This window comes from Nonomuraea sp. NPDC050786 (assembly GCF_040654115.1).
GTDB lineage: Bacteria > Actinomycetota > Actinomycetes > Streptosporangiales > Streptosporangiaceae > Nonomuraea.
The window spans coordinates 458290-514494 of sequence record NZ_JBFAHJ010000003.1; the positions used below are offsets into that span (position 1 = coordinate 458290).

A 56205-nucleotide genomic window follows, 5' to 3' on the forward strand; every position below is an offset into this window, starting at 1 on the left:
GGGCACCTTCCCGCACAACGCCTTCCACCGAACCTCCGGCGCCTCCCCGCACCCCGGAAACGCCCCGAGCAACACCTCCGCGCACACCCGGACCACCTTGCCGCGCCGCCCCCGACACACGTCCCCGCGCGCCCGAACCGCTTCCCCGCGCCGTCCCCGACACACTTCCTCGCACACCTGGACCGCCTTGCCGCGCTGTCCCCGTCGTGCGTCCCCGCGCGTCCCAACCGCCTTCGCCGGCGCCCCCGGCGACGCCTCCCCGCGCGCCGGCGACACTTCTGCGAGCATCCCGAAGATCCTCTGGAGGACCCTCTACACCACCACCTTTGGAACCGCCGACCCCCCGCCTACTCGCCGTCGCTCTTGCGCCGGAAACGCCCAGCCCGCCCCCTTTCGCGGCTGCCCGCGGCCGCGCGGTCACGTCCGCGGAAGGTGGTCGTATCACCCCTCGATCGTTCATCCCCGTCCCCCGATCCAGATCGGCACCACCCCCGGGGCGCCGCGGCCTCCCGTCCGCGCCGGATGTCCGGCCAGGCGCCGTCTCGTCACCGCCGTCCGCACGGGCTCCTCCCCTGCCCGGCGGTACGGTGACGGCCGCGTCGGCGCCGGAGCGCGGTGGCGGGACCAATCGCAAATGGGGCCTTCCTCCGCGACTCGTACGAGGCCCCGACCTCTTCCCGGAATTGCCGTGGAAACCGGCCTCCGTCCGCGTATTGTCTCGTCGATCGCTACTCTGCGTGGCATCGGCGATGAGTGTGAGTCGTTTGGTGTCTTCGCTGGTCGTGTCCGCATTTGTGGGTGTTCGCATGGTTGACCTCCTGCCGTGCGGCCTGAGGGAAAAGGCCAAATAAAGATCAGCAAATCGAACACGGTGTCGATCGAACTCCCGTACGATGTTGTACACCACACTGGCGACAATTTCGAGGAAGACTCGAACAATTGTTTGAAGATGATCTTCAACAGCGATACGGTCGCTGTGTGCGACATCAGGACCACGGACCGGGAGGTTCGCCGGTGAGGCGGCCCGCCAGGCGAGGAGGAAGAGCATGAGTGAGCGGGATGGCACAAACGGGGTCAGCGACCTCGCGGTGCGCCGGCGCGATTCTCTGGGCCTGACGCCCAGGCAGCGCAAGATCCTCGAAGTCATTCGCGACTCAGTGCAACAGCGCGGCTACCCGCCCTCCATGCGCGAGATCGGCGAGGCGGTTCAGCTGACCAGCACGTCGAGCGTGTCGCACCAGTTGACGGCGCTGCAGCGGAAGGGCTATCTGCGGCGTGACCCGCACCGGCCGCGCGCGCTCGAGGTGCGCCTCCCGGGCGAGCCCGTGCTGTGGGTCGACCCCGACGCGACCAGCGAGGAGCCGACGGTCAACCGCCCCACGGCGGCTTACGTCCCGCTTGTCGGCCGCATCGCCGCCGGTGGCCCGATCTTGGCCGAGGAGAGCGTCGAAGACGTCTTCGCCCTGCCCAAGCAGCTCGTCGGTGAGGGCACGCTGTTCCTGTTGCAGGTCGCCGGTGACTCGATGATCGAGGCCGCCATCGCCGACGGCGACTGGGTGGTCGTACGCCAGCAGCCGGTGGCGGAGAGCGGCGACATCGTGGCCGCCATGATCGAGGGCGAGGCCACCGTCAAGACCTTCAAGCGCAAGGACGGCCACGTCTGGCTCGTTCCGCACAACTCCAACTACGAGCCCATCCCCGGCGACGAGGCCAGCGTCCTGGGCAAGGTCGTAGCGGTCCTGCGCCGGTTGTAGCGGACCAGGGCCTGTAGGAGCCTCGGCGCGCGTCATCGCACACGCGCCGTGTTCCGGCGCGCGCCAAGACACATCTCCCGCGGGGGACACCCTCGCGGGCATCACCATGTTCCCGAGCGCCACGCGCTTCAGGCCGCCTCAGGGCCTCACAAAGCCGCCTGACCACGCCCCGCCGACCGGCGGAGCAGCACACGCCGCCAGCGCTGCCCCCTCCCCTCGCTCGCCCGAGCAAGCCGCACCGCGGGTCGCGCACCTCGCCGATCGGCTGAGCAGCACACGCCGCCAGCGTTGTCCCTTCCTCGCGCTTCCCCCCGAGCAGGTCGCATCGCGGGTCGCTAACCCCACCGGCCCTCGCCGCCCCGACAAGCATGGTGCACGCATTCGCATCTCGGACCCGAGCCACCGTCAACGCCGGTCGGCCCCGAGTCGCATCCCGCGCCACCGTCCACACCGGCCGACCCGGGTCGCGGCCCCAGGCCCAAGCCACCGTCAGCGCCGACCGGCCCAAGTCGCAGCCCGGCCCCGAGCCATCATCAACACCGACCGACCCGACCAGCCCACGTGCGGTCCTACCGGGCGGCGTACAGCTCGTGCGCGGCCGTGATCGCCTGATCGGCGAAGCCCAGCACGTCGCGTCTGCGCTCGAACGGAGAGCCGTACATGGAGGCCCTGGGCGCGCCGAAGTGGTCGCCCAGCCCGCTCACCGCGCTCGCCACCGTCGGCAGCGCGGTGTCCGCCTCGCGCAGCCGCAGCGCCTCTTTCACCACACGGTGCCAGCGCTCCGGGAACGCCTCCAGCGCGTGCCGCCCGGCTCCCGCCTTGGAGGTGATCTCGCCGGTCGCCAGCGTGTAGTGCAGCCGGGAGACGCCCGTGACGATCCACACGGTGCCGTAGTTGCCCAGGCTGGCCAGACCCCACGGCGCGGCCAGGCGGGAGGCCCGGGTCACGAGGCGCCGCCAGTAGCGGTCGAGGTTGTCGGCCGTCCAGGCGGCCAGGACGGCTGGATCGTGCCAGAGCTCCAGCTCGTCCGGCTTGGGTCCGCGGCAGGTCAGGCCGTGCCTGGCCAGCGTGTGCCAGGTGACCGGATTGAGGTGGCCGCGGGGGTGCAGCTTCCCGCCGTGCGCCCTGGGGCGCGGCCCCAGCTCGGAGGGGTCCAGGCGGAGGTCGTCCCAGGTGAGGTAGCAGCCCTCGAACGGGTACGCGCCCAGCCGGGTGTGGATGCGCTCGAGCACCTCGAACGGCGGCTCGGCGGCCGTCACCGCGACGAAGTCCACGTCGCTCGTGTCGGGCCGGTAGTCGCCCAGGGCCGCCGAGCCCTCCAGATAGAGACCCTCCACCAGCCCGGGAGCCTCCGCGTCGGCCACCGACAGGTAGGTCTCGACAATGGCATCGATCTTCGGGTAGGGGGTCATGGCCGCCCAGCCTGCCACACGGGGGGTCGCCGCCTCATCACATTCAACAATCCTAGAATTGTCGGGTGAATGAGGCATACACCCCTGAAGACCTCAAGGCAACACACGACGGGATCAAGTGGGCAGAAGTCGAGCCAGGCGTCATCCCCGCCTGGGTGGCCGACATGGACCTGTCCACCGCGCCCGAGGTGATCGAGGCCCTCCGACAGCGGGCCTCCGGAGACCTCGGCTACCCCACCTGGCTGGACCAGCCCACGGCCGGACCGCTGGCGGAGGCGTTCGCCGAACGCATGACGAACCGGTACGGCTGGGCGGCCGACCCCTCGCTCGTGCGCTCGTTCAGCGACGTCAACCAGGCACTCCAGGTCTTCCTCCAGATCTGGACCCAGCCCGGCGACGGCGTCGCCCTGCACACTCCGGCCTACCACCCGTTCCTGACGACGCTGGACGTCATGGAACGCCCCCTTCGCCCCATCCAGTTCGAGCCCGACGGGGAGTCGTGGCGCTTCGAGGTGCCCGATCTCTCGGGCTGCCGGGTGCTCCTCCTCGTCAACCCGCACAACCCGACCGGACGCGTCTTCACCCGCGAGGAGCTGACCGCGCTGGCCGAGCAGGTCGAGCGCCACGACCTGCTGGTCCTCTCGGACGAGATCCACGCGGACCTCACCTACGAGCCGCACCGGCACATCCCGTTCGCCACGATCCTCCCCGAACGCACCGTCACGCTGACGTCCGCGACGAAGGCGTTCAACCTGGGCGGCATCCGCTGCTCGATCGCCCACGTGGGCCACGCGGGGGCACGCAAGGCCCTGGAGGCGCAGCCGCCCTTCGTGTACGGCTCGGCGAACCTCTTCGGTGTGGAGGCCACGGTGGCGGCGTGGCGGCACGGAGACGCCTGGCTGGAGTCCACCCGTGCCCTGCTCGACCGCAACCGCCGCACGATCGCCTCCCGCCTGCCCTCAAGCGTGGGCTACCGGCTTCCGGAGGCGACGTACCTGGCATGGCTGCACGTCGGCCGGCCGGGAATGGCGGAGGTGTACGAGCGGGAGGCCAAGGTGCGCCTGAACGACGGCTCGATCTTCGGCCCCGGCGGTGAGGAGCACGTACGCCTGAACTTCGCCACGACGGAGCCGATCCTCAGCGAGATCCTCGACCGCCTGGCCCGCGTGCTCTGACCCCGGCCCTCCTCCCTGGCACCCACTCGGCGTGGCCTCGGCGGCCCACAGCGCCGCACGACGACACGCGTCCACGCCCGGCACGGACGGACGGACGACGGGCCCGCCCGCGATGGCAAGCGTGCCCATCGCGGGCGGACGCCCGGGCAGTCCGGGCGGCAAGACGCCCCGTCCGAAGGGGCGAGGCAGCCGGTCCGAGCCAAGGCCGCCCGGTCCGAGCCACGACGGCCAAATCCGGGCGACCCGGACCGGACCGGGCCGCCGGGGTCAGGGAAGGGCGGCAGATCGGGGTGAGGGAAAGGACGGCAGATCGGGGTCAGGGAAGGGACGGGAGGTCGGGCGGGGTGGCGGCGGGGTGCTCCTCCAAGGCGGCCAGCGCCAGCTCGATCGCCTTGTCCAGCTGCGGGTCCCGCCCCGCCACCCGGTCCTGCGGCGTGATCACCACCTCGATGTCCGGCTCCACGCCGTAGTTCTCCACTCCCCAGCCCTGGCCCTCGATCCAGAACGAGTAGCGGGGCTGCGTGACCCGGGTCCCGTCCACCAGCGAGTACCGCGAGTCGATCCCGATCACGCCGCCCCACGTACGCGTCCCCACCAGCGGCCCGATCTGGCGTACCTTGATCCCGGCGCTGACGATGTCCCCGTCCGAGCCCGCGAACTCGTCGGTGACCGTCACGATCGGCCCTCGGGGCGAGTCCGCCGGGTACCGCATCGGCTCGTACCCGCGCGCCCGCGACCAGGCCGTGACCTTGCGCGACAGCTTCTCCAGCACGAGCTCCGACAGGTGCCCGCCGCCGTTCGCCCGCACGTCCACGACCAGCCCGTCGTAGGCCATCTCGGTACGCAGGTCCCGGTGGAACTGCGCCCATCCCCACGCCGCCATGTCGGGCACGTGCAGGTACCCCAGCTTGCCGCCGGAAGCCTCCCGGACCAGGGCGCGGCGGCTCTCCACCCAGTCGTGATACCGGAGCTGGGTCTCGTCCGCGATCGGGCTGACCACGACGCGGCGCGTGTCCCCGCCGGAGGCGGGCCGCACGGTCAGCTCGACGGGCTGGCCGGCCGTGCCCGCCAGGAGGGCGAGCGGGCCGCGTACCGGATCGACGGGGCGCCCGCCCACTGCGACGATCGCGTCGCCGGGACGGACGGCCACCCCGGGGGCGAGCAGCGGCGAGCGGGCGGCGTGGTCGGAGGACTCGCCCGGCAGGATGCGCGTGACCCGCCACACCCCGTCGTCGTCCCTGGACAGGTCCGCCCCGAGCAGGCCCTGGCGGCGGCGGGGGTCGTAGCCGCCGCCGTTGACGTACGCGTAGGCGTGCGAGGTGGCCAGCTCGCCCTGCGTCTCCCAGAGCAGGTCGATCAGCTCCGAGTGCGCGCCGATGCGCTCCACCAGGGGCTCGTAGCGGTCGAGCACGCCCTGCCAGTCGATGCCGTTCATGTCCTCGCGCCAGAAGTGGTCGCGCATGAGACGGCCGGCCTCGCGGAAGCCCTGCCGCCACTCGGCGACCGGGTCGATCTGCACGGTGATCCGGTCGAGGTCGATGCCGACCACCTCGTCGCCCTCGGTGGCGGCGCGGGTCTGCAGGCCGTTCTTGCCGTTGGTGACGAGCCGGCCGCCGTCCCCGCTCACCTCGAACGAGCGCACCTCCCTGCCCAGCTCGGCCTTGGCGCGCTTCTTGAGGTCGTAACGCTCCAGCACGATCTCGCCGGCGGACTCGGTGCCGTCGCCGAGCTGCCCGGCGAGCGGGTGGCGCAGCCAGAGCAGGGCGTCCTTGGCGGTACGCAGGTTGCCGTAGCGGCCGGCGACCACCGGCACCGGCACCACGCGCGAGGAGAGCCCGTCGGGATCGACCTCGGTCCGAGGCGGTGCGTCGTCCTTCTTGTCGTCCTTGGCGGGCTTGTCGTCCTCGCCGTTGAACCCGCGCCCCTGCAGCGAGGGGTCGAACGGCGACGGCGTGGTGGCCTTGAGAGGCACGATGTACGGCTTGCACCCGACGGGGAACGACAGGTCGAAGACGTGCGCGTCGTAAACCGGATCGAACGTCCGCACCGACAGGAACGCCAGATGCTTCCCGTCTTTGGTGAACACCGGGTCGTAGTCGGCGAACCGCACCGGCGTCACGTCGATCACCGACGTCCCGTCGACCCGTCCCATCCTGATCTGCGAGAGCGGCTCGTCATGCGGATGCACCCAGGCCAGCCACGCCGAGTCCGGCGAGAACGTCAGCCCGCTGACGTCCCCCTGCGTGGTCCGGTCGAGCTCCCGCGTGTCTCCCGCCTCGAGGTCGACCACCAGGAGGCGCCCGTCGTGCGTGGCGACCGCCACGTGCTTGCCGTCGGGCGCGGCCTCGAGCTGGAGCACGCGCCCGAGCTGCCCGGCGGCCAGCGTCCTGATCTCGCCGCCCGGCGCGCCGATCTCCAGCGCGTCCTCCCCGCCGGCGTCCGACACCCACACGGCGCGCCCGTCGGCGTCGAGGGCGCGCGGCAGGCGTACGCGGACGCCCGGCTCCGCCCGCAGCGTTCCCACGGGCCCGTCGCGGTGGGTCACCCAGTGCGCGGTCCCGCGGATCTCCACGGCGCTGGCCCGCCCGGTCGCGTCCGGCGAGTACGAGCCGACCCGCAGGGGCGCGGGGCGCCTGGCCCGCCCCGGCCGCGGCCCGCCCAGCCGCACATCCAGCCGGTACGGCTCCGCGTCCAGGCTCTCCAGCAGCCACAGGTCACCGGCGTGGCTGTAGACGACCCGCTCGCCGTCGCTCGCCGCGTGACGGGCGTAGAACTCCTCATGGGAGCTGTGCCGGCGCAGGTCGGAGCCGTCGGGCAGCGCGGAGTAGATGTTCCCGACGCCGTCGATGTCGGCCAGGAAGACGATCCTGTCCCCCACCCAGCTCACCGACCAGTACTGCGCCGTGCTGTCGGCGAACAGCCGGGTGAACTCGCCGTCCCCCTCGGCGTCGACCCAGATCTTGCCGGCCGTGCCGCCTCTGTACCGCTTCCACTGGGACGGCTCGCGCCACAGCGCCGACACGGTGGCCACCCGCGCCCCGTTCACGGCCGCGTCGCTGACCCACCCGTACGGCAGGCGCGTCGCCGGTCCGCCGTCGAGCGGCACCGCGTACGCCCAGTTCCTGCTGCGCTCGCTCTCTCCGGCGGAGGTGATCGCGATGACGTCACCGTCGGCCGTCCACCCGCGAACGCCGGTCGTGGCACTCCCCCAGTAGGTCAGCCGATCGCCCTCGGGGCCGTCGATCTCCGCCGCGAACACCTCGGGCGCGCCCTCCTTGCCGCTCGTCCAGGCGATGCGGGCGCCGTCGGGCGAGAACCTCGGGTGCGACACCGGTGCCCGGTCGGCGGTGAACCGCCAGGCTCTGCCTCCGGACAGGGGAGCCAGCCAGATGTCGTCGTCGGCGACGAAGGTCACCACGTCGCCGTGCACGTGCGGGTATCTCAGGTATGCGCCATTTGTCACAGGTGCACACTAATGCCCGCCCGCCAAGGTCAGCCCAAGAATTGTCCCCCGGGCGGCTGTGCCACGTCCCGTGAACGGCCAAGTGCGGGATGCGCCGGGAATGTACGGGAAGGGCGAGAACTATGAAGCTTCTCGCCCGTACACACCAGTTCCCGGCACGCCTGGCCGCCGGGGCCGTCATCCTGAACTCCGGGCTCGGCAAGGTCGACGCCGACGAGCAGACCGCGGCGGGTCTGCACGGCATGGCCTCGGGCACGTATCCGTTCCTGCGCGACATGGACCCGGTGACCTTCGCCCGGCTCCTCTCCAGGAGCGAGATCGCCCTCGGGGCGGCGCTGCTGGCCCCGTTCGTGCCGTCGCTGCTGGCGGGGGCCGCGCTGACGGGGTTCGCGGGAGGGCTGCTCGGGCTCTATCTCAAGACGCCGGGGATGCGGCGAGAGGGCAGCCTGCGCCCGTCCGAGCAGGGCATCGGGCTGGTCAAGGACGTCTGGCTGCTGGGGATCGGCCTCTCGCTGGTGATCGAGGAGCTCATCGACCGATGATCTCCGGTCCGCCACCACTAAGGCGGACAAACCCGGGTAGCCGTGACGCATGGTACAAATCGGCTACACCTTGATGTCCGAACAGACTCCGGCACGGGAGCTGGTCGACTACGCCGCGGCGGCCGAGCGGATCGGTTTCGACTACGCGGTCATCTCCGACCACTATTTCCCGTGGGTCGAGGAGATGGGGCACGCGCCGTACTGCTGGTCGGTGCTCGGCGCCGCGGCCCAGGTCACCGAGCGGATGCCGCTCATGACGTACGTGACCTGCCCGATCATGCGTTACCACCCGGCCGTCGTGGCGCAGAAGGCGGCCACGATGGGCGTGCTCAGCAAGGGCCGGTTCACGCTGGGCCTCGGCGCGGGCGAGAACCTGAACGAGCACGTCGTCGGCGAGGGATGGCCGCCGGTGGACACCAGGCACCGGATGTTCGCCGAGGCGGTCCAGATCATCAAGGAGCTGTTCAGCGGCGACTACGTCACCTACCAGGGCGAGTTCTACGACGTGGACTCGGCCAAGCTCTACGACCTGCCCGATCAGCCGGTCCCGCTCGCCATCGCCGCCTCGGGCGGCCAGTCCGCGGAGATCGCGGCGGAGTACGGGGACATGCTGGTGGTCAACGATCCGATGGCGGATGTGGTCAAGCAGTTCAGCGCCGCGGGCGGGCAGGGCAAGCCGGTCTACGGGCAGCTGGCCCTCGCGTACGACACCGATGCCGAGGCCGCCAAGGAGCGCGCGCACAAGCTCTGGCGGTGGGCGGCGTGCGGCGGCTGGAAGGTCATGGCCGAGCTGCCGGGACCGGTGAACTTCGCCGCCGCCACCGGCACCGTGCGCCCGGAGGACGTGGCCGAGAGCGTGCCGTGCGGCAGCGACGTGAACGCGATCGTGGAGGGCGTCAGGAAGTACGTCGACGCGGGCTACACCCACGTGGCGCTCGTCCAGGTCGGGCACGACCAGCAGGAGCCGTTCTTCGACTGGGCGGAGAAGGAGCTCCTCCCGGCCCTGCGCAGCCTCTGACTCCCCACGTCCCGGGCGCTCGCCCGGGACGGTGCGGGACTTACATGATCACGGGACGATGTTGACCAGCTTGGGAGCCCGGACGATCACCTTGCGGGGGTTGTTCGTCAGGTAGGGCGCCACCTTCTCCGAGGCCAGGGCCAGCTCCCGCAGCGCGTCCTCGCTGATGTCCGGCGAGACCTCCAGCCGGTCGCGCACCTTGCCCGCCACCTGCACGACGCAGGTGACCGACTCCTGCACCAGCAGCTCCGGCGCGGCGGCAGGCCAGCCGGCGAAGGCGACGGGGCCGGTGCGGCCCAGCCGCTCCCAGCCCTCCTCGGCGACGTACGGGGCCACCAGCGACAGCATGATCGCCAGCGTCTCGGCGGCCTCGCGCACGGCCGGGTCGCCGGCGCCGGGACCGGAGTCGATGGCCTTGCGGGCGGCGGAGGTCAGCTCCATCATGCGCGCCACCGCGACGTTGAAGCGGTACGACTCGACCAGCTTGGTGACCTCGTCGATCGTGCGGTGCGTGACCTTGCGCAGCTCCGCGTCGCCGGTCTCGAACGGCACGCCGGGCGCGGAGGAGACCTCCGACATGACGCGCAGCGCTCGGGCCAGGAACTTCTGCGACGCGGCCGGCGAGACGTCGGCCCAGTCGATGTCGTCCTCGGGCGGCCCGGCGAAGACCATGGTCAGGCGTACGGCGTCGACGCCGTAGTCGTCGATCTGCTGCCCCAGGTCCACGCCGTTGCCCAGGGACTTGGACATGGCCTTGCCGCCGTTGATCACCTGACCCTGGTTCAGCATGCGCCGGAACGGCTCGGTGAAGTCGACCATGCCCATGTCGTACAGGACCTTGGTGAAGAACCGTGAGTACAGCAGGTGCAGGACCGCGTGCTCGATGCCGCCGATGTACTGGTCGATCGGGCCCCACTTGCGCACCTGCTCGACGTCGAACGGGCCGTCGGTGTAGCCGGGCGAGCAGTAACGCAGGTAGTACCACGACGAGTCGACGAACGTGTCCATCGTGTCGGTGTCGCGCTTGGCCGCGCCGCCGCACTTGGGGCACTCGACGTTGACCCACTCGGTGGCGCTGGCCAGCGGGGAGACGCCCTTGGGCGCCAGCGCCTCGCCGCGCATGTCGGGCAGCGTGACCGGCAGCTGGTCGTCGGGGACGGGCACCTCGCCGCAGTCGCCGCAGTGGATGATCGGGATCGGCGTGCCCCAGAACCGCTGGCGGGACAGCAGCCAGTCGCGCAGCCGGAAGTTGACCGCGCCCGTGCCCTTGCCCTCGCGCTCCAGAATCTCGATGATCTTGGAGATGGCCTCGGTCTTGGTCAGGCCGTCCAGCGGCCCGGAGTTGACCAGCGTGCCCTCGCCCGGCGTGGCCTCGCCGGTCTCGCCCGGGTCCGCCAGGCCGGTGTGGACGACCACCTTCACCGGCAGCTCGAACTTCAGCGCGAAGTCCAGGTCGCGCTGGTCGTGGGCGGGCACGGCCATGATGGCGCCGTGGCCGTAGTCGGACAGTACGTAGTCGGCCGCCCAGACCGGGATGCGCTCGCCGTTGACCGGGTTGATCGCGTAGCGGCCCAGGAAGACGCCGGTCTTCTCCTTGTCGGTGGAGAGCCGCTCGATGTCGCTCAGCTTGGCGACCTCGGCGCGATAGGCCTCGAAGGCGGGGCGCTGCTCGTCGGTGACGATCTCGTCGGCCAGCTTGGCGTCCACGGCGACCACGAAGAACGTGGCGCCGAACAGCGTGTCGGGCCGCGTGGTGTAGACGTGGACGGGCTCGTCGCGGCCCTCGATCTGGAAGAGCACGTCGGCGCCCTCGGAGCGGCCGATCCAGTTGCGCTGCATGGTCAGCAGCCGCTCGGACCAGCCCTCGCTCAGCTGCTCCATGTCGTCCAGCAGGCGCTGCGCGTAGTCAGTGATCTTGAAGTACCACTGCGTCAGCTCGCGCCGGACGACGTCGGCGCCGCAGCGCTCGCACTTGCCCGCCACGACCTGCTCGTTGGCCAGCACGGTCTGGTCGTTGGGGCACCAGTTGACCAGGCCGCCCTTGCGGTAGGCCAGGCCGCGCTCGTAGAACCGGTTGAACAGCCACTGGTTCCACCGGTAGTAGCCAGGGTCGCTGGTGTGCAGGCGGCGCGACCAGTCGAAGGACAGCGCATAACGCTTGAACGAGGTGACCTGCGTCTCGATGTTGGCGTAGGTCCACTCGGCCGGGTGGGCGTTCCGCTTGATCGCGGCGTTCTCCGCCGGCAGGCCGAAGGAGTCCCAGCCGATCGGGTGCAGGACGTTGTAGCCCTTCTGGAACCAGTAACGCGCGACGACATCGCCCAGCCCGAAGGCTTCGGCATGACCCATGTGCAGGTCGCCGGACGGGTAGGGGAACATGTCGAGCACGTAGCGACGCTCGCGCGGGTCCGCCGGGTCCTCGTTCGCCCGGTAGGGTTCCTGCTCCTCCCATCGCTGCTGCCACTTGGCCTGCAGCGCCTGCGGATCGTACTCACTCACGGCTACTGTCCTTCTGGCTTGATTCGGACCCATAAGAAAACCCCCCGTGCACAGAACGAGGGGTAGCCGCGACGGCGGGAATCTTCAGGGCCGTCGCGGCCCGCTAAGAAGCAGGGTCGCGGAACGCACGTGTCAAGCGTAGCGCACGTCTTCGGCTGAATGCAGATACTCGTGGGGGGTCTGCAGGCACAATGGGTCCTTCAGGTCCAGCGAGACCTGAAGGTGATGTATCCGTTGTGACCCATTCGTCCCAGAAGAATACCCTTGTCACCGTGGTGTACCCAGCTGAGCCTGATCGACCGGAGGTAGGCCTGCCCATGCAGGACCCGCCTACGGATCCTCATGGCTTCACCGGTTTGGCTGCGGGACCACCTGCATCTCCTGGAAAATCCCATGAGATCATGCCTGGTACGTCAAATCCGGATATAACGGGTTATCCGGACACATCCTCGGGAGGGGCGGCAGCAATGGCAACGGAGAATTCCGGACCCCACCTGCCACCGTCCTGGCCAGAGGCGCCCCGCCGCGACGCATCCGGCTCCCCGTCCGCGGAGGTCCCCATGTCATGGCCCGAGGCCCCGCGCCCCGCCCACCAGGACCCGTCGTGGCCGGAGCCGCCACGCAACGACGACTCCTGGCCCGAGCCGCCGCGCCACTCCCGCCCAGAGCCCGCCCGCCACGAGCCCGCCCGCCACGAGGCGTCGGGCCCCTCGTCGTGGCCCGACCTTCCCCCGGCCCCCTCCTCCTGGCCGGACGCGTCCCCGAAGGGCTCCTCCGCCCCGTCCTCGTGGGACGCGCGGAGCGCTTCCGGCCCGTCCTCGTGGGACGCGCCGCCGCCGGGCAGCACCGAGCCGTCCCTGTGGCCGGACATGCCGCCGCAGGGCGGCACCGGACCGTCGTCCCCGCTGGACACGCCGTCCCGGAGGAGCGACAGACCGCAGACGGGCAACGGCCCGCAGGACAGCCTCGGGACGCCGGCCTGGCCCGAGGCGCCGCGCCGGGACGCGGGCCTGCCGGACGTGCCGGCGTCGTGGCCCGAGTCGTCCCCGCAGGACGTCCCCACCTCCTGGCCCCAGGCGTCGGGCCCCTCCTCGTGGCCGGACGCGCCGCGGCACGGCGCCGCGGAGCCCTCCGCCCGAGCCGGCGACCACCCTCCGGTCCCGGATCCGGTCCCGGCGTGGGCGCAGCCGCCGGTCCCGCCCTCCGACTCCTGGTCGAACCTCTCCTCCCCCGCCCCCTGGCCGCCCGCCGAGCGGAACGCCGCCGACGCGCAGGAGGAGCGTACGGCGATGTACCAGATCGACGACCTGCCGCAGGGAGCGCACGCGCCGCCCCAGACCCACCCCGCCGAGGACCGGACGGTCACGTACGCCCAGCACTCAGAGAACCTGCTCAACGACCGGGCCGCCCCCACCATGGACGCATCGAATCCCAGCACCACGCCCCCCGCCGAGGACCAGAACGCTCCGCGCCCCGGCTCCAATTTGAGCCGCGACCCCTCCGACCCCGACCGCCCGTTCGTGACCGCCGGCCAGATCAGCGGCTCCCGCACCCCGCCTCCCGAGCGCCAGCAGGAGCTCTGGAACACCGTCTTCGGCGACAACTACCAGGCCATGGGTGAGCAGGACTCCCTGGACGAGGGCCAGGGCAAGCCCATCTGGATCTACGCGCTCGGCGGGTCCGTGGCGATCGCGCTGGTCGCCGCCCTGCTATGGGCGTTCCTGGCGGGCCCGCTGGCTGCCGACGACCCCGCGTCCAACGCCGTGGCGGAGGGTCCCACGACCTCGCCGAAGCCCTCCCCCACCAGGTCCTCGACCTCGATCGGCGCGCTGCCGAAGTTCTCGGGCAAGGCCGCTCCGGTGATCGGCCGGGTGCCCGACGCGGGGGCCGGCGTCTCGCTGCCGCGCCTGGGCGGCACCTGGCGGCTGGACCAGCGTGCCACGGTCAAGACCACGTACGGCTACGACACCCGCCAGTACGTCCAGGTCGCGCCGGAGAAGTACGCCCAGGTCATGTCGGGCCCGCTGGCAGACAGGCTGGCCTCGTACTACCAGAAGGACAACCTGGAGCCGGTCATCAGGCAGGTGGTGCTGGATGCCCGCAAGCGCTTCTTCCCCGCCGGCAACAAGGTCAAGAAGATCGCCCAGCAGCCCATCAAGGTGGGCAACTCGACGGGACGCCTGATCGCGTACTCGCTGACGTCGCCGACCGAGGAGGCGACGATCGTGACGATGGCCGTCAACACCGGCGGCAACGTCCCGGCCATCGTCTACATGTCGATCCCGTCGGACGGCAAGCAGCTCATGCCCGACATCCACACGGTGAAGAACCAGCTGAGGCTCGGCGCCCAGGGCTAGAAGACGCACTCCATGTGCTTGATCCCGTTGATGAACATGGAGTGCAGCCGGTCGGGCCTGCCGCCCTCGATGCCCGGGACGCGGCGCAGCAGCTCGCGGAACATCACCGTGATCTCCCGCCTGGCCAGGTGCGCGCCGAGGCAGAAGTGCGGCCCCGGGCCGCCGAAGCCGACGTGCGGGTTGGGGTCGCGGGTGATGTCGAAGCGGTACGGGTCGGCGAAGACGGCCTCGTCCCTGTTCGCCGCCCAGTAGAACAGGACCGCCTTCTCGCCCTTGCGGTAGAGGTGCCCGTTCATCTCGTGGTCCCTGGTGAGCTTGCGGCGCATGAAGTTCACCGGGGAGGCGAGCCGGACGATCTCCTCCACGGCCCCGGGCGCGTGCCCGTCGATGTCCTGCAGCCAGAGCGCGCGCTGGTCGGGGTTGTTGGTGAGCAGGCGCAGTCCGTACGAGATGGCGTTCCTGGTCGTCTCGTTGCCCGCCACCACCAGGAGGATGAAGAACGACCCCAGCTCCTGCATCGTCAGCCGCTCGCCGTCGATGTTGGCGTTGACCAGGGCGGACGTCAGATCGTCCGTGGGATGGTCGGCGCGGTGGGCGGCGAGGTCCTGGACCAGCTGCTGCAGCTCCATGCCGGCGTTGAGCAGGCGCTCGGCGAGCTGTTCGAGGTCGGCGCCGCCGTATTCGGGGTCGAAGCCGCCGAGGATGATGTTCGAACGGTCGAAGACGAACCGGTAGTCCCGCTCGGGGATGCCCATCATGTCGCAGATGATCTTCAGCGGGAGGCGGGCGGCCACCTCGGTCACGAAGTCGCAGCCGGGCCCCTTGTCCAGCAGGTCGTCCACGATGGCGGCCGCAGCCGCCTCCACGTCCGACTCGAACTGCTTGATCATCTTGGGGGTGAACGCGCGTGAGACGATCCTGCGCAGCCTTGCGTGGCGCGGGTCGTCCATGTTGATCATTGAGCCGAAGTACTCGGCGAACTCGGCGGGCATGTCGGGCACGTTCGTCGCGCCGCCGTCACCCGAGCAGAAGACCTCGGGAGTGCGGCTGGCCTCGAGGATGTCGGCGTGCTTGACCAGCGCGTGGTAGCCGGGGCCCTTGGGCGCAATGCCGATCTCCATCTCCTGGAAGAAGGCCGGGGCCTCCAGGGAACGCAGCCGCTCGAACGCCGCCTCGCGCTCTCTCATGGGCCTGGCCCAGAAGTCGCGGTCCGACAGGTCGAAGTCGAGTACGCCCATGAGGCCATCATTCGAAAAGCAGCCACTTACGTCAATGGGGAGGACGTACACCGTACGTGCGAGCCCGCGAAAACCTGTGGCCCTGGCCGGTCGGCAGGTCCTAGGGTGACGCGCGTGACGTTCTTCTACCGACGTTAGCGATCCGCCGGCGGGTCGCGGAGCACCCCACCGCCGGCGATGCGGGACGGCTGAGCGAGCGCCGTCCCGGGTCGCGACGTGGGAGAAGGACAGTTGCATACGTTTGTCGTGGCCAGGGCCGTGCATGGCATCGAGCCCCTGGTGGCCACGGAGATTCGACGTTCCCGGCTGGGCGTGGTGCGTGGGATGCGCCATCGCGAGGTGTGGTTCGAGGCCTCGCCGGGGGCCGACCTGATGGGGCTGCGGACGGCGGACGACCTGCTGGTCGCCGCCGCCGTGGTGGACGGGATCGGCCACGACCGCTCCGCGCTGCGCCGGCTGGCGCGCGCGGCCCGCGCCGTGGACGTCCACCAGGCGACGGCGCTCCCTCGCGCAAGAGCGGTGGAGGTGTCGGCCTCGTTCGTCGGGCGCCGTAACTACACCCGCTTCGAGATCGAGGACGCGGTGGGGGCCGAGCTGGCGCGGCCGCTGCGGCTGCCGTACCACTCCAGGAAGGACGGGGTACGGCCGCCTCGGGACGCCATGTCGTGGCGGGTCACCATCGAGGGCGACCAGGCGCTCATCGCGCTGAGGCCGGCGGCGCGGCCGCTGCACCGGCGGGCGTACAAGACGGCCTCGATCCGGGGCACTTTGCACCCGCCGGTGGCCGCCGCCATGGCGGCGCTGGCCCGTCTCGGGGATGCCGGGACGGTGCTCGACCCGTGCTGCGGAGCGGGCACCACGCTGATCGAGGCCCACGCGCTGGCGCCCGGAGCGCGCCTGCTGGGCTTCGACCACGACCCCGCCGCCCTCCACGCGGCGGCCACCAACGCCCGGAGCGCCGTCGGCGGCGCCACTCATCCACGGGCCGCCGGGAGCGCGCCAGGCGGCGCCGCGTGCTTCCACGGAGACTGCGCCGCGCACCCGTCGGACAACGGCAGGGGGCGCGCGCGCTTCGCCCATCCGCACAGCGCGGCAGTGTCCGCATGGGCCGACGAGGGGGGCGGATCACCGCGCGCGTGGGCGGACGCGGAAGGCGGCTCAGCCTACGCGTGGGCCGGCGCGGAAGACCGGGCGGCGTTCGCGTGGACCGGCGCGGAAGGCCAGGCGGTGTTCGAGTGGGCCGTGGCGGATGGTGGGCGGATTCCGGTGGTCGGTGGTGGCGCGGACCGGGTGCTGGTGAACCCGCCCTGGGGGCGCCAGGTGCCGCCGCGTGGGCTGCTGGCACGGGACCTCGGCCCGCTGTGGCGGGAGGTCCGGCGGGTGCTGGCCGACGACGGGGTGGCCGTGGCGCTGGTGCACGACGAGATCCCGCCCGGGTTCGCGGTGGAGGAGGCGGTGCGGGTCAGCCTGTCGGGACAGCACCCCGTCATCGCGGTCCTCAGAAAGGCCAGGAGGTGACCGGCGACGGCACCGGGCGGCCCGGCCTCAGGAGGTGAACCCCATCGGCCGGACCTGGGTCATCTCGGCCGCGGACGGGGCGCCCAGCCAGTCCAGGATGAGGCGGTTGACCTCGGCCGGGCGCTCCAGGTGCAGGAAGTGCCCGGCGCCCGGCACCTGCTCGGCCCGCGAGCCGGCGGGCAGGTGGTTCAGCACGTTCTTGGCCAGCTCGGGACTCAGGCACCCGTCCTGGGCGCCGTGCAGGTAGAGGACCGGGCCGGTGATGCCGCCCTCCAGGGCCGGGTAGCGGCCGGAGGGCGGCGTGGTGCCGAGCATGGCCCGGTAGTAGCCGAGGGCCGCGCTCAGGTTGGCGGGCTCGCCGATGCTGCGCCGTACGAACTCCAGGTCCTCGCCCGGGTCGTACCCCGGCGACCACTCGCGCCAGAGGTTCTCGAGGAAGCCGGGGGTCGCGACGGCCGCCTCCCCCAGGTACGTCTGGAAGAGGAAGACGTAGAACGAGCGCTTGAGCTGGTCGTACTGGAGGAAGCCGGCCCCGAGGGCGGCGGGCGGCGGCACGGCCAGCGTGACGGCGCGGCGGAAGCGGCCGGCCAGGTGGTACACGGGGAAGGCGCCCCAGTCGTGCCCGATGACGACCGCGTCCTGGTCGCCGCCGAGCTCCTCGTGCAGCGCGCGGACGTCGGCGACCAGCGCGGCGTCCTCGTACGCGCCGTCGGCCGGCACCTCGGTGGGCGCGTAACCGCGCATGAACGGCGCGACCGCGCGGTAGCCCCGCTCGGCCAGCGCCGGCATGAGGTGCCGCCAGGTGTGCGCCGTGTCGGGGAAGCCGTGCAGGCACAGCGCCAGCGGCCCCTCTCCAACCGTCAGATACGCGAACTCCACACCGTTGGCGTGGATAGTCCTGATCTCCATGAATGCGAAACCTAGCATTCGGCCCGCCCCAGGAGCACCTGGTCCGGCGCGCCGCCGGTCAGAAGGTGTAGCGCATGTGCTTGATGCCGTTGATGAAGTTGGAGAGCAGGTAGTCGGGCTCGCCCACGGACTTGATGTGGGGCAGCCGGGTGTACAGCTCCCGGAACATCACGGTCATCTCCCTGCGCGCCAGGTGCGCGCCCAGGCAGTAGTGCGGCCCGGGGCCGCCGAACCCGACGTGGGGGTTGGGGTCGCGGGTGATGTCGAACGTGTCCGGGTCCGAGAAGACCGCCTCATCGCGGTTGGCGGAGTTGTAGAAGAGCAGAACCTTGTCGCCCTTCTTGTACCGCATGCCGTTCATCTCGTGGTCCTGCGTCAGCGTGCGGCGGAACTGGATCACCGGCGTGGAGTACCGGATGATCTCGTCGCACGCGGCGACGATGTGGCCCTCGAAGTTGTTCATCAGGATCGCGCGCTGGTCGGCGTGGTCGGTGAAGAGCTTGAGGCCGTGCGCGATCGCGTTGCGGGTGGTCTCGCTGCCCGCCACCACGAGCAGGATGAAGAACGAGCCCAGCTGCTGCGGGGTGAGCCGTTCCTCGCCGTTGACCAGCAGGCTCACCAGGTCGCCCGTGGGCCGCTTGCGGCGCTCGTCGCCCAGGCGGGCGGCCAGCCGGTTGAGCGCGTAGCCGGCGCGCATCAGCTTGGCCAGGCCCTTGGCGACGTTGCGGCGGGTGAGATCGGGGGCGACGCCGGAGTACTCGGGGTCGGCGTTGCCGAGGATGACGTTGGTGTTCTGCAGCACCATGTCATGAGATTCGGGCGGAATCCCCATCATGTCGCAGATGACCCGTACGGGAAGCCTGGCGGCCACCTGAGCGACGAAGTCGCCCGGACCGGCCTCGATCGCCTTGTCCACGATCTCGGCGGCGGCCCTGGCCAGGTCCTCTTCCATCTTCGACAGGATGCGCGGCGTGAACGCCCTGGACACGATCCGGCGTAACTGGGCGTGCCGGGGGTCGTCCATGTTGATCATGGAGCCGAAGTACTGGCTCAGCCAGCGCGGCATGTCCGGAATGCTGTTGGAGCACGGCTCGCTGCTGAACACGGCCGCGTTCCTGCTGGCTTCGATCACGTCGGCGTGGCGTACGAGCGCGTAGAAGCCCGGGCCGCCGCCGATGAACGGCACGACCTGCTCCCGCATGAAGACCGGGCGCTCCATCTGCCTCAGCCTGCGAAAGGCCTCTGCACGCTCGGCCTGCGGCAGACCCCAGAACGGGATCTGCGACAGGTCCAGGTCCGCGGTCAGCGTCATACCACCCAAGCCTTCTGCAAGTAACCACTTACGTCAAGGTACTTAAGGCGCCTTCCTTATCAAATCAGCGCCTTTCTCGCCGATCATAATGGCCGGTGCGTGAGTGTGTCCGCGATTCAACGTCGGCATGATCGAGACGTCCACCACTCTGAGCCCCTCGACGCCGCGTACCCGGAGCGCGGGGTCGACCACGGACGCGTCGTCGGTCCCCATGCGGCAGGTGCCGACCGGGTGGTAGAGCGTCTCGCCGCGCTCGCGGACCCACCGCGCCAGCTCCTCGTCGCTCTCCGGCGCCCAGTACGGCGCCATCGGCCCGCCCGCGTACGGCTTCATCGCCGCCGTGGCGAAGACCTGCTTGGCCATCTTCAGCCCTGCGACCAGGCGCTTGGCATCGGCCTCCGCGCTCAGGTAGGCGGGGTCGATGACGACGTCCCTGCCGTTGAGCCCGACCCTGCCGCGGCTCTCCGGCTGCAGCAGCACGACGCCGACGGTGAGCCCGTGGCCGGTCGGCGGGGTGAGCCCGTGGTCGACGAACGGCACGGGAGCGAAGATCAGCTCGACGTCGGGCGCGGGCTCCTCCTCCGAGGTCCTGATGAACGCGACGGCCTCCCCCACATTCGTGGTGAGCATGCCGGAGCGCAGGACGATGTACCGCAGCAGGTTGCTGATCGACTCGGCCTTGGTCAGCGTCACCGGCTGCTTGCACTCGACGAACACGCCGCTCGAGAGGTGGTCCTGCAGGTTCTTGCCGACCTCGGGCAGCTCGTGCACGATCGCGACCCCGGCGTCGCGGAGCTCGCCGGGCGCGCCCACGCCGGAACGCATCAGCAGGTACGGCGAGCCGATCGTCCCGGCGGACAGGATGACCTCCCTCCTGGCCCTGACCTGGGCGCCGCCGCTGTGCTCGACGCCGGTCGCGCGCCTGCCGTCGAACACCACCCGGTCCACGGTCGCCCCGGTGATCACCTGGAGGTTCGGCCGCGACGCGGCCGGGCGCAGGTAGGCGTCGGCCGAGCTCCACCTGCGGCCGCGGTGCTGCGTGACGGGCGTGGGGCAGTAGCCCTCGTTGGAGCGCCCGTTCAGCTCGCCGAGCCGGGTGAGGCCGAGCTCCTCGCAGGCCCGCAGGAAGGCGGCGGTGGTGACGTTGGGGCTGCGCAACTCGGAGATGTAGAGGGGCCCCGAGGTGCCGTAGACCTCGCCCTCGTTGCTGCCGACGCGGTGCTCGGCCCTGGTGAAGTAGGGCAGGACGTCGTCGTACGACCAGCCGGGGATGGCCCACTGGTCGTAGTCGCGCTGGCAGCCGCGCACCCACATCTGGGCGTTGAGCGAGGACGAGCCGCCGATCACCCGGCCTCTCGGCCAGTAGAGCGTCCGGCCGGACATCTCGCTCTGCTTGGCCGTGGAGTAGTTCCAGTCGTAGTCGGTCTTGAAGAGCTTGGCGAAGCCCGCGGGCATGCGGATCTCCAGCTTGTCGTCCTTGCCGCCCGCCTCGACCAGCGCGACCGACACGGCGGGGTCCTCCGAGAGCCGGTTGGCCAGCACGCACCCTGCGGACCCCGCTCCTACGATCACGTAGTCGTACTCCATGGCTCCTCCAAGTAACTTGGTACTTGCTTACTCCAGGGGGGCGGACGCGTCCATATCCAGTTGTGACCTCGCTTTACCTACCGGTCGGTATGAGGAGGCTGCGAGGATGGCGCTCGAAGCCCGGCTTAGAGGAGGAAGGCGTCATGCTCAACCTGTCCATCGTCCTCGAGGACAGCGCCAGGAACACCCCCGACGGCACGGCCGTCGTCTTCGGCGACATGCGGCTCCCGTACTCCATGATCGACACCGTCGCCAACCAGGTCGCGAACCTGCTGGTCGCACGGGGTGTCGGCAAGGGGGACAAGGTGGCGCTGGCGTGCCCGAACCTGCCGTACTTCCCGTTCGTCTACTTCGGCATCCTGAAGGCCGGAGCCGCGGTGGTGCCGCTCAACGTGCTGCTGCAGTCGCGGGAGATCGCCTACCACCTTGAGGACAGCGACGCCAAGGCGCTGTTCTGCTTCGAGGGCACGCCCGAGCTGCCGCTGGGCGAGCGGGGCAAGGCCGGTTTCGAGGCGGCCCCGGGCTGCGAGCACTTCTTCGTGCTGCCCGCCACGCCGCTCGCGACCGAGTCCCCGTACGGCGAGTCGATCTGGGCGGCGCTGGGCGGCATGGCGAGCGAGTTCGAGACCGTGCAGACGGCCCCCGACGACACCGCGGTGATCCTCTACACCTCGGGCACCACGGGACAGCCCAAGGGCGCCGAGCTCAGCCACCAGAACATGCTGCTGAACGCCATGGTCAACGACAAGATGTTCCCCCGCACCGAGGGCGGGGACACCTACCTGGCGGTGCTGCCGCTGTTCCACTCCTTCGGCCAGACCGTGGTCATGAACACCGGCTTCCTGCGCGGCGCCACCGTCGTGCTGATGCCGCGCTTCGACCCGGGCGACGCGCTCGCGCTCATGGCCAAGGAGGGCGTCACGTTCTTCGCCGGGGTGCCCACGATGTACTGGGGCCTGCTCACCAAGATCCACGCGGACGGCGCGGAGGCGCCCCGCACGCTCCGGGTCGCCGTCGCGGGCGGCGCGTCCTCACCGGGGGAGGTGCTCAAGGACTTCGAGCGCACCTTCGGCATCGGCATCCTGGAGGGGTACGGCCTGTCGGAGACGTCGCCGGTGGCCAGCTTCAACCAGATCCACCGCCCCACCAAGCCCGGCACGATCGGCTTCCCCATCTGGGGCGTGGAGATGAAGCTGATCGACGGCGACTGGAAGACCGTCGAGGGCGAGGGCCCCGGCGAGATCGCCATCCGCGGCCACAACATCATGAAGGGCTACTACGGCCGTCCGGAGGCCACCGCCGAGGTGATGAAGGACGGCTGGTTCCGCACGGGCGACATCGCGACCCGTGACGCGGACGGCTACTACTCGATCATCGACCGGGCCAAGGACATGATCATCCGGGGCGGCTTCAACGTCTATCCGCGCGAGCTCGAAGAGGTCCTGCTGACCCACGAGGCCGTGTCGCTGGCCGCCGTGGTGGGGGTGCCGCACGAGTCGCACGGCGAGGAGATCAAGGCGTACGTCATCCGCACGCCCGGCTCGACGATCACCGAGGACGAGCTGATCGCGTGGTGCAAGGAGAACATGGCGGCCTACAAGTACCCCCGGATCGTCGAGTTCCGCGATTCGCTGCCCATGACGGCCACGGGCAAGATCCTCAAGCGCGAGCTCCGTTGACCGGCCTGCCCGCGGGCCCGAGCGCCACGACGCGGCCCCTCGTGCTCTTCGACCTGGACAACACGCTGGTCGACCGGCTGGGCGCGTTCAAGGTGTGGGCCGCCGAGTTCGCCGCCTCGCGGGGGCTGGGGGAGGAGGCGGTGCCGTGGATGGTGGCGCTGGACGCGGACGGCTCCCTGCCCATGGACGCCTTCTTCGCGCTGGTACGCGACCGGTTCGGGCTGGCCGAGCCGGTCGAGGCGCTGTGGGCGGCGTACCGGGCGCGGCTGCCGTTCCTGGTCTCGTGCCCTGCCGACGTGCTGGACGGCCTCGACCTGCTGCGGGCGGCCGGGTGGGCGGTGGGGATCGCGACGAACGGGATGGCCGACAACCAGATCGGCAAGCTCCGTCGGACCGGGCTGGCGGACCGGGTGGACGGGTGGGCGATCTCGGGGGCGGAGGGCGTACGGAAGCCGGACGCGCGACTCTTCGAGATCGCCGCCCGGAGGTGCGGCGCGTCGCTCGACACCGGTGGCTGGATCGTCGGGGACGACCCCATCAAGGACATCGCGGGCGGACGGGACGCGGGCCTGCGGACCATCTGGATCGACCGGAAAGAGACCGGCGGAGTGGTGGCGGATCACACGGTGCCCGACGCGCGCTCCGCCATCGAGCTGTTAATCCAGCTGAACTGATCCGGCCGTCCTCGATAGCGTGGCCGGATGCGAGATCGGCCGGACTCTTTCGACGAAGGACTGCTGGGGCCCGCGCTCGGCGCGTGGGGCATCGAGGCGGGCGTGCTGGAGTACGCGCCGGTCGGCTTCGGCGACTACCACTGGGTCGCGGACGGCCGATGGTTCATCACGGTCGCGGACGTACGGCGCCGCGGCTTCGACGGGCTCCGGCTGGCCATGGAGACGGCGGCGGCGCTGCGCGAGGAGGCGGGGCTCGACTTCGTGGTGGCGCCGCTGCGCGCGACCGACGGCACGACGCTCCTGCGGCTCGACCGCCGCCGGTGGGCGATGAGCGTCTTCCCCTTCTCGGACGGGGTCTCCGGCGAGTTCGGGCAGGAGCGGACGGCCGAGGACCGGGCCGCGGTCATCGATCTGCTCGCCGCCCTCCACGCCACCCCGCCGCCCGTCACCGCTCCCCCGCGCCCGCTGGAGCTCTCTGACCGGGCCGGGCTGGAGCAGGCACTGCAGGACTCGGACCCGCCCTGGCTGGGCGGCCCGTACGCGGAGCCCGCCAGGGAGCTGATCGCCGAGCACGCCGGGACGCTGCGCCGCAGGCTCTCGGAGTTCGACCGGATGGCGGCGGACGCCGGCGAGCCCGTCGTGACGCACGGCGAGCCCCACCCCGGCAACCTGCTGCGCTCCGGCGAGCGGCGGCTGCTGGTCGACTGGGACACGGTCGGGCTGGCCCCGCCCGAGCGCGACCTGTGGCTGGTGGCCAGGGACGACGACGACCTCGCCCGGTACGCCGACGCCACCGGCCGCACGCCGAGCCGCGCGGCTCTGGAGCTCTACCGGCTGCGCTGGGCTCTGGATGACGTGGCCGAGTGCGTGGCGTTGTTCCGCTCGCCGCACGGGCACACGCGGGACGCCGAGATCAGCTGGACCGCGCTCACGGACACCCTCGGAGCCCTGGCCGAGCGCGCCGCCATGTGACCACCGGCCTTGTCTCCATGCATACTGTAGCCATATGGTCACCCTAAGGAATCGGGTTCGGCAAAGGAGAGCACGTGGGCAGGCACGCCAAGCCCCATACTCCCAAGGAGGAGCCACCGGAGCCCCAAGAGGACTCCGGGGAGGACGAGGTCCACACGAGCCGGGGCAAGCACGCCAAGGAGAAGCAGCCGGCGCGTTGACGTGTTCCTCTGCTCGGCTGTCCCCCTCGAGTGAGAGCGCCCCGACGCCGGCTGCGTGAGCGTCGGGGCCTCGCTCCGACAGGAAGACCCGGTTACGGCCAGTCGACGGCCGGGCGGAGGGGAACGCCGGAGCGGCCGTTCTCGTCGAGCTTCACGCCCAGGACCTGGTGGAGCTGGACCTTGTTGCGCTCGAAGCCCACGATGCAGCCCGCCATGTACAGGGCCCAGACGCGGGCCGTGCCCATGCCGACCTCCTCGACCGCGTCGTCCCAGTTGGCGTCGAGGTTGTCGCACCAGCCGCGCAGCGTCTTGGCGTAGTGCTCCCTGAGGTTCTCCTCGTGGCGGATCTCGAAGCCCAGGTCCTCCATCTGCCTGATCAGATAGCCGACCGACTCCAGCTCGCCGTCGGGGAAGACGTACCGGTTGATGAAGCCGCCCTTGTTGAACGTCTTCTCCTTTCCGGTCGGCCGGGTGATGCAGTGGTTGAGGAGCCGCCCGCCCGGCTTGAGCTTGCCGTACAGGAAGGAGAAGTAGGAGGGGAGGTTGTCCTTGCCGATGTGCTCGGTCAGGCCGATCGAGCTGACCGCGTCGAAGCCCGTCTCCTTGACGTCGCGGTAGTCCATGAAGCGGACTTCGGCCAGCTCCTGCAGGCCCGCCTCGGCGATCGCCTTCTGCGCGTACTCGGCCTGCTGCCTGCTCAGCGTCACCCCGAGGGCCTTGACGCCGTAGTGCTTGGCGGCGTGCATGACCATGCCGCCCCAGCCGCAGCCGACGTCGAGCAGGCGCATGCCGGGCTTGAGGTCGAGCTTCCGTGCCACCAGGTCGAACTTGGCGAACTGGGCCTCCTCCAGCGTCGCATCCTCCGAGGGGAAGACGGCGCACGTGTACGCCATGGACGGCCCCAGCACCCACTCGTAGAAGCGGTTGGAGACGTCGTAGTGGTGGTGGATGGCCTCCGCGTCACGCTGCTTGGCGTGGCGGGAGCCCAGCCTGGCCAGGGCGCTCTGCCGCATCTCCTGCGGGGGCGGCGGCACGCGCATGAGGAGCGGCTTGACGCCCAGGGCGCGGACGGCCGCGAGCTTCTCCTGGGTGGTCAGGTCGTTGGTGGTGATGTTCCACATGCGGTCGAGCAACGTGTACAGGTCGCCGTGCACGTCGAGGTGACCGGAGATGTACGCCCTCGCGAGGCCCAGCTCGCCCGGCGCCTGCGCCAGGTAGGCGACCGCGATGGGGGATTTGACCTCGATGCCCAGGTCAGCCCCGTCCGGCCCTGCCTTGCTGCCGTCATACGCCTGGAACGCGACGTTCGCTCCCGTGCCGACGATCTTCTCAAAGATGCTTGCCAGAGCCATTGCTCACCTTCCCCGTACACACTTTTCGTACAGGTCCAGCAGGCGACCGTTCGGGTCGTATTCCCGCTTGACCGGCCAATAGGCGTCGCCGTTGTACAGCTCCCAGAACTGCTCGCGAGCGTAGAACGAGGTCGAGTAGAGCGACTTGTGGCCGTCGAGCTCGTGCACCTCTCGCTCTATCAGCTGGTTGTAGTAGCCGTCGAACTGCCCCCGCGGCAGTGGCACCATGCCCCAGAACCCGAAGTTGACGTAGAGCCTGCCCGGCTCCAGGGGGTAGAGCGGCCAGCGGGAGCCGGACCGCAGCGGGCACATCCACACCGGAGTCATGCCCACCTTGTCGTGGAAGAACTCCAGGAACTCCGCCCCGCGCTCGACCGGCGCCTCGACGTCCTGGATGACGGATTCCTGCACGGGCTGGTCGCGCCACCTGTCGATGCGGGCGGTCAGGCCGTACTTCCGGTCGAGCGCCACCAGGCGGCGGTAGACGTCGGAGCGCATCCAGCGGCGTGGCATGAGCGAGCGGACGACGGGCTGCTGCACGCCGAACGCGCGCGAGCACCAGAACCAGTCGGTGTCCCAGCGCCACAGGTAGTCGCGGACGGTCAGCCAGTCACGGTTGCGCTGCCTGATCGACTGGTAGTAAATGCGCATCCCGGTGTAGTCGGAGACGTAGGGGGCGCGCTCGGCGAAGCGGCCGACCGTGATGTACATCTCCTGCGGGCTGAAGTAGACGCCGTCGATGAAGTCGACGCTCTCGCCGTCGTGCACCATGCTGTCGCAGATCTCCTGCATGGCCAGCATGCACTTGGCGGCGTCGGTGAACTTGACGTGCGTCAGGCGCACGTACGGCTGGACCTTGCGCAGCTTGATCCTGATGCGCAGCGCGTAACCGAGCGTGCCGTAGGAGTTGGGGAACGCCCGGAAGAGGTCGCGGTGCTCGTTGTCCTCGCGGGCCACGACGACGCGCCCGTCGCCGGTGAGGATCTCCAGCTCCTCCACCGACTCGTGCGGGAGGCCGTCCCTGAAGCTGGTCGACTCGATGCCGAGACCGGTGACGGCGCCGCCGAGCGTGATCGTCTTGAGCTGCGGCACCACGTACGGCATGAGCCCGTACGGCAGCGTGGCGTCCACCAGATGCTCGTACGTCGTCATGCCCTGGACCTCGGCCGTCATGGTCTCAGGGTCGACGCTGATGACCTCGTCGAGATCCCTGGCCGACAGCTTGGCCGTCCTGCCGGAGTCGCGGAACCGGAAGAGGTTGGACGTGGACTTGGCCAGGCGCGGGGCGGCACCGCCCGGAATCTCGGCGTACGACTGCCGGATCTGCTCTACTGCCCGTTGGTGTGTCGACATCTTCGTCGTCACTGCGTAAGCACCCCCCTTGAGCTGGTAGAGATCGTCGCGTAAGACGGTATCTCTCACGAGCTACCTCGAACAGACCGGGGTCGTTAAAGACACGAAAACTGTTCATAGTGCCAGGTGAAATGCCTATTCGGTAGGCGATTGCGTAAACTTCCTGGAGATCATCGGAGATGCGGAGTTGAGCACGTTCTGCACCTCGCGGCCCGCTATGGCGGCGCCGAGGTTCTCCAGGGTGGCCGTGAGCAGGCGGCCGGTGGCCTCCGGCGTGACGCCCGCGACGTGCGGCGACAGCAGGACGTTCGGCAGGTCACGCAGCGGGTCGTCCGCGGGCAGGGGCTCCACGTCGAAGACGTCGAGCGCGGCGCCGCCCAGCCGGCCCTCGCGCAGGGCCGTGACCAGCGCTTCCTGGTCGACGACGCCGCCCCGCGCGGCGTTCACGAGCAGCGCGCCCTGCTTCATGCGGCGCGGATCCACCAGACCTCGGGTCTCGTCCGAGAGCGCGATCACCACGACCACGACGTCACTGGAGGAGATGAGCGTCGTCAGGTCCTCGAAGGCCGGGTCCTCGCGGGGCGTGCGGGTCCAGTAGGAGACGTGGCAGCCGAGCGCCCGGAACATCTCCGCGCTGGTGGCGCCGATCGGGCCGTGGCCGACGATGCCGACCCGCCGGCCGCGCAGCTCGTGGGGCTGCAGGCCCTGCTGCGGCCACTCGCCCGCGCGTACGGCGGCGTCGGCGGCGGCCAGCTTCCGCGACAGGGACAGGGTGGCGGCCAGGCACCACTCCGAGACCGCCACCGCGCTGACCCCCGGCGTGTTGGCCAGCGGCACCCCGGCCTGCGCCAGGGCGTCCAGGTCGTGGCCGTCCACGCCCACGGACGGCTGCTGCACGAACGCCAGCAGCGGCGCCGCCTTGACCGCCTCGGCGTCCAGCGCGAGCGTGCCCGTCCAGTCGCCGAGCACGATCTCCGCCTCCGGCAGCGCCGCCAGCAGCGCGTCCCTGTCGCGGGCCGCGGGCACGCGGACGGCCACCTGGTCGCCGAGCGGGGCGAGCAGGTGACGCAGGAGCTCCTCGGGGAGCGGGGGCAGGGCGAGCAGGTTCCAGGGGGTCATGCCCCCACAGTAAAGCTGCTGATCACCTGCCGCATCAGCCCCTTGTTACGCATCCACTGGGCCTCGGTGGCCGTCCAGGACAGGATGTACGCGGCGTCACCGATCGCCACGACCCGGCGTACCTCGTGGTACCGGGTGCCCGGCGTGACCCAGCGGGCGTCGCCCCCGGCGCCCGCGGTCCAGGAGAACTCCCACTCGACGGCCTTGGTGCCCTGGTGCACGACCACCCTGCGGCCGCGGTTGACGACGTCCTGGGCGTTCTGCTTGAACGTCTCCTCCGAGTCGCGCAGGACCTGGTTCGGGTCGGTGTTGGAGTAGACGGCCTCGACGCCGAAATGCGCGCTCCTGTCCCGGCGGGTCCATTCGGTGTACGCCTCGCTGAGCGAGCCCCGCCAGCCGGTCGGCCGCATGATCGACCAGCCGTCACGCGACTTCCACGCCCGGATGAGCGGGACGGCCCGCGTCGCGCTCGGCGTCGGCGTGGGCGTGGCGCTCGGCTCGGACGTCTGCGTGGCCGTCGGCGTGAGCGGGCTGGTCGCGGCGGCGGGCTGGGCGGTGGCGCGCGGCGCGCCCTCCGCCGGGGAGGCGAGCTTGAAGTACGCCACCGTGCCGCCCGCGAGCACCACCACCGCGGCCGCGGCCGCCGCGAGCAGGGTCCGCCCGCGGCCTCCGCCCGGCTTCTTCTCCGGAACGTCCTGGTCGTCGTAGGCGGGCCTGGTCGCGAGGATGGCGGCGAGCAGCCGGTCGGCCTCCTCGGCGGTCACCCGCTGCTCCGGCTCCTTCTGCAGGAGCCCCTTGAGGACGGGGTGCATGGCCGGCGGGATCCTGCGGTAGTCGGGCTCCTCGCTGAGCAGCGCGTTGAGCGTCGCCATGGGGTCGCCCCGCTCGAACGGCGAGCGCCCCACCATGCACGCGTACAGCGTGGCGCCCAGCGACCACAGGTCCGAGGGCGGCCCCGCGTTCTCGGCGCGGACCCGCTCGGGGGCGAGGAAGCTCGGCGAGCCGGTCACCATGCCGGTCTTGGTGAGCGAGGGGTCGCCCTCGACCTGGGCGATGCCGAAGTCCATCAGCACGGCCCGGCCGTCGTCGGCCAGCAGGATGTTGGCCGGCTTGACGTCCCGGTGCAGGATGCCCGCCTCGTGGGCCGTCTTCAGCGCGGACAGCACCTGCCGGCCCAGATCGGCCGCCTCCCGCACCGGGAGCGCGCCCGAGGTGAGGACGACCTCCTCGACCGTCGGGTGGCGCACCAGCTCCATCACGATCCACGGCCGGCCGCCCTCCTCGACGACGTCGTAGATCGCGACGACGGAGGGGTGGTTCAGCTTGGCCGCGGTACGGGCCTCGCGGGCGGTCCTCAGGAGCTGGCGCTCCTGCTCGCCCGGCGACAACCCCTCGGGCAGCAGCACCTCTTTGATGGCGACCTGCCGGTTGAGCAGGGTGTCCTGCCCTTCCCACACGACGCCCATGCCGCCACGGCCCAGTTCACGTACTAACTGGTAGCGGGCTGCGATGAGCCGGTTGCTATCCGAAACCATGTCCTACCCCTGTAGACCACCCGAACATAGTGGGCAAGTTTCCCATACCTCCCACGCCTTCGCCGGAAGGTCGCCAAGGCCGCTTGCAACAGATCACCGAATGTTGTTCTACTGGAGGGATGCCTGATGTTCGTAGCGGCCCGCTGGCCGGAGTGCGCGTGCTGGAGCTGGCCGGGCTCGCCCCGGGGCCGTTCGCCGGGATGATGCTGGCCGACCACGGTGCCGAGGTGCTGCGGGTGGACAGGGTCAAGGCGGTCTCCGACCGGCCGCGCGGCGACGTCATGGACCGCGGCAAGCACACAATCGGGCTGGACCTGAAGGCGCCCGAGGGCGTGGCGGCGTTCAAGGAGCTCGCGCGCCACGCCGACGTGGTGATCGAGGTGTTCCGGCCGGGCGTGGCCGAGCGGCTCGGCATCGGCCCCGAGGACCTGCACGCCGTGAACGAGCGGATCGTCTACGGCCGGATGACCGGCTGGGGACAGGACGGGCCGCTGGCGCCCACGGCCGGGCACGACATCGACTACATCGCCGTCTCCGGCGTCCTGTCGATGCTGGGCCGCGAAGGCGGCAAGCCGACCCCGCCGATCAACATCCTCGGCGACTTCGCGGGCGGCGGGCTCATGCTCGCGTACGGGGTGCTGCTCGCCCTGTTCGAGCGCGAGCGCACCGGCAAGGGGCGGGTGATCGACGCGGCGATGGTGGACGGCGCGGCGATCCTGTTCTCGATGTTCTACCAGGCCGCGCAGAGCGGTCATTGGGGGCCGCGCGGGACGAACCTTCTCGACACGGGCGCCCCGCAGTACGACACGTACGAGACGGCCGACGGCCTGTTCGTGGCCGTGGGGTCGCTGGAGCCGCAGTTCTGGGAGGCGATGGTCACCCTGATGGGGCTGGCCGACCTGCCCGACAGGAAGGACAGGGCGCAGTGGCCGGCGCTGCGGACCCGCCTGGCCGAGGAGTTCAGGAAGCGGACGCGGGCGGAGTGGGAGGCGCTGTTCGAGGGCTCGGACGCGTGCGTCTTCCCTGTGCTCTCCATGGGCGAGGCCGCCTCCCACCCGCACAACACCGCACGGGGCTCCTTCGTCGAGGTCGGCGGCGTCATCCAGCCGGTGCCCGCGCCGCGTCTGCTCGGCGTCCCCGTGCAGGACCTCTCCCCCGCCACCCGCCTCACCGACCTGTCCCGGTGGGGGCTGTCTCAGGAGGAGGCGGAGAAGTTGCGCGGCCACGGGGTGCTGGCGTAGTCCTTCAGCGCGATCGAGTCGTGCAGGCGCACGCCCCTGCTGCTGATCTTGGCGGCCGCCGTGGTGAGCGCCACCGGGAGATGGTTGATCAGCCGTAGGAGCCCGGTGAGCGCCCACAGGTCGAACCGGGTGCCCGGGACGATGCGCTTGGCCGCGTTGACGGCGAACGTGCGGCTGCGGCGTACGTAGTCGCCGATCTCTGCCTCGTAGGCGGGGAAGGCCCGCGTGTGATCGCCGCCGTACGCGGCCAGCTCGCCCGCCAGGATGTACGCCCCCACGACCGCCAGGCTCGTGCTCCCGCCGACGGCCGGGCCGGGACAGTGGCCGGCGTCGCCCACGAGTGTCACCCGGCCGCGCGACCAGGTGTCCAGGCGGAGCTGGGTGATCGAGTCGAAGTAGAAGGCGAGCGTGCGGTCCAGCTCCTCCAAGAGCTGAGGCACCTGCCGGCCCATGCCCTCGAAGTGGGCGCGCAGCAGCTCCTTCTGCCGGGGGACGTCCCGATGGTGGTAGTCGAGCGGCCGTGGCGTCCTGAAGAAGAATCCGGCCCGCCCTTCGTCCATGTGCCTGGCACCGTAGACCCCCGCCATCCTGCCGACTCCCGCGACGAGCTCCATGCGGCCGTCGAGCTCGCGGTGGCCGGGCACCGAGACGATGGCCAGGTAGGCCCCCAGCCAGGTGGTGAAGCGCGACTCCGGGCCGAAGACCAGGCGGCGCACGTTCGAGTGCAGGCCGTCGGCGCCGATGACCAGGTCGAACACGTCCGTCCTACCGCTGTCGAAGGAGACCTCGCCGTCGTCGGAGATCGAGGCGATGGAGTCGCCGAAGACGTACTCGACGTCGTGGCGGGTGGCGTCGTAGAAGATCTCGCTCAGGTCGTCGCGCATGATCTCGACGTGCCGGTCCGAGACAGCCGCCATGACGCGGCGCAGCTCCAGCTCCACCGGCCGCGACTGGCCCTCCCTGTACAGCCTGAGCCACTCGGTGTCCGTCTTCTTCGCCATGACCTGCTCCAGGACGCCCATCTTCTCGACGATGCGCATCGCGGGCCTGAACAGGTCGACCGCGTGGCCGCCCGTCTTGCGCAGCGCCGGGGCCCGCTCCACGACCGTGACGGCGAAGCCGTACCTGGTGAGCCAGTACGCGAGGGCCGGGCCTGCGACGCTCGCGCCGGAGATCAGGATGCGCATGACGCCTCCTTACTTAACGATAGGTAAGTACGAGGCTAGCAGCTTACTTAACGATAGGTAAGGGGTATTCTCGATCCATGCCCAGTGACACGAAGGCACGTATCCAGGAGGTGGCCCGTGAGCTCTTCGTCTCGCAGGGCGTGCAGAACACCAGCCTGCGCCAGATCTCAGACCGGCTGGGCATCACCAAGCCGGCGCTCTACTACCACTTCGCCTCGCGGGACGACCTCGTACGCAGCATCATCGAGCCGATGGTGGAGGACCTCGACCTGTTCGTGGCCACGCGGCGGCCGGGCGACCCCCGGCAGCTGCTCGGCGACTACTTCGAGCTGATCTGGCGGCACCGGGAAGTGATCACCATGATGGTGCGGGATCTGTCCGTGCTGGGCGTGCTCGACCTGGGCACGCGCATGTTCGACTGGCGGCGCCGGGTGATCGCGCTGCTGCTGGGGCCCGGCCTCACGCAGGCGCAGCACATCCGGGCCACGGTGGCGCTGGGCGGCATGTCCGACTGCTCGGTGGAGTACGCGAACCTGCCGATGGACGAGGTCAAGCCGGCGGCCGTCGAAGCGGCGGCCGCCGCACTCGGCCTCTGACCTAGACCGCTATGTACAGGTCCGCACCCTCCGGGTGGTGCACCTCGAGATCCGTGGTGAACGCGCGCGACGGCGTGCCCCCCGACTCCGTGTGCTTCCACACCTGCTGCCACGCGTCCACCAGGGCCTGCGGCATCGGGCCGCGGACCTCCAGCTTCAGCGACTGCGCGGCCGGCACGCGTACGGCGACCATGCCCTCCGGCAGCCTCGGCACGGTGCGCACGCCGGTGCCGACGATCTGCGTGTAAGCCCCGTTGTGGTCGCTCTCGTAGTCGGTCAGCACGGCGTAGAGGTTCTCGTCCACGCGCCCCGGCACATGCGCGAAAGCCCCCGGAGCGCCTGCCCGCTGCCAGAGCGCGGGCAGCTTGGCCTGCGCCGGATCCATCTCGTCGGCATTCGTGGTGCGTACGGCGAAGCCGACCACGATCAGCTCGGCCCGTTCGGTGACGTCCACAGGCCCCTCCTCCCCCAAAAGTGTCCCGGCCGATCATAAGCCCCCCGCGAAACGAGGAACCGCTCGTAGCGACATAACCGCATAAGATGGACGAACGTGAAGTTTCTCAACGGCCTTGAGCCTCATCACGACCTGACCTACAGCGACGTCTTCATGGTCCCGTCGCGCTCCTCGGTCGGTTCCCGGCTCGAGGTCGACCTCTCCACGCACGACGGCACGGGCACCACCATCCCCGTCATCGTCGCCAACATGACCGCGGTCGCCGGCCGGCGCATGGCCGAGACCGTGGCACGGCGGGGCGGCATGGCCGTGATCCCGCAGGACATCCCGCTGGACGTGGTGGCGAACGTGGTCGACTGGGTCAAGAAGCGCGACCTGGTACACGACACGCCGCTCACCCTCACTCCCCACGACACGGTCGGCGAGGCGCTGCAGCTGCTGCCCAAGCGGGCACACGACGCGATCATCGTGGTCGACTGGGACAACCGGCCGGTCGGCGTCGTGACCGAGGCCGACTGCCAGGGCGTCGACATGTACACGCAGCTCTCGCAGGTCATGTCGAGCGAGCTGCTGACGCTGCCCGCCGGGCTCCACCCGCGTACGGCCTTCGACCGGCTGCACGAAGGGCGGCACCGGCTGGCGCCCATCGTGGACGGGGATGGGCGGCTGGTGGGCATCCTCACGCGGCTGGGCGCGCTGCGCGCCACCCTCTACCAGCCCGCGGTCGACGCCCAGGGGCGGCTGCGCATCGCGGCCGCGGTCGGCGTGAACGGCGACGTGGTGGCCAAGGCCAAGGAGCTCCTGGAGGCGGGGATCGACTGCCTGGTCGTCGACACCGCGCACGGCCACCAGGAGAAGATGCTCTCGGCGCTGCGCGCCGTCAGGGCGGTCGAGCCCGGCGTGCCCGTCGCGGCGGGCAACGTGGTGACGGCGGAGGGCGTGCGCGACCTGGTGGACGCGGGGGCCGACATCATCAAGGTCGGGGTCGGGCCCGGCGCGATGTGCACCACGCGGATGATGACCGGGGTCGGCCGGCCGCAGTTCTCCGCGGTGCTGGAGTGCTCGGCCGAGGCCCGGCGGCTGGGGCGGCACGTGTGGGCGGACGGCGGGGTACGCCACCCGCGCGACGTGGCGCTGGCACTGGCCGCGGGGGCGTCGAACGTGATGATCGGTTCGTGGTTCGCAGGGACCTACGAGTCGCCCGGCGACACCCATACCGATGCCAACGGGCGCAAGTACAAGGAGAACTTCGGCATGGCCTCCGCGCGGGCCGTGCGGCTGCGGACGGCCGACGACTCGGCGTTCGAGCGGGCCAGGAAGGCGCTGTTCGAGGAGGGTATCTCGACCTCCCGCATGTACCTGGACCCGAAGCGGCCGAGCGTGGAGGACCAGATCGACGGCATCGTGGCGGGGCTGCGGTCGGCGTGCACGTACGCGGGTGCGTCGAACCTGGAGGAGTTCCACGCCCAGGCCGTCATCGGGGTCCAGGGCTCGTCCGGGTACGCCGAGGGGATGCCGCTGCACCAGAGCTGGTAGCCAGGGTTCTCCGCCGGCGCCGGCGGCCAGCTTCATCGCCAGTCCCGGCGATCAGCTTCATCACCGGTGCCGGCGGCCAGCTTCATCGCCAGTCCCGGCGATCAGCTTCATCACCGGTGCCGGCGGACGACTTCTCCCCCCGGTGCCGGCGGTCAGCTCCTTCGCCAGCCGCCTGCAGCGTGGATTCCGCCGTCCACGTGCAGCGTCGTCCCCGTGACGAACCTGGCCAGGTCGCCGGCCAGGAACACGGCCGCCCCCGCGGCGTCCCCCGGGCCGCCGAGGTGGCCGAGCGGCGGGACGCGTACCGGCTCGTAGGGCAGCGGGCGGGCCAGCATGCGCTCGCGCACGCCCGCCTCGCCCTCGGTCTGGACGGCGTCGGGGGCGATCGCGTTCACCCTGATGCCCCTGGGGGCCAGCTCCAGCGCGAGCGTCTTCGTCAGGCTCTCCAGGGCCGCCTTCATCGCCGCGTACACGGCGAAGCCCGGTGCCGCCTGGTGGGCCTCGCTCGACGTCACGTTGATGATCGAGGCGCCCGGCCGCATCATCGGCAGCAGCTGCCGGGTCATGCCGGTGACCTGCGTGAAGTTCTCCTCGATGAGGATCTGCTCGCCGCGGGGCGAGGTGTCGGCGAACGAGGCGTGGAAAGTGCCGCCCGCGTTGTTGACCAGGACGTCCACGCGGCCCCAGCGCTCGCGTACGGCCTGGGCGAAGATCTCCACCGCCACGTGGTCGCGTACGTCGAGGGTCATCGCCAGCTCGGCGTGCGGCCTGTCGCGGTCGCAGACGGCGACGTGGGCGCCGAGCGCGGCGAACGCCTCGGCGATCGCCAGCCCGATGCCCCTGGCCGCCCCGGTGACAACGGCCACACGGTCGGTGAGCAGAATCGCATCGGGAGAAAGGGCGGCCATGAACGATGACGATATCCCGACCGCATAGAGTCGTCGGGTCTCATTGTCAGCAAACATCAACTGGAGCACTTCGTGGCACTCGACAAGCCCGAGATCGACTTCCCCGAGGGCAACCCGCCCGCCGACCTGGAGATCGTCGACCTGACCGTGGGCGACGGCCCGGAGGCCAAGCCCGGCCACAACGTACGCGTCCACTACGTCGGCGTGGCGTTCTCGACCGGGGAGGAGTTCGACGCGTCGTGGAACCGCGGCGAGGCGTTCGAGTTCCCCCTCGGAGCGGGGCGCGTCATCGCCGGCTGGGACCAGGGCGTCGCGGGCATGAAGGTCGGCGGGCGGCGCAAGCTGGTCATCCCACCGCACCTCGGTTACGGCAGCCGGGGGGCCGGCGCGCGCATCAAGCCGAACGAGACGCTCATCTTCGTCGTCGACCTGCTCGGCGTCAGCTAGCGGCTCTCACGGGGGCGGGCCGCCCCTGACGGCCTCTCACGGCCTCTCACGGCGGCCCGCCCCTTTCTCCGCTTCTCACGGCCTTTCACGGCGGCCCGCCTCTTTCTCCGCCTCTCACGGCCTTTCACGGCGGCCCGCCTCTTTCTCCGCCTCTGTCGCCCTTGCCGCGGCTCTCCCCCACCCGCGCCAAGCGGCCCCATCACTACGGACAGGCGCGAGAGACAGCCACCCGTGCTCACGCACCACAGACGACCACGCCCTCCCGGTCGGGCATGACATCCGCATCCGCATCCCGCCCGTCGGCCTCCGATCTCCAGGCTCCTCCGACGATGCCGGGTGCCGGTGTCGGTACCGGTGCCGGTGCCGGTGCCGTGCCGGGAACAAGGCAGACACTTGGTCGATATCGGGTGGGGAAATGTCGTCGGCGTGAGGCACCATAGGCGTGTGCTTCTGATCGACGTGGTCCGGGTTTCCGAGGCGGTGACGCGCACGTCCGCCCGGCTCGGCAAAGTGGGCCATCTGGCGGAGCTGCTCGGCCGGGTCGGCCCGGACGAGGCGGAGATCGCGATCTCGTACCTCTCCGGTGAGCTGCCCCAGCGGCAGGTGGGCGTGGGCTGGCGCACGCTGGAGGACATCCCCCAGCCCAAGCTGGCCGCCACCGCCACGCTGAGCGCCGTCGACGAGCTGCTGAGCAGGATCAAGGCGGTTTCCGGGCCGGGCTCGCAGGGGGCGCGCAAGGCGCTGGTGGCGGAGCTGTTCGCCGGGCTGACGAGCCAGGAGCAGCAGTTCATGCGCCGGTTGCTCTTCGGCGAGCTGCGGCAGGGCGCGCTCGACGGCGTCATGATCGAGGCGGTGGCCAAGGCGTCCGGCGCACCCTCGGCCGACGTGCGGCGGGCGCTCACGCTGCGCGGCTGGCTCCCCGCCGTGGGCGCGGCCGCGCTGAGCGGCGGGGTCGAGGCGCTGCGCGCGTTCCGGCTCGAGGTGGGGCGGGCGGTCTCGCCCATGCTGGCGGGCAGCGCGCCCAACGTGGCCGCCGCGCTGGACAAGGCCGGGGCCCCTGCGGCGCTGGAGTGGAAGCTCGACGGCATCCGCGTGCAGGCCCACCGCTCGGGCCCGGAGGTGAAGGTCTTCACGCGCACGCTCGACGACATCACGCCGCAGGTCCCCGAGCTGGTCGAGGCCGTGCTCGAGATGCCGTACGACGACCTCGTGCTGGACGGCGAGGTGCTCGCGCTGCGTCCTGACGGGCGGCCGCACCCGTTCCAGGTGACGGCGAGCCGGGTCACCACCAAGACCAACGTCGCGCAGCTGCGCGAGCAGACGCCGCTGAGCGTGTTCTTCTTCGACGCCCTGCGGGTCGACGGCGCCGACCTGCTCGACCTGCCCTATTCGCAGCGCCAGGAGGCGCTGGTGCGCGCGGTCCCCCAGGGCCTGCTGACGCCGCGGCTGGTGACGGGGGACGTGGCCGAGGCTGAGAAGTTCTTCACCGACGTGGTCAAGGCGGGCCACGAGGGGCTGGTGGTCAAGTCACTGGCCTCCCCCTACGCGGCGGGCCGCCGCGGCGCCGGATGGATCAAGGTCAAGCCGCGCCACACGCTCGACCTGGTGGTCCTGGCCGCCGAGTGGGGCCATGGGCGGCGTGAGGGCAAGCTCTCCAACCTCCACCTGGGGGCGCGTGACCCCGCAGGCGGGTTCGTGATGCTCGGCAAGACGTTCAAGGGGCTGACGGACGAGCTGCTGGCCTGGCAGACCGAGCGCTTCCTCGAGCTGGCCGAGGGGCCGACCGACCGGTGGACGGTGACGTTGCGGCCCGAGCTCGTGGTGGAGATCGCCTTCGACGGGGTGCAGCGCTCGCCGCGCTATCCCGGTGGCATGGCCCTCCGGTTCGCGCGGGTTCTCCGTTACCGTCCGGACAAGCGGGTCGAAGATGCGGACACGGTCGATACGGTGCGCTCGCTGATGTTCTAGGCGCTGCCGCCGTTCGCCGCGGCAGCGCCGGCATCAATGGCCAACGAACTCCGAGATCACTATCACTGGAGATCAGCGGCTTGATCGGAATTAGCCGGGTGACATTACCTCCCGGCCGATCAAGCCGCTCTTTCGTGTTTCACCGAATTCCCGAAGATCAACGGTTTGCGCGGGGCATTATAGGCGATCTTCAACCACCAGTGAGATATATCACTGGATGTGGCATTAAGTTGCCTTTACCTGGCCTTTGTCGCATATGTTCGTCCCCATCGCGCGGGAACCCCACCCTCGCCTGCGGATCGGCCGCAATACGCCCTCAACCCCCACCGGGCGCGGCCTTTCCCGTCCCTATCCCCTAGCCAGGACTGTGGTTTACCTTGGGTCAGCATTCCGTCAAGCCATCCCCTCAGGAGCGCAAGTTCAGCGCAGGCAAGCGCCGCTGGACCGCCATCGCAGCAGGCGCCGCCGTCGTGGCCGCCGCCTCGACCACCGCATACGCCGCCATCGGCAACGCCGACTCCCCCGAACGCGCCGCGGCCGCTCTCTCTCCCCGCCAGGCCAAGCCCCTGAACGAAGCCGCCCGCCAGGCAGCGCCCCAATCACCTTCCCCGGCCCCCAAGCCCCCCGCGGCGGCCCGCCCGAAGACCACCGAGTCGCCTGCGGCAGCCGACCCCAAGACCACCGATTCGCCCGCGGCAGCCGGGGCCAAGACCACCAAGACGCCGGCGGCAGCCGACCCCAAGACCACCGATTCGCCCGCGGCAGCCGGGGCCAAGACCACCAAGACGCCGGCGGCAGCCCAGCCGAACACCACCAAGTCAACAGTGACGAGCCGCTCGAAGCCGGCCGCCGACACCACGGCCACCCCGAAGACGACGAAGTCCCCGGCCCACAAGCCGAAGACCCGCGTACTCGCCTCCGGAACCTGCGGCGCCTCCTACTACGCCGAGGGCCAGATGACGGCGAGCGGCGAACGCTTCGACCCCTCGGCCATGACCGCCGCCCACAAGACCCTCCCCCTGGGCAGCAAGGTCCGCGTCACCAACCCGGACAACGGCGAATCCGTCACGGTCCGCATCAACGACCGCGGCCCGTACGTGAGCGGCCGCTGCCTCGACCTCTCGGAAGCCGCCTTCGCCGCCATCGGCAACACCGGCGCCGGAGTGATGCGCGTCAAGTACGAGGTCCTGTCCCGCTGACAGCCCACCGGCACGGGTCAGGTCATGCAACGCCTCAAGCCCTGCCGCTCAAGACCACACGTGTGTCGGCCGCACGGGCATGGCACACTGGCATGGCGTGGGGTGGCTCTCACTTGACCATGCGGACTGTCAAGGGATAGCGGAAGTTGCCTTCCGTCAAGGACGAGATGCCGCCGATGATGGAGAGGACGACGGCCGCCACCCAGATGACCGGCACCAGGACGACGCCGATGACCGTGAACGGCAGGAGGAACGTCGCCCCCACCACCGTGATCTGGAAGTTGAGCGCCTCGACCGCCTGTCTCCGGATGTAGGGCGAGGTCTTGCCGCCGGTGAGCAGGAGGATGAGCGGGCCGGCGATCGGGATGCCCAGGACCATCAGCAGGTGACCGACGGCGGCGCCCAGACGTTCGTTGCTCTCCGGTGCGCGCTCGTGGCGGACCGGGGGTGGGAGTGGAGCGAGCCGGGGTACGGCTTGGGCGCCGTACAGCTCGGTCATGATGGGCATCAGGTCGCCGTGCGTGCGCGCCGTCATCGCGCTCCAGCCGGTCGTCGAACTCGAGCTTGTCGAACCGCCCCTCCGCGTAGGCGGCCTTGACGTGCTCGACCACGTGCTCTCGGTCCTGGTTGGTGACGCGCAGATGAGCTGGCGGCACCTCTCCCGGCCCAGGGGTTTTCGGTACCCCAGCCATAATCGCCATGCCTCTCCCTAGTGCATCGAATACTCACCTCTCATGGTGCGCTGCCGGAACCCTCAGTGCTATCGGGAAAATCCCGGAGGTGTCCCCTAGATCATCCCCGACGCGCAGCGGCTCCAGACGGTATAAAAAGGATTCATGAGATGGCGAGACCGCTACGGCATTCGTCGGCTGCGCGGCCCTAAGGTCGCGAAGTTCGACCGCGAGGCGACAGACGCCGACATCGAAGCGCTCATCGCCTTCGCCCGTTCGCGGCGCGGCGTCGAGTTCTATGTCGAACCAGAGACCTTCGCCACTGACACGACCGCTGTGGCGGTCGCCGACGACGGCGAGTGGACCAGGCGCAGGGTCGGCTCGCCCGCCGTGATCCACAAGGTGGCCCGCGATCTCGCCCTCCCGGTGTACGACGTTCAACTCACTGGGTATCCGCCGCGCATGCGCGCCTACAACGAGCGCCGCCGCCGCGAGGAAGACACCCTGTAACCGGCTGGTGGATGTCCCCGATGAGCCCGCGCTTGCCGGATCAGTCGGATGGGATGTGGGGATCCTCCTCGTCCAGCAGGTTGACCAAGGGGAGGAGCCAGGAGGGGTGAGGCGGCCCCATGGCGGCGTCGAGCTCGGCCGGGGTGGGGAGGCGGTCCCGGAGGATGGCCGGCGAGAGGAGATTCTGGAGGGCGTGCATGAGAAGGTTGGCCATCGAGTAGCTGGGGTCGATGGTCAGGGCGCGCTCCAAGGCGATCGTGGCCTGGACGCTGTTTCCCGCGCGCCAGGCGGCCATGGCCAGGAGGGATGCCGCAGGTGGGGTGAAGCGCGGCTCCAGTCTGCGGGTCAGGTCCTTCCAGAGGAGTCCGTGGGAATCTTGCATGAGGGTCCATGCCTCGTCGCGGACCCTGGTGATCGCCAGCGCCAGGCCGAGCTTCGCGGCCTCCGCGTCGTCCAGGCGGCCGCCCTCCTCATGGGTCTGCAGGGCTGATCGCACCATGGCCAGACTCTCTGCCACGTAGCTCGTGGCGAAGGCGTCGAGGTCCGGGGTGGTCGTCAGGCCGGCTCGGAATTCTGCGACCGCGTCGGCTGTGGCGCGACGCATCGCCATGCGTACGGGACCCGTCATGGGAGCGATGGTGCGTTCGAGGGATTCGCGGTCGGGCAGGGCCACCAGGCCGCGTACCGTCGCCTCTGCGGCGATCTGGCTGGTGGACAGGTCGTAGGGTGTGCCTTCGGCGGGGCAGCACGTCGGCAGGTCGCAGAGGTACGACCAGTAGCGGCCCTCGTGGGCTCGTAGGGCCTCGCCCACGTGGATCTCCGTCTTCGCCGCGAGGAGCCTCGCCTCATCGACGGCCGGCGTGACCAGGTCTCCAGGGCCATAGCCGACGATGACGATCTCTGTCACGCCTTCCCGCTCAAAGGCGGGCTCCAACGCGGCGAGGGTGCCGGGCGGGAACGGGAGACTCCATCTGGCCACCACCTTGGCCTGGCGGCGGTGGATGCCGATCACGATGAGGCTGGACTTCGGGTGGAAGCCGACGAGATAGGGGACGGCGGCCAGGATGTCGGTGGGACTGGTGAGGGTGAGGCAAGGCTCCGGGGCCAAGTCGGAGGTGGGGGCAGAGGTGGACGGGGCGGGGTGGTTGGTCGTCATGGGCCCTTAGGGTGCCCGGGCGGGTTGGTGGCGCGTCGAGCCGAAAGCCGTTCTGGGGATAAGGCGACGAGCACGGCCGGGGTTGTGGACAACGAATCCCCGGCTAAGGCGCGGGCGCCAGGCGGGTGCGTACGAGGAGGGCGGCGCCCGCGACGGCGGCGGGCATCGCGATGACCGCCACGAACGGCACCAGGAACAGCAGGAACACCGCCACCCCGAACCCGAGCGCACTGGCCTTGTTGGCGCGCAGCAGCGCGAAGCGGGCCTTGCGGGCCATCCCCCGGCGCTCAAGGGCCAGCGTGGTGAGCTCCACTGTCAGGAAAAATCCGGACACGAGGGCTCCGAGCACCGGCACCACCGTCTGCCCCACCACGGGCAAGAACCCCAGGAAAAACAGCGGCACAGTGAAGAGCAGCACGTAGAACAGCGTGACCAGGCTGTCCCTGATGGAGCGCGGCAACGTACGCCACCACGGCTGCTCCTCCGCCGACTCCAGCACGTCCACCGCAGCCGACAACCGCTCGTAGAACGGCTCCCCGATCGTCAAGGTGAGCGCCGTGAACGTCAGCACCGCCAGCGCCAGCCCGCCGAGGAACAGGGCGATCCCCACCACCGTACGGAACAGCTCCCGCCAGCTCCACGAATCCGCGAACGGCGTCAGGAACGTGGCCACCTCGGTGGCGTTGTTGCCGAGGAAGATCAGCGCCGCCACGTACACGGAGAACGCGATCAGCGCCGGAATCAACCCGAACAGCCACCACCGCCCGTTCCTGGCGACCCACCCCAACCCCTGGAAGAAGAAGCCGACGCCGGACGTGAATTCGCGCACTGATCGCATGCCCGGCAGGCTAACGCCAGAAGGACGTCACCGCGTAGCCCAGCTCCTCGAACAGCTCTCGCACGAGCGGCAGCGAGATGCCGAGCACGTTGCCGTGGTCGCCCTCGATGCCCTCCACGAACCACCCGCCGCGGCCGTCGAGGGTGAAGGCCCCCGCCACGCCGAGCGGCTCGCCCGTGGCGACGTACGCGGCGATCTCCTCGTCGGACGGCCGGCCGAAGCGCACCACGGTGGTGGCCACCTCGGCCGCCTGCCTGCCGGCGGCGACGTCTATCACGCAGTGGCCCGTCACCAGGCGACCCGTGCGTCCCCGCATGAGCCGCCACCGCTCGGTGGCCTCCTCCTGTGTGGCGGGCTTGCCGTACGGGCGGCCGTCGAGCTCCAGGATCGAGTCGCAGCCGATCACCAGGCCCTCGTCCAGCCCGCTCGCGACCGCTTCCGCCTTGGCCTTGGCCAGCGCCAGGCTGAGGGCCGCCGGGGTGTGCGCGGAGAAGGACTCCTCGTCGACGCCGCTGACGATCACCTTGGGGTCGAGGCCGGCACTGCGGAGGAGGGTCAGGCGTGCGGGGGAGGCTGAGGCCAGAACGATCACGCGACCAGCCTACCGGCGACCAGGGGAGCTACGTCACCAGTCCGAGTTGGTGCTGCCCGGGGCCAGCTCGTGACCGTCCGGCGCCCCGTGCCCGCCCGCGCGCGGACCGGGCTCGTACGGCCCGCCCTGCTGCGGCACGCCGCCGCCGAAGATGGTGCTCAGCAGCCCGTTGAGCAGTTCGCCCAGATCGTCGGGTACGGTCGCCCGCTCCCTGTTCAGGTCGTCGGCCAGGGCGTCCGCGTCCAGGTCGCGGCTCGCGGCCCGGTCGGCGAGCAGGGACATGATCATGGGGGCGATCAGCGGCAGCAGCTTCAGGACGTTCCCCGGGTCGAGCCCGGCGAACCGCGCCAACCCGTCCGCGGCCTGCTCCGTCCCCTCCCCGCCCAGCACGTGGCCGAGGATGCTCTGCCCGTCGCGGGTCAGCGAGGCCACGTCGCCGCTGAACGGGTCGGTGTCGACGTGGTCGTCGAGCGCCCCGCGCAGCGCCTCGGCCCCGTCCAGGTACCGGGTGTTGGCGGCCATGCCCCCGATGATGACGCCCGACACGGCCTGGACCACGTCGCGGGCCGTGGTCGTTCCCGTGCCGAGCATTCCGGCGATCTGCTCCAGCCCTGGGTCCCCGAGCCCGGCGAGGAGCTCGTCCGTCAGCGTCACGACAGTCCCCCCGCTCGCTAGCCCCTCGATCGTCGGACCCCCGACGTTGTCCGGGAGGGTTCCCCGATCAGGACCGAGCCAACGCCCGATTTGCGCTAATTCTCGGAAAAGCCCGCAGGCTGGACCTCCGGCGCGGACGCGGAGCTGATCAGGCCCGCCGCCGCGTACGCGCTGGCCTCGTCGAGCGTCTCGTGCTCGAGCAGGGCCGCCACGATGGCGTCGAGCTTGTCGCGGTTGTCGGTAAGGATCTGGATCGCGCGCTCGTAGCACTCGTCCACGATCCGCCGCGCCTCCTCGTCCACGGTGGCGAGCGTCGCGGGCGAGGCCTGCGGCTGCTGGCCGTCGTTGGGCAGGATGGTCAGCGGGCCGACCTTCCCCGACATGCCCCAGCGGCCGACCATGCCCCTGGCGATCATGGTCACCTGCTCCAGGTCGTTCTCGGCGCCCGTGGTGATGACGCCGAACACGACCTGCTCGGCCGCCATCCCGCCGAGCGCTCCGGTGATGCGCCCGCGCAGGTACTGCTCGTCGTACGCGTACCGGTCGGTGTCGGGGGTGGACAGCGTGACCCCGAGCGCCCGCCCACGCGGGATGATCGAGATCTTCCTGACCGGGTCGGCGCCCGGCTGGAGCATGCCGAGCAGCGCGTGGCCGGCCTCGTGGAAGGCGGTCCTGGTGCGCTCCTCCTCCGGCATCACGATGCTGCGGGCCGCGCCGAGCTGCAGCTTCTCCAGCGCGTCGGCGAAGTCGGACGTCGCGACCTTCTCCCTGCCGCGCTTGGCGGCGAGCAGGGCGGCCTCGTTGACGAGGTTGGCGAGGTCGGCGCCGGTCATGCCGGGGGTGGTCTTGGCGAGCTGGTCGAGGCTGACCTCCCCGTCCAGCGGCACGCTGCGCGTGTGCACCGCCAGGATCGCGGTACGTCCCGCCGCGTCCGGCAGGCCCACCTGGACCGTACGGTCGAAGCGGCCCGGACGCAGCAGCGCGGGGTCGAGGACCTCGGGACGGTTGGTGGCCCCGATGACGATCACGCCCTCGGCGCCCGAGAAGCCGTCCATCTCGGTGAGGATCTGGTTGAGCGTCTGCTCGCGCTCGTCGTGGCCGCCGAGGCCGCCGGCCCCGCCGCGGGCCCGGCCGATGGCGTCGATCTCGTCGATGAACACGATCGACGGCGCCACCTTCCGCGCCTCCTCGAAGAGGTCGCGCACCCGCGAGGCGCCCACGCCGACGATCATCTCGATGAACTCCGAGGCGCTGGCCGAGAAGAACGGCACCTTGGCCTCACCCGCGACCGCCCTGGCCAGCAGCGTCTTGCCGGTGCCGGGAGGGCCGGCGAGCAGCACGCCCTTGGGCAGCTTCGCGCCGAGCCTGCGGTATTTGCCGGGGTCCTTGAGGTAGTCGACGATCTCGACGAGCTCGTTCTCGACCTCGTCGATGCCGGCGACGTCGTCGAACGTGACCCGCACCTTCCCCGCCTCGACCGGCTTGGCCGCCTTGGACTTGCCGATCCCGCCGAGGCCGCCGCCCATCAGGCTGGCGCCGCGGCGCATGACCCAGATCCACAACCCGGCCAGCAGCAGCACGGGCAGCAGCGACAGCAGCAGGTTGGAGAAGAAGCCGCGGGTGAGCGGCTTGGAGGTGATCTCGACCTGGCCGGTGGTGAGCTGCTGGTCGAGCTGGTCGGTGTTGGCGAATGCCGGGATCTCGGTCGCGAACTTGGTGTAGGTGGAGCTGCTCTCCGGGTTCTTCGCCGCCGACCTCAGGTCGCCCTCGACCGACAGGCCCTGGGCGTAGATGTCCTTGACGTTCTTGGCGTTCACCTGCTTGGTGAACTCGGTGTACGAGATCGTCTCGACGGACCCGCTGTCGACGAAGGAGGACACCAAGAAGAAGCCCGCGTACACCACGAGCAAGGTGACGACGAATCGCCACCAGTTGATCTTGGGCCGGCCTCCGGGCGTGCCGGGCAGGCCCTCCGAGCGCCAGGGCGGTTTGCCCTTGCCGTTCTTCGGCGCCTGCGGCGTTCCAGAGCGTTCCACGGCGTCACTCCCCACATCGCCGCATACATGATCTTTCTAGCCTAGAACACGCACCCCGGCGACCACGCGGCCGATGTCCCGCCACTGCTTGCGCTGCGAGTCAGGCACTGTGACGAACGCCAGACCCGGCTTGCTCATTCCCCCGTCCATCACCACCACGGCGGCACGAGACTGGTGTTTTCCGTATTTGACCCGATAAATCAGCATCCAGCCGTGTTTGACCGGCTGTGAGGCGAGCCACGTGATCCGGGCGCCCTGGGGGTGGTGGTTGAGCGTCCAGCGGGCGGCCAGCAGCGCCGTGTCGCGCGCCGACTTCTGCCGCATGATCGGGAGCGGGCAGGTGACGAACATCCCACGCAGGCCGGCGCGGTGCTTCCCGGGCAGCACCTGCTTGGTGGTGAACGGCGCCGCGCCGTACGTCTTCCACGGCTTGGGCATGTCCGGCACGGCCAGCCCCGTACGCGCGTCCTTGACGACCCGGCGCGGCGGCTTGGGGAGGGCCGCCCGCTTGACCTTGCGCGTCAGCCTGGGCACGCGCCGGTCGGCGTACAGGGCCTCCATGGCCGTGTACCCAGGCGCGAGCGACGGACCGGGAGAGGGCGTGCTCGTGACGGTGGCGGCAGGGGAGGGTGCGGGACCGGACGCAGACGGTGCGGGACCGGACGCAGACGGTGCGGGACCGGACGCAGACGGTGCGGGACCGGACGAGGACGGTGCGGCCGGCGGCGCGGTGACCGGCCCCGCCGCGACCTCGTCCGGCCCTGACGGGAGCACCGCGACCAGCGTCACGGCCACGGCCGCGACTGCGCCGACCACGGCGAGCCCCCGGTACACCACCCGCATCCGGATATCTCCGATGCGGGAGCGTTTGGGCGGAGAAGCAGGGATTCCCGGTCGCACTTCGGTCCTCACTCGGGAACCCTTGATCTCTTCTTCCCCATCGAGCACGAGCGGAGCGTACGACATATCCCGCCATCGCGTCCTAGAAGCTACCGAAGTGCAATCATGGCTTCGTGCACCAGGTTGAGCTGCGATTCGACCACGCCTCGCGAGCGTCCCAGACCCACACGAACCTCTCGGCGATCCGGCAGAGCTCAACCGGCCTCTGGGTGGCCGGCGACGAGACCGCCACCTTCGAGCATCTGACGTGGACGGGCGACCACTACGGCGAGCAGCGCACGTTCCGCCTGGCCGACTACGTCAGCCTGCCCGCCGGCCCCGAGGACGAGGCCGACATCGAGGGCCTGGCCCGGGCGGACGGCCATCTCTGGCTGGTCGGCTCGCACAGCCTCAAGCGCAGGAGGGTCAGGTCGAAGGACCTGGGCAAGGCCGCCGACCGGCTGGCCACGGTGGTCAGGGAGGAGAACCGCTTCATCCTGGTACGCCTGCCGCTCCACGGCGAGACGCCCGGCCCTGGAACGGTCCTGTCAGGCAAGGAGGCGCTGACCAGGCATCTGCGCGACGACCGGCATCTGGCGCCGTTCCTGGCGCTGCCCGGCAAGGACAACGGGCTCGACATCGAGGGCATCGCCGTCGTGTCCGAGCGGGTCTACATCGGGCTCCGCGGTCCCGTGTTACGGGGCTGGGCGGTGGTGCTGGAGCTGCGGCTCGAGGACGCGGGCAAGGGACGGATGCGGCTGCGTGAGCCGTACCGCAAGCACTTCCTGGGCCTGGGCGGGCTCGGCGTGCGGGACCTGTGCCCGGACGGCGACTCGCTGCTGGTGCTCGCCGGGCCGACCATGGTCCTCGACGGTCCCGTACGTGTCGTGCGCTGGCGGCCCGGCCCCAAGCGGCAGGAGGTCGTACCCGAGGACGAGCTGGAGGCGGTGCTCGAGCTGCCCTACGGTCTGGGGTGCGACCACCCCGAGGGGCTGGTACGGCTGGCCGACGGCCGGCTCATGGTCGTGTACGACAGCCCGTCGCCCGCGCGGATCACCCCGGCGGGCGGCGTGCTGGCGGACGTCTTCACGATCTAGCGACGCGCCCCTTGAGCCAGGGCGCGTCCGCCACGAACGTGCACGAGCCCGGCTCGATCTCCGTGAACCCGGCGTCGCGCACTACCGGCAGCCCCTCGGCGACCATCGCGTCGAAGTCGCCCTGCGAGGCCGCCGTCCGCACGGAGACCGCGAGGCCGCGGGCGCGCCAGGCGTCCCGCTCGGCCGCGTCGCTGGCCCACCAGGCGAGCTGGGCGGCGTGCCCGGCCTGCGCCATGGCCTTGCCCGCGGACATGGCGAGCTCGGGGTTGGCCCAGAGGATCGGGGGCTCGGCGGACGGCGGATCGGCGGTGTCGCTCAGCTCGGTGCCGCCCACCTGCAGCCGCGCGAGGTCACGTGGCCAGCCGTCGAGCGGCACGGGCGGGTGCACGCGTACCTCGGCCGTGCGGTGCTCGACGGTGCGCCCCGGCAGCGCGACCGCCCTGCGCCACTCGGCGCCCCTGGCCCGGCGCACCACCTTGCGGATCTTGCCGGTGGACTGCCAGGCGTGCAGCTCGGCGGCCCACTCCCCCGCGGCGTCCAGCAGGCTCAGCACGGCCATGGCGGCCGCTTCCAGGGCATCCGTCCGCTCGGGGGGAGCGGCCCTCTCGATCCTGACGACCAGCGGCAGGACATACAGCTCAGAGTTCTCGGAGTTCATCGCCCTCTAGCATGCCCGATGGCCACGGACATGCCTGCGGCCAGGAGGCACAGAGCGCCGGCGCCGTACCAGGCGAGGTCGTAGGCGCCCAGGTGGTCGCGGGTGAGTCCGGCGCCCACGGCGGCGAACGCGGCGCCGACCTGGTGCGAGCCGAACACCCACCCGAACACCACAGCACCGTCGGCCCCGTAGATCCGCCGACACAGCGCCACGGTGGGCGGCACGGTGGCCACCCAGTCCAGCCCGTAGAACACGATGAAGATCAGCATGCTGGGCTCGGTCGTGGCCGCGAACAGGCTCGGCAGCACCATCAGGGAGAGCCCGCGCAGCGCGTAGTAGACGCCCAGCAGCACCTTGGGGTCGATCTTGTCGCTGAGCCAGCCGGAGGCGATCGTGCCCGCGATGTCGAAGATCCCGATGATCGCCAGCAGGCCGGCCGCGACGGGCTCGGCCATGCCGTGGTCGTGCGCGGCCGGGATGAAGTGGGTGCCGACCAGGCCGTTCGTGCTGGCCCCGCAGATCGCGAAGCCGCCCGCGAGCAGCCAGAACGGCCGCGTCCGCACCGCCGAGGCGAGCACGGTGACCGCCCTGACGGCGGCGTTCACCGTGCTGGGCGCTGCACGGACGGCACCCGGCTCCGCGCCGAGCGCCGTCGTGCCCACGTCCTCGGGACGGTCGCGCAGCAGCCACCACACGAACGGCACCACGGCCAGCGCCGCCCCGGCCACGGTCAGCGAGGCGAAGCGCCACCCGGGCCCCTGGGCGAGCTGGGCGAGAACCGGCAGGAAGATGAGCTGTCCCGTGGCGCCGGCCGCGGTGAGCACGCCGGTGACCAGCCCGCGGTGCCGTACGAACCAGCGGTCCACCACGGTCGCGGCGAACACCAGCGCCATCGAGCCCGTCCCCAGCCCGACCAGCACGCCCCAGAACAGCAGGAGGTGCCAGCTCGCGGTCATCAGGACGGTGAGGCCGCTGCCCACGGCGATCAGCAGCAGCGCGACGGCGACCACCCGGCGCATGCCGAAGCGGTCCATCAGGGCGGCGGCGAAGGGGGCGGTCAGACCGTAGAGCACCAGGTTGATCGAGACGGCCAGCGAGATGGTGCCGGCCGACCAGCCGAACTCCTCCTGGAGCGGGGTGATCAGCACGCCGGGGGTGGCGCGGAACCCGGCCGCGCCCAGGATCGCCACGAAGGCGACGGCCGCGACGAACCAGGCGCGGTGCACGCGGCCGCGCGTGGGGGTGGTGGTGCTCGACGTCATGCGCCAATCCTGCTTTATCCCTACCCGTGGCCACGAGTGGCCGGATAGCCAATATGTGAAAGAATCCGGCCATGACTCACCGGATCGTCGTCGTCGCGCTCGATCACTTCGCCCCGCTCGACCTCGGCGTGCCCGGACAGGTGTTCGGTGTGGCCGAGACGGCGGGCGGCGAGAAGCTGTACGAGGTGGTGACCTGCTCGGAGGGGCGCATGCCGGTCCGCTGTTCGGCGGGCTACAGCGTGCTGCCCGACCACGACCTCGACGTGCTCGACACCGCCGACACGGTCGTGGTGCCCGGCATCCACGCGGGACGGGCGATGCGGTACGGCACGGTCTCCCCCGCGCTGGCCGAGGCGCTGCAGGGGCGGCCTCGTACGATGTCGATCTGCACCGGGGCGTTCGTGCTGGCGGCGGCGGGGCTGCTCGACGGCCGTCCGGCCACCACGCACTGGCGTGACGCCGAGCTCTTCGCCCGGCTGTTCCCGCAGGTCAAGCTGGATCCGGACGTGCTGTTCGTGGACGACGGCGACGTGCTGACCTCGGCCGGGGTGGCCGCCGGGATGGACCTGTGCCTGCACGTGGTCAGACGCGACCACGGCAGCGAGGTGGCCAACCGGGCGGCCCGCCGCTGCGTCATGCCGCCGTGGCGGGAGGGCGGCCAGGCCCAGTACATCGACCGGCACCTGCCGTACGCGGGCGGCGGCACGGCGGCCACACGCGACTGGATGCTGGCCCACCTGGACCGCCCGCTCGACCTGGCCGCGCTGGCCGAGCACGCGAGGATGAGCGTGCGCACGTTCACCCGGCGCTTCCGCGACGAGACCGGCATGAGCCCGGCCAGATGGCTGAACGGGCAGCGGGTCCAGCACGCCAGGCACCTGCTGGAGACGACGGACCTGGGCGTGGAGGAGGTGGCCAGGAAGGCGGGGTTCGGGACGGTGGTCTCGCTCCGCCAGCACCTGCATGCCGCCGTCGGGGTTTCGCCGCTGGCGTATCGGCATACGTTCCGCCGGTCCTGAGGTTTCTTACAGCAAAAGCCACATTTCCCCCTAGAATCGCCGCAAGAAGAAGATCGACAAGGAGGGGTCGTCACATGGCCGACGCGGACCACTTACCCGCGGGGATCAACCCGGACGTGCCCAGCGTCGCCCGCATGTACGACTACTACCTCGGCGGCCGGGACAACTTCGCCGCCGACCGCGAGGCGGCCGAGAAGATGATGGAGATCGGCCGCAGGATGGGCAACGACGCCCGCGAGATCGCCACGGCCAACCGCGCCTTCATCGGCCGCGCCGTACGCATGCTCGCCGAGGCCGGGGTGCGCCAGTTCATCGACATCGGCGCGGGCCTGCCCACCCAGGACAACGTGCACCAGGTGGCCCAGCGGCACGCCCCCGGCTCCCGCGTCGTCTACGTGGACAACGACCCCATCGTGCTGATCCACGCCCGCGCGCTGCTGGCCAGAGACCCGGACGTCCTGGCGATCGAGGGCGACCTCAAGGACCCTGACGCCATCCTGGACGACCCACGCGTCTCCAAGCATCTCGACCTCTCCCAGCCGTACGCCGTCCTGCTGGTCGCGGTGCTGCACTTCATCCCCGACAACGCCGAGGCCGACCGGATCGCCGCGCGCATCCGCGAGCGCCTGCGGCCCGGGGGCCATCTGGTGCTGTCGCACCTCCTGTACGCGGGCCACGACATGGACGATGTCGCCACCGCCGGTCAGCAGGTCTACTCCGGCACGACCTCGGGCGGCCTGGCGCGGCGCGGCTACGACGAGATCGCCTCCTTCTTCGACGGCCTGGAGCTGCTCGGCCCGGGCGTGGTGCCGGTGGCCGACTGGACGCCGGACGCCGCGCCCGGCGGCTCGTACGACCTCTCCAGAGGCGGCATCCTGGCCGGGGTCGGCCGCCGCCCCAGCTAGGCCGCCGCCTCCAGCCCGCGGCCGTCAGGCGGCCGTTGCCCCCCGGCTAGATTGAGGGGGTGTCCCTGACCCTCGATTTCGTCAGCACGATCAGGGCCGAGCGGTCCGGACTGATCGACAAGCTGTCCGATGTGGACGGCCTGACGGCCTGGACGCGTACGCACGCGGCCGACCTGGGCGACCTTGCCGTCACCGAGGAGCTGCGACAGGAGACGGTGCGCCTGCGGCAGGCCGTACGCGCGCTGCTCGCCAGGGCCGTGGCGCCGGAGCCGCCGAGCCGCGCCGACGCGTCCAGCCTGCCCGGGTTCGAGGAGTCACTGGCCCTCGTCAACGCCACCGCCCTGGCCGCACCCACCGCGCCCCAGCTGCGCTGGAACGGCGAGCCCACCCTCGTCACCGCGCCGGCCATCGAGACCGACCCGGGCACCCGGCTGCGCGCCAGGCTCGCCACGGCGGCCGTCGAGTTCCTCGCGGGGCCGGAGCGTGCCCTGCTCCGCACCTGCCAGGCGCCGCGCTGCGTGCTCTATTTCCTCAAGGAGCACCCACGCCAGCAGTGGTGCTCGACAGCCTGCGGCAACCGCGCCCGAGCGGCCAGGCACTACAAGGAGCACCGGAAAATCTAACGTTTGCAATGCCGTCTTGCCGTTATATGCTCTGGACCTAACGGCAAGACAGTCATGCATGCGTTAGAGGAGAGTGGGATGTCCTTCCAGACCGGACACATCGGGCTCAACGTCACCGATCTCGACAAGTCCAAGGAGTTCTACACGCGCGTCTTCGGGTTCACGGTGTCGGGCGAGTCGCACGAGGACGGCCGCCGGTACGCGTTCCTGACGCAGGACGGGACGCTGGTGCTGACGCTCTGGCAGCAGAGCGAGGGCCGCTTCGCCACCGCCCTGCCAGGGCTGCATCACCTGTCGTTCCAGGTGGCGGACCTCGACGCGGTACGGCGCGCGGAGACGGTGATCAGGGAGATCGGCGCCACCCTGCGCCACGACGGCATCGTGCCGCACCGCGAGGGCGCCTCGTCGGGCGGCGTGTTCTTCGAGGACCCCGACGGCATCCGGCTGGAGATCTTCTCCCCGGACGGCGCCGGCGACCGCCCCGCGCCCGCCTCCGACGCTCCGACCTGCGGTTTCTTCTAATGAGGCACCCAGGAGAGGTAGCCGTACAGCGGCGGGCGGGGGTGCGGGCGGAGGACCACGGCAGCTCGCGGACGCGCCCGCAGATTCCGGAGGTGGCGGCCGAGTTCCTGCGGAACCAGCACATGATCGTGGTGGGCGCGGCCGACGACGGCGGGCGCGCCTGGGCCACCGTGCTGACGGGTCCCACGGGCTTCGCGTCGCCGTCGGACGACCGGACGATCGTGCTGCACGCCGCGCCGGACGCCGCCGATCCCCTTCACGGGCTGTTCGCGCGGGAGCGGGACATCGGCCTGCTGGCCATCGAGCCGCACACGCGGCGCAGGATGCGCGTGAACGGCACCGCCGTACAGGCCGGCGAGACTCTGGTGGTGCGGACGGAGCAGGTCTACTCGAACTGCCCCAAGTACATCCAGACCCGCTCCCCCACCTCCGCTCCGGGCACCCCCGGGGCCTTGGGGCGCGGGACCTCGCTGTCGGACCGGCACCGGAGGTGGATCGCGGAGGCGGACACGTTCTTCATCGCCACGCGGGCCGACGGGCTCGGGGCGGACGTGTCACACCGAGGCGGCAACCCGGGGTTCGTCCAGGTCACGGGGGCGCGCTCGCTGGCGTTCCTCGACTACCAGGGCAACTCGATGTACATGACGCTCGGGAACCTGGAGCTGGACCCGGCGGCCGGGCTGCTCTTCGTGGACTGGGAGCGCGGGGAGACGCTGCACCTCACCGGCCGGGCCCGGGTGGAGTGGGGGGAGCGGCGGGTGGTCCGTTTCGAGCTGGACGAGTACGCGCACCTGGCCGACACGGTGTCAGCCGGCTGGACCGCTCCCGGCTACCACCGCTTCAACCCACCCATCTAGTGTCCCTGTCCACGTAGGCCGCGGCACCCGCGCAGGCCGCCCCGGTGCTGGTTGCGGGTGAGCCAGGCGGTCACCGCGTTCACGATGGCGCCGAGCAGCTCCGTACCGGCCAGCGCGACGACCAGCCCGCCACCGTGAACGACAGGACCGCCCGCGCGTCTTCCGGCGGCTCTCCCACCGTGGCGCCTCCCGACGTGGCGGCGCTCGCCGCCACGCCCAGGTCGAACAGCTCGGCGCGGAGGCAACCGCGTCGCAACGCATTGCAGGCACTGCGATGACCGTGAGCCAGCACCCTTTCCGCCGCCCGTCAGCCCGTCCGGCTCCGCTGCACCGTCAGATCCACGGCCCCGCGACCGGAACCGCACTGTAGTCCTCCCCCATGACCGGGTGAATCTCCTCCCAGTGCACCCACCGCGCGCCTTCATCCGCCCGCGGCGGCCAGAGCAGATAGCCCCACCGCACCCCTTCGGTGTCATCACCCCAGGCCAGCAGGTAGCGCGCCGACGCGGCGTGCTCCACGATGGGCGGCCGCCAGAGCTCGGGCAGATCCCGCGTGTTCACATCCATACCAACCATTATACGAACACATATTCGATTTGGGCGGGAGTGCTATGCTATGACTCAATATCCGATCCAGTCATAGGGATACACATGGCTGTGGCATTCACGGCGGAGGACCGGGCGCGCATCACCGAGTCCCTGCTCGACGCCGCCGAAGAGCTCTTCGCCACCCAGGGCCTGAAGAAGACCTCGCTCGATGAGCTGGTCGCCGCCTCGGGCATCGCCAAGGGCAGCTTCTACGCGTTCTTCGACTCCAAGGAGGAGCTGTACAAGGAGGTGATGATCCGCAGGGCGCCGATGCTCGGCCGGCGGCTCGCCGCCGCCCTGAACCGGCCGCCCAGCGCCGAGGCCCTCGCCGCCCTCATGCGGGAGATGATCGAGGTGCTCACCACCGACCCGTTCTACCGGCGGCTGCTCACCCGTCCCGACGAGCTGGAGGCGGTGGCGCGCAGGGTCGGCACGGAGGAGATCGCCCGCGTCACCCCTCACTTGCTGACGCCGCTGGTCGACTACCTCGCTCAGGGGCAGGCCGACGGCGTCATCGTCGCGGACGCCCCGCCGGAGGTGCTGGTCGGCGTGCTGCGCACGGCCGGGCTGCTGGTGCTCAACCGCGACAGGTTCGGGCCGGACCACGACCAAGTGGTCGAGGCCACCATCAACGCGCTGGCAAGGGGGCTCGTCGCATGAGTGTTCTGAAGAAGTACGCGCAGGCGGCCGGGATGACGGACGAGGCGTGGAAGCGCCACGCCAACCCGTGGAGCGTCTGGACCCGGTTCGCGGCCATCCCGATGATGATCGCGGCGATCTGGAGCAGGGAGTGGATCGGCTGGTGGGCCCTGGTCCCGGTAGGCCTGGTGGTCGTCTGGCTGGCACTCAACCCGCACGTCTTCCCGGCCGTCGAGCAGCCCGACAGCTGGACGGCCAGGGGCATCTACGGCGAGAAGCTGTGGCTGCGGGACCGGTCGCTCGTCACCGGCGACCACCGGAGCGTGCAGCGGCTGCTCGTCGCGGTCGGCGCGACGGGCTTCGCCCTGCTCATCTGGGGGCTGATCGCCCTGGAGCTTTGGCCTACGGTCTTCGGCGCCACGCTGATCACGATCGGCCAGCTCTGGCGCATCGACCGCCTCGGCCAGCTCTACCTGGCACACCAGAACGCCAACCCCCGGTAGCCGGGCGGTCGTGGCGGTTGCGGCACGATCGACGCGGCAGGCGTACGGTGGTGATTGACAGCAACACCCGAAAACCGGTGGCCGCGCGGGTGCGGAACGTGAAACGGTCGCTACCCATGATCCATTGGACCGAGGCAGGACAGGAACGGTCGGCGGTCTGGCGTTCCGCGCTGGACGTGCCGCCGCCCAAGCGCGTGATCACGGCCGACGACCGGATGACGGCCGACGCCGCGTACCGGCTGGCCTGTGAGGGCACCGCGCTGCTGTGGCAGGGCGACTTCCAGAACGCCCGCCAGCTCCTGGCGGCCATGGGACGCCGGTGCAAGCCCGCCGCCCCCGGCGCCGACTTTTACCGCTACCGCCAGGCCCGGTCCCAGCGCGCCCGCACGCTCGGCATGCTGCTCATCCCGTTCGCCGAGGACCACGTGGTGCCGCTGCGCAGGGCGCCCGACGTGCGGGCGGCGTGCGCCGAGGTGTACGGCCCCGAGGCGCCGCCCGCGGTGGGCCAGCTCCGGGAGCTGCTCGGCCTGATCGGGGCGCACGAGTGGCGGCGTAAAGGCGTGTACGTCCCCGCGCTCGGCGCCCGCATCCACCCGCACCACGGCGTGTTCTCGCCGATCAGGGGCGAGTACGTCGATCTCGTCGCGCAGGCGCCGCTGCCGGACGACCGGCTGGCGTTCGACATCGGCACGGGCACGGGGGTGCTGGCCGCCGTGCTGGCCAGGCGGGGCGTACGGCATGTCGTGGCCACCGACTATGACCAGCGGGCCGTGGACTGCGCCGGCGAGAACGTCGCCCGCCTGGGCCTGGCCGACCGGGTGGAGGTCGTACGTGGTGATCTGTTCCCGCCCGGGCAGGCGCCGCTGATCGTGTGCAATCCGCCGTGGCTTCCTGCCAAGCCGGTCTCGCCCCTCGACCAGGCGGTTTACGATCCCGATGGGCGAATGCTGCGCGGCTTCCTCGACGGCCTCGCCGGGCATCTGGAGCCGGGT

At 70.7% G+C, this 56205-nt stretch carries 51 protein-coding genes and 1 pseudogene (1 of these 52 only partly in view); 26 read left to right on the top strand and 26 right to left on the bottom strand.

Features of this window, described 5'->3' with window-relative positions; translation table 11 throughout:
- Positions 1-1046: 1046 nt before the first annotated feature.
- Positions 1047-1754, top strand: coding sequence for a transcriptional repressor LexA (gene lexA / locus AB0H84_RS09690; protein WP_357600814.1), 708 nt, complete (start codon positions 1047-1049; stop codon positions 1752-1754).
- A 569-nt stretch (positions 1755-2323) separates the two neighbouring features.
- On the opposite strand, the gene AB0H84_RS09695 is transcribed toward lexA, so the two are convergent.
- Positions 2324-3166 (bottom strand): aminoglycoside adenylyltransferase domain-containing protein, encoded by an 843-nt coding sequence (locus tag AB0H84_RS09695; protein ID WP_357600817.1) that lies wholly within the window; start codon positions 3164-3166, stop codon positions 2324-2326.
- A 65-nt stretch (positions 3167-3231) separates the two neighbouring features.
- Here AB0H84_RS09695 and AB0H84_RS09700 point away from each other — a divergent pair, with 65 nt between their 5' ends.
- A complete protein-coding gene (locus AB0H84_RS09700) occupies positions 3232-4341 on the top strand; it encodes an aminotransferase class I/II-fold pyridoxal phosphate-dependent enzyme (RefSeq protein WP_357600819.1) in 1110 nt (369 codons plus the stop codon).
- A gap of 316 nt (positions 4342-4657) precedes the next feature.
- Here the strand turns inward: AB0H84_RS09700 and AB0H84_RS09705 are convergent, their stop codons facing one another.
- On the bottom strand, positions 4658-7804 hold the full coding sequence (locus tag AB0H84_RS09705; protein ID WP_357600822.1) for a PDZ domain-containing protein: 3147 nt from the start codon (positions 7802-7804) through the stop codon (positions 4658-4660).
- 122 nt (positions 7805-7926) lie between these two features.
- Between AB0H84_RS09705 and AB0H84_RS09710 the strand changes: the two genes are divergently transcribed.
- Both AB0H84_RS09710 and AB0H84_RS09715 read left to right on the top strand, forming a co-directional pair.
- Positions 7927-8346, top strand: a complete 420-nt coding sequence (locus AB0H84_RS09710) for a hypothetical protein (protein ID WP_357600825.1) — start codon at positions 7927-7929, stop codon at positions 8344-8346.
- A 49-nt stretch (positions 8347-8395) separates the two neighbouring features.
- Positions 8396-9364 carry a TIGR03557 family F420-dependent LLM class oxidoreductase gene (locus AB0H84_RS09715; RefSeq protein WP_357600828.1) on the top strand — a complete coding sequence of 323 codons (969 nt, stop codon included), beginning with the start codon at positions 8396-8398 and terminating at the stop codon, positions 9362-9364.
- A gap of 48 nt (positions 9365-9412) precedes the next feature.
- Here AB0H84_RS09715 and leuS read toward each other — a convergent pair whose 3' ends face one another.
- Entirely contained in the window at positions 9413-11896 is a 2484-nt protein-coding gene (gene leuS, locus AB0H84_RS09720; protein ID WP_357600831.1) for a leucine--tRNA ligase, read from the bottom strand.
- Between the two features lie 527 nt (positions 11897-12423).
- Between leuS and AB0H84_RS09725 the strand changes: the two genes are divergently transcribed.
- A complete protein-coding gene (locus AB0H84_RS09725) occupies positions 12424-14220 on the top strand; it encodes a hypothetical protein (RefSeq protein ID WP_357600834.1) in 1797 nt (598 codons plus the stop codon).
- Here AB0H84_RS09725 and AB0H84_RS09730 read toward each other — a convergent pair.
- Positions 14217-15458 (bottom strand): cytochrome P450, encoded by a 1242-nt coding sequence (locus AB0H84_RS09730; RefSeq protein ID WP_357600837.1) that lies wholly within the window; start codon positions 15456-15458, stop codon positions 14217-14219. The genes AB0H84_RS09725 and AB0H84_RS09730 overlap by 4 nt on opposite strands.
- A 231-nt stretch (positions 15459-15689) precedes the next feature.
- Between AB0H84_RS09730 and AB0H84_RS09735 the strand changes: the two genes are divergently transcribed.
- A complete protein-coding gene (locus AB0H84_RS09735; RefSeq protein ID WP_357600840.1) occupies positions 15690-16976 on the top strand; it encodes a hypothetical protein in 1287 nt (428 codons plus the stop codon).
- 27 nt (positions 16977-17003) lie between these two features.
- Here the strand turns inward: AB0H84_RS09735 and AB0H84_RS09740 are convergent, their stop codons facing one another.
- The 3 genes from AB0H84_RS09740 to AB0H84_RS09750 are packed head-to-tail and all read right to left on the bottom strand — an operon-like array spanning position 17004 to position 20784.
- On the bottom strand, positions 17004-17885 hold the full coding sequence (locus AB0H84_RS09740) for an alpha/beta hydrolase (RefSeq protein ID WP_357600843.1): 882 nt from the start codon (positions 17883-17885) through the stop codon (positions 17004-17006).
- A 58-nt stretch (positions 17886-17943) separates the two neighbouring features.
- Positions 17944-19197: a cytochrome P450 gene (locus AB0H84_RS09745; protein WP_357600846.1), complete on the bottom strand. Its 1254-nt coding sequence runs from the start codon at positions 19195-19197 to the stop codon at positions 17944-17946.
- 42 nt (positions 19198-19239) lie between these two features.
- Positions 19240-20784 carry a GMC family oxidoreductase N-terminal domain-containing protein gene (locus AB0H84_RS09750; RefSeq protein WP_357600849.1) on the bottom strand — a complete coding sequence of 515 codons (1545 nt, stop codon included), beginning with the start codon at positions 20782-20784 and terminating at the stop codon, positions 19240-19242.
- Between the two features lie 143 nt (positions 20785-20927).
- Between AB0H84_RS09750 and AB0H84_RS09755 the strand changes: the two genes are divergently transcribed.
- The 4 genes from AB0H84_RS09755 (at position 20928) to AB0H84_RS09770 (ending at position 24309) form a co-directional block, all read left to right on the top strand.
- The gene (locus AB0H84_RS09755) at positions 20928-22463 is read left to right on the top strand and encodes a long-chain fatty acid--CoA ligase (RefSeq protein WP_357600852.1); all 1536 of its coding nucleotides are present in this window, start codon (positions 20928-20930) and stop codon (positions 22461-22463) included.
- Positions 22460-23137 (top strand): HAD-IA family hydrolase, encoded by a 678-nt coding sequence (locus AB0H84_RS09760; RefSeq protein WP_357600855.1) that lies wholly within the window; start codon positions 22460-22462, stop codon positions 23135-23137. Before AB0H84_RS09755 ends, AB0H84_RS09760 begins: the two co-directional genes overlap by 4 nt.
- Before the next feature lie 27 nt (positions 23138-23164).
- Positions 23165-24109, top strand: a complete 945-nt coding sequence (locus AB0H84_RS09765; RefSeq protein ID WP_357600858.1) for a phosphotransferase — start codon at positions 23165-23167, stop codon at positions 24107-24109.
- Between the two features lie 74 nt (positions 24110-24183).
- Positions 24184-24309, top strand: coding sequence for a hypothetical protein (locus tag AB0H84_RS09770; RefSeq protein WP_357600861.1), 126 nt, complete (start codon positions 24184-24186; stop codon positions 24307-24309).
- Between the two features lie 92 nt (positions 24310-24401).
- On the opposite strand, the gene AB0H84_RS09775 is transcribed toward AB0H84_RS09770, so the two are convergent.
- The 4 genes from AB0H84_RS09775 to AB0H84_RS09790 all read right to left on the bottom strand — a co-directional run bounded on the left by AB0H84_RS09775 (position 24402) and on the right by AB0H84_RS09790 (position 29668).
- A complete protein-coding gene (locus AB0H84_RS09775; protein ID WP_357600863.1) occupies positions 24402-25661 on the bottom strand; it encodes a cyclopropane-fatty-acyl-phospholipid synthase family protein in 1260 nt (419 codons plus the stop codon).
- Positions 25662-25664: 3 nt separating this feature from the next.
- Complete coding sequence (locus tag AB0H84_RS09780) at positions 25665-27014, bottom strand: FAD-binding oxidoreductase (protein WP_357600866.1); 1350 nt, start codon at positions 27012-27014, stop codon at positions 25665-25667.
- 135 nt (positions 27015-27149) lie between these two features.
- The gene (locus tag AB0H84_RS09785) at positions 27150-28133 is read right to left on the bottom strand and encodes an NAD(P)-dependent oxidoreductase (RefSeq protein WP_357600869.1); all 984 of its coding nucleotides are present in this window, start codon (positions 28131-28133) and stop codon (positions 27150-27152) included.
- Positions 28130-29668 (bottom strand): serine/threonine-protein kinase, encoded by a 1539-nt coding sequence (locus AB0H84_RS09790; protein ID WP_357600872.1) that lies wholly within the window; start codon positions 29666-29668, stop codon positions 28130-28132. The genes AB0H84_RS09785 and AB0H84_RS09790 overlap by 4 nt, the downstream gene beginning before the upstream one ends.
- Before the next feature lie 119 nt (positions 29669-29787).
- Between AB0H84_RS09790 and AB0H84_RS09795 the strand changes: the two genes are divergently transcribed.
- Positions 29788-30909: a CaiB/BaiF CoA-transferase family protein gene (locus AB0H84_RS09795; protein ID WP_357600875.1), complete on the top strand. Its 1122-nt coding sequence runs from the start codon at positions 29788-29790 to the stop codon at positions 30907-30909.
- On the opposite strand, the gene AB0H84_RS09800 is transcribed toward AB0H84_RS09795, so the two are convergent.
- Positions 30864-32096, bottom strand: a complete 1233-nt coding sequence (locus AB0H84_RS09800; RefSeq protein WP_357600878.1) for an FAD-dependent monooxygenase — start codon at positions 32094-32096, stop codon at positions 30864-30866. The two genes, AB0H84_RS09795 and AB0H84_RS09800, sit on opposite strands and share 46 nt — an antisense overlap.
- Before the next feature lie 77 nt (positions 32097-32173).
- Here AB0H84_RS09800 and AB0H84_RS09805 point away from each other — a divergent pair, with 77 nt between their 5' ends.
- On the top strand, positions 32174-32692 hold the full coding sequence (locus tag AB0H84_RS09805) for a TetR/AcrR family transcriptional regulator (protein ID WP_357600881.1): 519 nt from the start codon (positions 32174-32176) through the stop codon (positions 32690-32692).
- A gap of 1 nt (position 32693) precedes the next feature.
- On the opposite strand, the gene AB0H84_RS09810 is transcribed toward AB0H84_RS09805, so the two are convergent.
- Positions 32694-33146 carry an effector binding domain-containing protein gene (locus AB0H84_RS09810; RefSeq protein ID WP_357600884.1) on the bottom strand — a complete coding sequence of 151 codons (453 nt, stop codon included), beginning with the start codon at positions 33144-33146 and terminating at the stop codon, positions 32694-32696.
- Positions 33147-33242: 96 nt separating this feature from the next.
- On the opposite strand from AB0H84_RS09810, the gene AB0H84_RS09815 reads away from it, so the two are divergent.
- Positions 33243-34682, top strand: coding sequence for a GuaB1 family IMP dehydrogenase-related protein (locus AB0H84_RS09815; protein ID WP_357600885.1), 1440 nt, complete (start codon positions 33243-33245; stop codon positions 34680-34682).
- Positions 34683-34834: 152 nt separating this feature from the next.
- Here the strand turns inward: AB0H84_RS09815 and AB0H84_RS09820 are convergent, their stop codons facing one another.
- Positions 34835-35590 (bottom strand): SDR family oxidoreductase, encoded by a 756-nt coding sequence (locus AB0H84_RS09820; RefSeq protein WP_357600888.1) that lies wholly within the window; start codon positions 35588-35590, stop codon positions 34835-34837.
- Positions 35591-35662: 72 nt separating this feature from the next.
- On the opposite strand from AB0H84_RS09820, the gene AB0H84_RS09825 reads away from it, so the two are divergent.
- The 3 genes from AB0H84_RS09825 (at position 35663) to AB0H84_RS09835 (ending at position 39204) form a co-directional block, all read left to right on the top strand.
- Complete coding sequence (locus tag AB0H84_RS09825; RefSeq protein WP_344989322.1) at positions 35663-36037, top strand: FKBP-type peptidyl-prolyl cis-trans isomerase; 375 nt, start codon at positions 35663-35665, stop codon at positions 36035-36037.
- A 444-nt stretch (positions 36038-36481) separates the two neighbouring features.
- A complete protein-coding gene (locus AB0H84_RS09830) occupies positions 36482-38005 on the top strand; it encodes an ATP-dependent DNA ligase (RefSeq protein ID WP_357600891.1) in 1524 nt (507 codons plus the stop codon).
- A 377-nt stretch (positions 38006-38382) separates the two neighbouring features.
- Positions 38383-39204: a septal ring lytic transglycosylase RlpA family protein gene (locus tag AB0H84_RS09835; RefSeq protein WP_357600894.1), complete on the top strand. Its 822-nt coding sequence runs from the start codon at positions 38383-38385 to the stop codon at positions 39202-39204.
- Between the two features lie 109 nt (positions 39205-39313).
- Here the strand turns inward: AB0H84_RS09835 and AB0H84_RS09840 are convergent, their stop codons facing one another.
- The gene (locus AB0H84_RS09840) at positions 39314-39739 is read right to left on the bottom strand and encodes a DUF4870 domain-containing protein (protein WP_357600897.1); all 426 of its coding nucleotides are present in this window, start codon (positions 39737-39739) and stop codon (positions 39314-39316) included.
- Positions 39740-39788: 49 nt separating this feature from the next.
- Positions 39789-39905, bottom strand: a pseudogene (locus AB0H84_RS09845) (hypothetical protein); the annotation flags it as partial.
- Between the two features lie 135 nt (positions 39906-40040).
- Between AB0H84_RS09845 and AB0H84_RS09850 the strand changes: the two are divergent.
- Positions 40041-40385: a hypothetical protein gene (locus AB0H84_RS09850; RefSeq protein ID WP_344989334.1), complete on the top strand. Its 345-nt coding sequence runs from the start codon at positions 40041-40043 to the stop codon at positions 40383-40385.
- A gap of 40 nt (positions 40386-40425) precedes the next feature.
- Here AB0H84_RS09850 and AB0H84_RS09855 read toward each other — a convergent pair whose 3' ends face one another.
- The 6 genes from AB0H84_RS09855 to AB0H84_RS09880 form a co-directional block, all read right to left on the bottom strand.
- On the bottom strand, positions 40426-41541 hold the full coding sequence (locus tag AB0H84_RS09855) for a DUF4192 domain-containing protein (protein WP_357600899.1): 1116 nt from the start codon (positions 41539-41541) through the stop codon (positions 40426-40428).
- A gap of 103 nt (positions 41542-41644) precedes the next feature.
- A complete protein-coding gene (locus tag AB0H84_RS09860) occupies positions 41645-42379 on the bottom strand; it encodes an EI24 domain-containing protein (RefSeq protein WP_357600902.1) in 735 nt (244 codons plus the stop codon).
- A gap of 10 nt (positions 42380-42389) precedes the next feature.
- On the bottom strand, positions 42390-42971 hold the full coding sequence (locus AB0H84_RS09865; RefSeq protein ID WP_357600905.1) for a nucleoside triphosphate pyrophosphatase: 582 nt from the start codon (positions 42969-42971) through the stop codon (positions 42390-42392).
- A gap of 33 nt (positions 42972-43004) precedes the next feature.
- On the bottom strand, positions 43005-43625 hold the full coding sequence (locus AB0H84_RS09870) for a DUF937 domain-containing protein (RefSeq protein ID WP_357600908.1): 621 nt from the start codon (positions 43623-43625) through the stop codon (positions 43005-43007).
- Between the two features lie 95 nt (positions 43626-43720).
- Entirely contained in the window at positions 43721-45661 is a 1941-nt protein-coding gene (ftsH, locus tag AB0H84_RS09875; RefSeq protein WP_357600911.1) for an ATP-dependent zinc metalloprotease FtsH, read from the bottom strand.
- 36 nt (positions 45662-45697) lie between these two features.
- Positions 45698-46504, bottom strand: coding sequence for a hypothetical protein (locus AB0H84_RS09880; RefSeq protein WP_357600913.1), 807 nt, complete (start codon positions 46502-46504; stop codon positions 45698-45700).
- 170 nt (positions 46505-46674) lie between these two features.
- Between AB0H84_RS09880 and AB0H84_RS09885 the strand changes: the two genes are divergently transcribed.
- Entirely contained in the window at positions 46675-47637 is a 963-nt protein-coding gene (locus AB0H84_RS09885; protein ID WP_357600916.1) for a DUF3616 domain-containing protein, read from the top strand.
- Here the strand turns inward: AB0H84_RS09885 and AB0H84_RS09890 are convergent.
- Positions 47627-48295: a peptidyl-tRNA hydrolase gene (locus AB0H84_RS09890; protein WP_357600919.1), complete on the bottom strand. Its 669-nt coding sequence runs from the start codon at positions 48293-48295 to the stop codon at positions 47627-47629. The two genes, AB0H84_RS09885 and AB0H84_RS09890, sit on opposite strands and share 11 nt — an antisense overlap.
- Positions 48292-49557, bottom strand: a complete 1266-nt coding sequence (locus AB0H84_RS09895) for an MFS transporter (RefSeq protein WP_357600922.1) — start codon at positions 49555-49557, stop codon at positions 48292-48294. The genes AB0H84_RS09890 and AB0H84_RS09895 overlap by 4 nt, the downstream gene beginning before the upstream one ends.
- A 71-nt stretch (positions 49558-49628) precedes the next feature.
- Here AB0H84_RS09895 and AB0H84_RS09900 point away from each other — a divergent pair, with 71 nt between their 5' ends.
- The 5 genes from AB0H84_RS09900 to AB0H84_RS09920 all read left to right on the top strand — a co-directional run bounded on the left by AB0H84_RS09900 (position 49629) and on the right by AB0H84_RS09920 (position 53483).
- Positions 49629-50576, top strand: coding sequence for a helix-turn-helix domain-containing protein (locus AB0H84_RS09900; protein ID WP_357600925.1), 948 nt, complete (start codon positions 49629-49631; stop codon positions 50574-50576).
- Between the two features lie 74 nt (positions 50577-50650).
- On the top strand, positions 50651-51481 hold the full coding sequence (locus AB0H84_RS09905) for an SAM-dependent methyltransferase (protein WP_357600928.1): 831 nt from the start codon (positions 50651-50653) through the stop codon (positions 51479-51481).
- A gap of 59 nt (positions 51482-51540) precedes the next feature.
- Positions 51541-52104 (top strand): ABATE domain-containing protein, encoded by a 564-nt coding sequence (locus tag AB0H84_RS09910; protein WP_357600931.1) that lies wholly within the window; start codon positions 51541-51543, stop codon positions 52102-52104.
- Positions 52105-52182: 78 nt separating this feature from the next.
- Positions 52183-52626: a VOC family protein gene (locus tag AB0H84_RS09915; RefSeq protein ID WP_357600934.1), complete on the top strand. Its 444-nt coding sequence runs from the start codon at positions 52183-52185 to the stop codon at positions 52624-52626.
- Positions 52626-53483, top strand: coding sequence for a pyridoxamine 5'-phosphate oxidase family protein (locus AB0H84_RS09920; protein WP_357600936.1), 858 nt, complete (start codon positions 52626-52628; stop codon positions 53481-53483). The genes AB0H84_RS09915 and AB0H84_RS09920 overlap by 1 nt, the downstream gene beginning before the upstream one ends.
- A 79-nt stretch (positions 53484-53562) precedes the next feature.
- On the opposite strand, the gene AB0H84_RS09925 is transcribed toward AB0H84_RS09920, so the two are convergent.
- Positions 53563-53739 (bottom strand): hypothetical protein, encoded by a 177-nt coding sequence (locus AB0H84_RS09925; RefSeq protein ID WP_357600939.1) that lies wholly within the window; start codon positions 53737-53739, stop codon positions 53563-53565.
- A gap of 77 nt (positions 53740-53816) precedes the next feature.
- Positions 53817-54050 carry a hypothetical protein gene (locus tag AB0H84_RS09930; RefSeq protein WP_357600941.1) on the bottom strand — a complete coding sequence of 78 codons (234 nt, stop codon included), beginning with the start codon at positions 54048-54050 and terminating at the stop codon, positions 53817-53819.
- 84 nt (positions 54051-54134) lie between these two features.
- Here AB0H84_RS09930 and AB0H84_RS09935 point away from each other — a divergent pair, with 84 nt between their 5' ends.
- The 3 genes from AB0H84_RS09935 to AB0H84_RS09945 form a co-directional block, all read left to right on the top strand.
- Positions 54135-54731 carry a TetR/AcrR family transcriptional regulator gene (locus AB0H84_RS09935; RefSeq protein WP_357600944.1) on the top strand — a complete coding sequence of 199 codons (597 nt, stop codon included), beginning with the start codon at positions 54135-54137 and terminating at the stop codon, positions 54729-54731.
- Entirely contained in the window at positions 54728-55213 is a 486-nt protein-coding gene (locus AB0H84_RS09940; protein ID WP_357600947.1) for a DUF6653 family protein, read from the top strand. The genes AB0H84_RS09935 and AB0H84_RS09940 overlap by 4 nt, the downstream gene beginning before the upstream one ends.
- Positions 55214-55329: 116 nt before the next feature.
- Positions 55330-56205, top strand: partial view of a class I SAM-dependent methyltransferase gene (locus AB0H84_RS09945; RefSeq protein ID WP_357600950.1) — the 5' portion only. It continues 213 nt past the right edge of the window; the window shows 876 of its 1089 coding nt (coding positions 1-876); its start codon is at positions 55330-55332; its stop codon lies off the right edge, out of view.

What these genes read in the sequence shown, in the direction of transcription:
- AB0H84_RS09780 (WP_357600866.1), bottom strand. Translation starts at nt 27,014, where the DNA reads ATGTCGACACACCAACGGGCAGTAGAGCAGATCCGGCAGTCGTACGCC.
- AB0H84_RS09795 (WP_357600875.1), top strand. Translation starts at nt 29,788, where the DNA reads ATGCCTGATGTTCGTAGCGGCCCGCTGGCCGGAGTGCGCGTGCTGGAG.
- AB0H84_RS09755 (WP_357600852.1), top strand. Translation starts at nt 20,928, where the DNA reads ATGCTCAACCTGTCCATCGTCCTCGAGGACAGCGCCAGGAACACCCCC.
- AB0H84_RS09935 (WP_357600944.1), top strand. Translation starts at nt 54,135, where the DNA reads ATGGCTGTGGCATTCACGGCGGAGGACCGGGCGCGCATCACCGAGTCC.
- AB0H84_RS09880 (WP_357600913.1), bottom strand. Translation starts at nt 46,504, where the DNA reads ATGCGGGTGGTGTACCGGGGGCTCGCCGTGGTCGGCGCAGTCGCGGCC.
- AB0H84_RS09860 (WP_357600902.1), bottom strand. Translation starts at nt 42,379, where the DNA reads ATGCGATCAGTGCGCGAATTCACGTCCGGCGTCGGCTTCTTCTTCCAG.
- lexA (WP_357600814.1), top strand. Translation starts at nt 1,047, where the DNA reads ATGAGTGAGCGGGATGGCACAAACGGGGTCAGCGACCTCGCGGTGCGC.
- AB0H84_RS09805 (WP_357600881.1), top strand. Translation starts at nt 32,174, where the DNA reads ATGCCCAGTGACACGAAGGCACGTATCCAGGAGGTGGCCCGTGAGCTC.
- AB0H84_RS09725 (WP_357600834.1), top strand. Translation starts at nt 12,424, where the DNA reads ATGTCATGGCCCGAGGCCCCGCGCCCCGCCCACCAGGACCCGTCGTGG.
- AB0H84_RS09900 (WP_357600925.1), top strand. Translation starts at nt 49,629, where the DNA reads ATGACTCACCGGATCGTCGTCGTCGCGCTCGATCACTTCGCCCCGCTC.
- AB0H84_RS09890 (WP_357600919.1), bottom strand. Translation starts at nt 48,295, where the DNA reads ATGAACTCCGAGAACTCTGAGCTGTATGTCCTGCCGCTGGTCGTCAGG.
- AB0H84_RS09855 (WP_357600899.1), bottom strand. Translation starts at nt 41,541, where the DNA reads ATGACGACCAACCACCCCGCCCCGTCCACCTCTGCCCCCACCTCCGAC.
- AB0H84_RS09745 (WP_357600846.1), bottom strand. Translation starts at nt 19,197, where the DNA reads ATGACGCTGACCGCGGACCTGGACCTGTCGCAGATCCCGTTCTGGGGT.
- AB0H84_RS09740 (WP_357600843.1), bottom strand. Translation starts at nt 17,885, where the DNA reads ATGGAGATCAGGACTATCCACGCCAACGGTGTGGAGTTCGCGTATCTG.
- leuS (WP_357600831.1), bottom strand. Translation starts at nt 11,896, where the DNA reads ATGGGTCCGAATCAAGCCAGAAGGACAGTAGCCGTGAGTGAGTACGAT.
- AB0H84_RS09715 (WP_357600828.1), top strand. Translation starts at nt 8,396, where the DNA reads ATGGTACAAATCGGCTACACCTTGATGTCCGAACAGACTCCGGCACGG.
- AB0H84_RS09750 (WP_357600849.1), bottom strand. Translation starts at nt 20,784, where the DNA reads ATGGAGTACGACTACGTGATCGTAGGAGCGGGGTCCGCAGGGTGCGTG.
- AB0H84_RS09930 (WP_357600941.1), bottom strand. Translation starts at nt 54,050, where the DNA reads ATGGATGTGAACACGCGGGATCTGCCCGAGCTCTGGCGGCCGCCCATC.
- AB0H84_RS09820 (WP_357600888.1), bottom strand. Translation starts at nt 35,590, where the DNA reads ATGGCCGCCCTTTCTCCCGATGCGATTCTGCTCACCGACCGTGTGGCC.
- AB0H84_RS09940 (WP_357600947.1), top strand. Translation starts at nt 54,728, where the DNA reads ATGAGTGTTCTGAAGAAGTACGCGCAGGCGGCCGGGATGACGGACGAG.
- AB0H84_RS09765 (WP_357600858.1), top strand. Translation starts at nt 23,165, where the DNA reads ATGCGAGATCGGCCGGACTCTTTCGACGAAGGACTGCTGGGGCCCGCG.
- AB0H84_RS09915 (WP_357600934.1), top strand. Translation starts at nt 52,183, where the DNA reads ATGTCCTTCCAGACCGGACACATCGGGCTCAACGTCACCGATCTCGAC.
- AB0H84_RS09895 (WP_357600922.1), bottom strand. Translation starts at nt 49,557, where the DNA reads ATGACGTCGAGCACCACCACCCCCACGCGCGGCCGCGTGCACCGCGCC.
- AB0H84_RS09710 (WP_357600825.1), top strand. Translation starts at nt 7,927, where the DNA reads ATGAAGCTTCTCGCCCGTACACACCAGTTCCCGGCACGCCTGGCCGCC.
- AB0H84_RS09905 (WP_357600928.1), top strand. Translation starts at nt 50,651, where the DNA reads ATGGCCGACGCGGACCACTTACCCGCGGGGATCAACCCGGACGTGCCC.
- AB0H84_RS09920 (WP_357600936.1), top strand. Translation starts at nt 52,626, where the DNA reads ATGAGGCACCCAGGAGAGGTAGCCGTACAGCGGCGGGCGGGGGTGCGG.
- AB0H84_RS09730 (WP_357600837.1), bottom strand. Translation starts at nt 15,458, where the DNA reads ATGGGCGTACTCGACTTCGACCTGTCGGACCGCGACTTCTGGGCCAGG.
- AB0H84_RS09850 (WP_344989334.1), top strand. Translation starts at nt 40,041, where the DNA reads ATGAGATGGCGAGACCGCTACGGCATTCGTCGGCTGCGCGGCCCTAAG.
- AB0H84_RS09840 (WP_357600897.1), bottom strand. Translation starts at nt 39,739, where the DNA reads ATGACGGCGCGCACGCACGGCGACCTGATGCCCATCATGACCGAGCTG.
- AB0H84_RS09775 (WP_357600863.1), bottom strand. Translation starts at nt 25,661, where the DNA reads ATGGCTCTGGCAAGCATCTTTGAGAAGATCGTCGGCACGGGAGCGAAC.
- AB0H84_RS09695 (WP_357600817.1), bottom strand. Translation starts at nt 3,166, where the DNA reads ATGACCCCCTACCCGAAGATCGATGCCATTGTCGAGACCTACCTGTCG.
- AB0H84_RS09785 (WP_357600869.1), bottom strand. Translation starts at nt 28,133, where the DNA reads ATGACCCCCTGGAACCTGCTCGCCCTGCCCCCGCTCCCCGAGGAGCTC.
- AB0H84_RS09790 (WP_357600872.1), bottom strand. Translation starts at nt 29,668, where the DNA reads ATGGTTTCGGATAGCAACCGGCTCATCGCAGCCCGCTACCAGTTAGTA.
- AB0H84_RS09800 (WP_357600878.1), bottom strand. Translation starts at nt 32,096, where the DNA reads ATGCGCATCCTGATCTCCGGCGCGAGCGTCGCAGGCCCGGCCCTCGCG.